This is a genomic window from Acinetobacter sp. CWB-B33, assembly GCF_039655955.1.
GTDB classification, from domain to species: domain Bacteria; phylum Pseudomonadota; class Gammaproteobacteria; order Pseudomonadales; family Moraxellaceae; genus Acinetobacter; species Acinetobacter bouvetii.
Window position 1 is genome coordinate 1,234,697 of sequence record NZ_JAGFEU010000001.1, and the last position, 57,671, is coordinate 1,292,367.

A 57,671-nucleotide genomic window follows, 5' to 3' on the forward strand; every position below is an offset into this window, starting at 1 on the left:
TGCGCGACGAAGGTATAAAGTAAAATTTGTGAACCAATCGTTGCTGCGCCAGCAACCGCAATTAAGGCATACAGGACGGCTTGCGGACTGTTAAAGCCGAGCATAATCAGTGCCAATGCGCCTACGGTAAACATAATGCTCAGAACAGGTTTTAAATGAAATTTATCTGCCAATACGCCGCCGCCAATTGCGCCTACCATGCCGCCAATGTTCAATGCAAATAAGAACAGCATGCTTGCGCCGAGCGAATATCCAGCCTGAATCATCAGTTTTGGCAGCCAGCTGCCTAGCGCATAGACCATCAGTAGGCACATGAAGAATGCAATCCAGAACATGACCGTACTGAAGGTGCGCCCTTGCTGAAATAAAGCTTTTAGTGGCGCTTCATCACCTGCTGACGGCTCATTCAAGCTGAATTCGGCAACTGCTGAAACAGGCTGCTCAGGTGAGATTTTCTGTACGATGCTGCGGACTTTTTCTGTATCTCCTTTTTGGGTCAAAAACATCAAAGATTCAGGCAGAAATTTCCAAATCAGCGGCAAAGCAATGAATGGAATACCCGCAATATAAAACATGATTTTCCAGCCATAATCCGCCACCAGCCAAGCGCCGAGCAATGCTGAAGTCATGCCGCCAATGGCATAGCCGCTGAACATCAGCGCAACCAATGTGCTGCGGATGCGTTTCGGCGCGTATTCGGTCATTAAGGCTACAACGTTCGGCATCACGCCGCCGATGCCTAAACCGGCAAGAAAACGCAAAATGCCGAATTCGATAGGATTTGTGGCAAATGCGCCTAAAAAGGTAAAGCCGCTGAAAATAGCCACGCAAATCATAATGGTTTTTTTACGGCCCAATTTATCTGACAATGTGCCAAAGGACATGGCGCCAAACATCATGCCGAAAAGCGCAGTACTGGCCAGCATGCCGGCCTGAACGGCAGAGAGCGCCCACTCCTGCATCAGCAGCGGCAAGGCCACGCCATAAATGACAAGATCATAACCGTCAAAAATGATAATTATGAGGCACCAAATTAAAACGCCCCAATGGAAAGGTGTAAATTTTGCTTCATCAATAACTGAATTGATATTTATCTGTTGAGTATTCACTGCTCGCCTCCTGCTTGCGATGTTCCTTGTTAGCGCAAACAATGAAGCAAAGGTTTTTTTATGTCCAAAACCGATTAGCTCTACATTTATACCTTTTTAGTCGGATTAAAAATTTATTTACTATAAAACAGTGTGTTATTTCTAGTTTATTGAAAAATTGATTTGTTAGAATGGTGAAAATATTACCGGTTTCACTTCTATACTGTTGTAAATAACCCATAAAAAAAGCGAATTTAAGACTTTAATCTTAAATTCGCCATTTGCTTATTTATATTGTATTTTTCACGTTTTATCTGAGACAGAAAATCTTTTTTTCCGGGCATTTTCTATTTTCTTTTGTGCGCCATATCTAGCCGCGATAAATGTATTTTCATTAGATTACAGCACGGTCATATTGTATCGCTTCCAAATCATAAACTTGATAGATGCAGTCAAATAGTGACCGGATATGATCACTCTCATCCATACAGCGGATAGCCAGAAAAATAGGACTTTTGGCAGAGTCGTCTAAAACTGGAATGTAGTGCAAATGCGGAAACTGAATCGTTCTTGCACTTTCAGGCACAATACAAATCCCCTCACCAGCGGCTACAAGGCCCAGCGCCAGCTGGATTTCTCTCACTTCTTTTAGGTTTTTAGGGTCTAATCCATGTTCAGAAAATAGATGCCGAACCTGTGTTGAAAAATTAGGTTTTGGATGGCTAGGATATAAAAAATGATTTTCATCAACAATATCGGCTAAATACACGCCTTCTTTTTGCTGAGCCAATGGATGACTTGCATGAACAGCAACCATAAGCGGCTCTTCGCGCAAAAGAACCCGGCGAACAGCTGGGTCCGATATGCGAAGCCGCCCAAAACCAACATCTATGCGCCCTTCTTTTAAAGCGATAATTTGGTCTTTTGTACTCATTTCAATCAATTCAATTTTTAAATATGGATGCTGCTGGCGGAATAAATAAACAATTTTAGGCAGCAGTCCATATAAAAGCGAACCGACAAAGCCCATGGTGACGGTCTTTTCTACCAAACCAATGCGCTGTGTCATGGCTTTAATTTCTTCGGCATTAGACAAAAGTTTAACGGCATGCTGATAGAAAAAATAACCTGCTTCTGTGGTCTTTAAAGGGCGGCTGCCGCGTTCAAAGAGTTGAGTGCCCAGTTCTGCTTCAAGATTCTGTATCTGGCGGCTTAAAGGCGGCTGGGCGATAAAAAGTTTTTCTGCCGCTTTAGTAAAACTTTGCTCTTCTACGACAGCTACGTAATAGCGAAGGTGCCTGAGTTCCATATTTTCATACCTTTAGGATATATAAAAATGCAAATTTGATCTTAGACAGTCAAATATTATTCTTTTAAGGTATATCACATCAGGTACACAACGCAAGGTTGCGAAGAGCCAAGATGTATAAATCCATTGAAACACTGCTTGTCGAAATTCCAACCATCCGTCCGCATAAGATGGCTGTTGCGACAATGCAAACGCAAACATTAGTTCTGGTTAAAGTCACAACAGACGATGGGTTTATCGGTTGGGGCGAAGCAACCACAATTGGCGGTTTAGGCTATGGGGAAGAAAGCCCGGAAAGCATTAAAACCAATATTGAAACTTATTTTGCGCCATTGATGAAAACCCTGCCGGGTTTAAATGTTGCGAAAACCATGCAAGTGATTAAACGCAATATTAACGGCAACCGTTTTGCAAAATGCGCCATTCAAACCGCATTGCTTGATATTCAGGCACAACGTCTTGGCTTGCCGCTGAGTGAACTGCTGGGTGGCCGTTTACGAGACAGCGTCCCTGTGCTTTGGGTTTTGGCTTCTGGCAATACGGATAAAGACATTGCTGAAGCGCAGAAAATGATTGAAGCAAAACGCCATAACATTTTCAAACTAAAAATTGGCTCCCGCCCAGTCGAAGCAGATGTTGAGCATGTTTTAACGATTAAAAAAGCGTTAGGTTCAGATATTTCAATTCGTGTCGATGTCAACCGCGCCTGGTCAGAACTTGAAGCCGTTAAAGGCATTCAATTACTGCAAGACGGCGGCGTAGACCTTATTGAACAGCCTTGCGCCATTGACAATATTGACGCCATGGAACGCCTCACCCGCAGATTCGAGATTGCCATCATGGCGGATGAATCGCTGATGGGTCCGCACAGTGCTTATCACTTGGCAAAACGCAATGCATCTTCTGTCTTTGCTGTCAAAGTTGCACAATCTGGCGGCTTAACTGAAGGTTGTGAAGTGGCCAAAATTGCCAAATTGGCAGGGATAGACCTATACGGCGGCACCATGCTGGAAGGGCCTGTGGGCACCATTGCTTCAGCGCACGCTTTCTCTACCTTTGAAAATTTAGCCTACGGCACAGAGTTATTTGGCCCGCTGCTGCTCACCGAAGAAATTTTAAAAACACCGCTTCAATACCAGAACTTTGAACTGACTGTTCCGAAAACAGCAGGTTTAGGTATTGAACTGGATGAAGACAAGATTGACTGCTTGCGCCGCAAGTAAATCCAAGAATTAACAAGGAGTTTCACATGCTTTTTCAAGTACGTATGGACGTGAATATTCCACTGGATATGCCAGCGGAAAAAGCTAATGAGATTAAGGCCGTCGAAAAAGCCTATTCACAGGAATTACAGCGCCAAGGCAAATGGCGCCATATCTGGCGTATCACAGGCCAGTACTCAAACATCAGTATTTTTGATGTAGAGAGCAATGAAGAGTTGCACAATATTTTGCAAGGACTTCCGTTGTACCCCTACATGAATATTGAAATGATGGCGCTAAACCGCCACCCATCCTCAATACGTGATAACGACAGTTGATTTGAAATACAGAATGTCTGTTTTTCGCAAAAGCAAAAGTTAATGAAACAAGGACTGTGGCAGCTAAGTGAAAAAAAGCATCACTCCAGCCACCAAAACATATTGCATACTTAAGGAGCATTAGTATGAACCGCCAAGAAATTGATGCACTCGTAAAACAAATGAACGTTGACACAGCCATTGGTCCTGTAGACCCGCGTGTGCAACAAATTGTTGTCCGTTTGCTGGGTGATTTATTCCAAGCCATTGAAGACTTAGATATTTCTCAAACAGAACTTTGGAAAGGTCTTGAGTATTTCACAGATGCAGGCCAGGCGAATGAATTAGGCCTTTTGGCTGCTGGTTTAGGTCTGGAACACTACTTGGACTTACGTGCTGACGAAGCTGATGCCAAAGCAGGCATTACAGGCGGAACACCTCGTACCATTGAAGGACCATTATACGTTGCAGGTGCGCCTGAAACAGTGGGCTTTGCACGTATGGATGATGGTTCTGAAGCAGGCAAAATTCCTACGCTGTTCATTGAAGGCACAGTAACTGATACTGAAGGCAATCTTATTGAAGGCGCTAAAGTTGAAATTTGGCATGCCAACAGCCTAGGCAACTACTCTTTCTTTGACAAGTCTCAGTCTGACTTCAACCTTCGCCGCACCATTTTAAGCAATGCGGAAGGCTCTTATACGGCGCAAACAACTATGCCTGTCGGTTACGGCTGCCCTCCAGAAGGCACTACGCAGTTTGTTCTGAACAAGCTTGGCCGTCACGGCAACCGCCCGTCTCATGTGCATTATTTCATCTCGGCACCGGGTTACCGCAAGCTGACAACGCAATTCAACATTGAAGGCGACAAATACCTGTGGGACGACTTTGCATTTGCAACGCGTGACGGTTTGGTTGCAACTGCTGTTGATGTGACGGATGCAGCTGAAATTGCGCGCCGCGGCCAAACAGAAGCATTCAAGCACATTACTTTTAATGTTGAGCTGGTGAAAGACCAAACTGCAGCGCCGTCAACTGAAGTTGACCGCCGCCGCGCTAGCGCTTAAGACCATCATAGGAAACCCAGATGTCAGTTTCATGACATCCGGGTGACTTCCCCAAAAGAATTGGAAAGTCGGAGAACGGACATGCCTCGTATCCCAGTTATTAACACCAGCCATCTTGATCGCATTGACGAACTTTTAGTTGACGATTTTGAAAGCGGTGAATTTAAGCTTCATCGTTCTGTATTTACAGATCAATCCCTTTTTGATTTAGAGATGAAATACATCTTTGAAGGCAACTGGGTTTACTTGGCGCACGAAAGCCAGATTCCAAATAATAACGATTTCTACACCACGCATATTGGCCGTCAGCCCATCATCATTGCGCGTAACCGCCAAGGTGAACTGAATGCCATGATCAATGCCTGTTCGCACCGCGGCGCACAGCTTTGCCGTCATAAAAAAGGCAACAAAGCAACGTATACCTGCCCATTTCACGGCTGGACATTCAATAACTCAGGCAAACTGCTGAAAGTTAAAGATCCTTCAGAAGCAGGCTATTCAGACTGCTTTAACCAAGACGGTTCGCATGATTTGAAGAAAGTCGCGCGTTTTGAAAGCTATAAAGGCTTCTTATTCGGCAGCTTAAATCCTGATGTACCCTCACTTGAAGAATTTCTAGGTGAAACCGCAAAAATCATCAACATGATTGTCGGTCAGTCAGATCAAGGCCTTGAAGTCCTTCGCGGTTCATCTACCTATACTTATGAAGGCAACTGGAAACTGACTGCAGAAAATGGCGCAGACGGCTACCACGTTTCCGCCGTGCACTGGAACTACGCAGCAACGACACAGCACCGTAAAGAAGCGCAAGCGGCTGACAACATCCGCGCGATGAGCGCTGGCTCTTGGGGCAAGCAAGGCGGCGGCTCATACGGTTTTGAAAATGGCCATATGCTGCTGTGGACCCAATGGGCAAACCCGGAAGACCGTCCAAACTTTGTCAAAGCGGATGAATATACCGAGAAATTTGGCGCGCCAATGTCGAAATGGATGATTGAGCGCTCACGCAATCTGTGCCTGTATCCAAACGTCTATTTGATGGATCAGTTCGGTTCGCAAATTCGGGTATTGCGCCCGCTTTCAGTCAACAAAACAGAAGTGACGATTTACTGTATTGCGCCTGTCGGTGAAGAGCCGGAAGCGCGTACCCGCCGTATTCGCCAATATGAAGACTTCTTTAATGCTTCAGGCATGGCAACCCCAGATGATCTTGAAGAATTCCGCGCATGCCAAGCGGGCTATGCTGGTATTGAGCTGGAATGGAACGACATGTGCCGCGGTTCAAAACACTGGATCCAAGGCCCAGATGATGCTGCCAATGAAATCGGTTTAAAACCTGTGTTAAGCGGCATTAAAACTGAAGATGAAGGTTTGTATTTAGCGCAGCACCAATACTGGCTGAAAATGATGAAAGAAGCCATCCAATCTGAAAAGGAACTGGCTGAGGCAGAAGCCGCTGCAATGGGAGAAAGCGCATGAATGCTGTAGTTCAACAAGACACTATTTCGCTTGAAAGCATTGCTCAGTTCCTCTACCGCGAAGCGCGCTTTTTAGATGATGAACAATGGGATGACTGGTTAAATTGTTATGCCCCTTCTGCATCGTTCTGGATGCCGGCTTGGGATGACGATGACAAACTGACTGAAGACCCGCAGTCAGAAATTTCACTGATCTACTACCCGGACCGTCAAGGTTTGGAAGACCGTGTATTCCGCATCAAGACTGAACGTTCTTCTGCCACCATGCCGGATACCCGCACCAGCCACAACATTTGCAATATTGAAGTGGTTGAACGTGACGGCAATAAAGTCACCGTGCGTTTTAACTGGAACACTTTAAGTTTCCGTTACAAAACCAACTACAGCTACTTTGGCATGTCGCGCTATGAAATTGATTTTTCTGGTGATCAGCCAAAAATTCTCAGCAAATATGTTGTCCTCAAAAACGATTATATCAACCAAGTAATTGATATTTATCACCTCTAAGACTGTTTATACAGCAAGGTAAAACCTTTCAGTCAGATGGAACGTTGGCTGAAAGGATGATATTTAAAGATTTATATAGGATATTCAGCCATGTCAAACCACAATGTAGCGCTTCAATTTGAAGATGGCGTAACACGTTTTATTTCTGTTGCACAAGGTGAAAGCTTATCCGACGCAGCATATCGCCAAAAGATCAATATTCCTTTGGACTGCCGAGATGGTGCTTGCGGCACATGCCGCGCATTTTGTGAATCAGGTTCGTTTGATATGCCTGAAGAAACTTATATTGAAGATGCATTAACGCCAGAAGAAGCCGCAGAAGGTTATATCTTGGCTTGCCAATGCAAACCGACCTCAGACGCAGTCTTCCAGATTCAAGCATCATCAGATGTCTGCAAAACAGAAATTCATGAATTTAAAGGCACATTAGCCCGCGTAGAAAATTTATCTGATTCGACAATCACCTTTGATATTCAGCTGGATGATGGACAGCCAGAAATTAACTTCTTAGCTGGCCAATACGTAAATGTGGGTATTCCTGGTACGGATGAAACCCGTTCTTATTCATTCAGCTCTAAACCGGGCAACCGCTTAACAGGCTTTGTCGTGCGCAATGTGCCTGAAGGCAAAATGAGCTCATTCCTGAGCGTCGATGCCAAAGCTGGCGATGTGATGACATTCAAAGGTCCATTCGGCAGCTTCTATCTGCGCAATGTGGTGCGCCCGGTAGTGATGCTGGCTGGCGGTACAGGCATTGCCCCATTTATGTCGATGCTGCAAGTGCTGGAAGAAAAAGGCTCTGAACAGCCTGTACGCCTTGTATTTGGTGTAACCAATGACTTTGACTTGGTAGCAATTGAAAAACTGAATGAACTGCAAGAGAAATTCCCTTGGTTTGAATACCGCACCGTCGTGGCAAATCCGGAATCTGCACATGAGCGTAAAGGTTATGTCACTGGCCATATTGAAAACGAATGGCTGAATGGCGGCGATGTGGATGTCTATTTATGCGGTCCTGTGCCAATGGTAGAAGCGGTTCGCGGCTGGTTAGACGCTGAAGGCGTAAAACCTGCAAACTTCCTGTTTGAAAAATTCTCTGCAAACTAATTGAAAGGAAATTTTTCTATGTCGGATCGTCAAAGATTTTTAAATAAAGTCATTATTGTGACTGGCGCTGCTCAAGGTATCGGCCGCGGTGTAGCGCTTCAGGCTGCACGTGAAGGCGCACAAGTGATCTTAGCTGATTATTCAGATTTTGTAGAAGAGACACTTGCTGAAATTGAAGCGCAAAATGGTGATGCCATCATCGTTAAAGCCAACTTAGAAACTTATGCAGGTGCAGCTGAAGTTGTCGCCAAAGCCATAGAAACCTACGGCCGCATTGATGTACTAATTAACAACGTTGGCGGTGCAATTTGGATGAAGCCTTTCACCGAATTTAGCCCTGAAGAAATTGAAAAAGAAGTCAGCCGTTCGCTGTTTCCAACCATGTGGTGCTGCCATGCTGTATTGCCTGAAATGTTAAAAAATCAGGCAGGCGTGATTGTCAATGTTTCGTCAATTGCAACATGTGGCATTAACCGTATTCCTTATTCTGCCTCTAAAGGCGGTGTAAATGCTTTAACCAAATCTTTAGCTTTTTGCCATTCGAAAGATGGCATTCGTGTTAATGCTGTGGCAACTGGCGGTACAGAAGCGCCGCCGCGCAAAATTCCGCGCAATGCCAATCCATTAACAGCGTCTGAAAAACAGTGGATGCAGGAAGTGGTAGATCAGACCATCGACCGTACTTTCCTCGGCCGATACGGCACAATTCAGGAACAAGTGAATGCCATTGTATTCCTTGCTTCTGATGAATCCTCATACATGACGGGCACAGTTGTACCCGTTGGCGGCGGCGATCAGGGTTAAACCTGATTGAAAGCGGCACAGGATCATTGATGTATCAGCATGGAGGCAAGAGCAATGACGACCCTGTTAAAAACCCTAAAAGATGATTGGTCTTTATCAGCCACTGTTGCAGGATTTTTAGCAGTGCTGATTTCCTACTCTGGCCCGCTGATTATCTTTTTCCAGGCGGCACAAAAGGCCAATGTTGCACCCAATATGATGATTTCATGGATTTGGGGCATTTCTATTGGTGCTGCTGTTGCCTGTATTTTTCTCTCGATTAAATACAAGACCCCAGTCATCACCGCCTGGTCTGCGCCGGGCACAGCATTATTGGTGACTTTATTTCCGAATATTTCACTGAATGAAGCTGTCGCGGCTTATATCACAGCCGCTTTGGTCATTCTGTTGATTGGACTCAGCGGTTATTTCGACAAACTGTTGAAATGGATTCCTCAGTCGATTGCGGCAGCCATGATGGCAGGGATTTTATTTCAATTTGGATTGGGACTTTTTACTGCAACCGACAGTATGCCGCTGATTGTATTTGGCATGGTGCTGGTATTCCTGATCTCAAAACGTGTTAGCCCTCGCTACAGCATGGTTTGGGTATTGCTGAGCGGGGTGCTGCTCAGTGTATTGCTCGGCAAAATGAACCCTGTCACGGTTGATTTCAGTCTGGCAATCCCGCAGTGGATCAGTCCTGAGTGGTCCATCAATGGCATGCTGAACTTCGCGATTCCGCTGATTTTAGTCAGCTTAACCGGACAGTTTTTACCAGGCATGGCGATTATGAAACTCAGCGGTTATGACACCCCGGCCAAACCGATTATTACCGCCACCAGTATTGCTTCATTAGCAGTCGCCTGCGTGGGCGGCATTACCATTGTGTTGGCTTCGATTACTGCCGCGCTGTGCATGGGCAAAGATGCGCATGAACTGAAAGATAAACGCTATATCGCAGGTATTGCCAACGGGCTGTTTTACATCCTTGGCGGTTTATTTGCAGGCAGTATCGTCATGCTGTTTAGCCTGTTGCCCAAAGAACTGGTTGCTGCCCTTGCTGGCCTTGCGCTGCTTGGCGCCATTGGCACCAATGTATCTGTCGCGATGAAAGATGAATCTGAACGTGATGCTGCGCTGATCACCTTTTTAGCAACCGCATCCGGCATGCACTTTTTAGGTTTGAGCTCGGTGTTTTGGGGCATTTGTATCGGGATTATTGCGCACTTGTTATTGAGCAAGCCTAAACCTGAACCTGCTGTACCTCACACCATTTCTCTTTCTCAGACCGAATCAAAATAATTTTGCCATAGGAACGACTATGATTGATAAAAGCTCAGCTTCCCTTAAAGAAGCGCTCTCACAAATTAAAGATGGTTCGACCATTATGATTGGCGGTTTTGGTACGGCGGGTCAGCCTGCTGAACTGATCGATGGCCTGATTGAGCTTGGCATCAAGGATCTGGTCATTGTGAATAACAATGCAGGCAACGGTGACTATGGCTTGGCTAAACTGTTAAAGGCCGGTGCTGTCCGTAAAATCATCTGCTCTTTCCCTCGCCAGTCCGACTCTTGGGTATTTGATGAACTTTATCGTGCAGGCAAGATCGAACTGGAACTCGTACCGCAAGGCAATCTGGCTTGCCGTATTCAAGCTGCGGGCATGGGCTTGGGTCCAATCTATACGCCTACAGGCTTTGGTACCTTGCTTGCGGAAGGTAAACCTACCCTGAACTATGAAGGCAAAGATTACGTGCTTGAAAACCCAATTAAGGCCGATTTTACCTTAATTAAGGCACATCAAGGCGACCGTTGGGGCAACTTGGTTTACAACAAATCAGCACGTAACTTTGGTCCAATTATGGCCATGGCAGCGGATGTCACTATTGCCCAAGTTGCAGAAGTGGTGGAACTTGGCGCACTCGATCCAGAGCATATTATTACCCCAGGGATTTTTGTACAGCACGTGGTTGCTGTCGGTACAAAACAACTTGAGCAATCTGCTTAATCACGTGAGGACAAAACAATGAGCTATACCAAATTAACACGTGATCAAATTGCTGCACGTGTTGCACAAGATATTCCTGACGGTGCCTATGTCAATTTAGGCATTGGCCTGCCGACTAAAATTGCCAGCTACTTACCTGCTGACAAAGATGTATTTCTACATTCTGAAAATGGTCTATTGGCATTTGGCCCGCCGCCTGCCAAGGGTGAAGAAGATCCTGAACTGATCAATGCCGGCAAAGAGTTTGTGACTTTACTTGAAGGCGGCGCTTATTTTCATCATGGGGATTCATTCGCCATGATGCGTGGCGGACATTTGGACATTGCGGTACTAGGCGCTTTTCAGGTGGCTGAAAATGGCGACTTGGCCAACTGGCATACCGGCGCGCCTGATGCCATTCCTGCGGTAGGCGGTGCCATGGACTTAGCCGTAGGCGCTAAAAAAGTCTTTATTACTACAGACCATGTCACCAAAAAAGGCGAACCAAAGATCGTGGCTGAACTGGCTTATCCAGCTACAGGCCTGAAATGTGTAGACCGTATTTATACAGACCTTTGCGTAATCGATGTCACAACAGGTGGTATGAAAGTCCTTGAAAAAGTTGAAGGCCTTTCTTTTGAAGAATTGCAGTCCATGACGGGTGCAAAATTGGTTGATGGGACTCGGGCTTAATCAATAATAAATAATCCCCCTTTTTCAAAGGGGGACTTGACCTAAATAAATTTAGGATTGGAAAGCCTCCCTCCTTTTAGGAGGGATTAAGGGAGGTAGAAGGAAAAGATATGAAAAACGCATACATTATTGACGCGATCCGCACACCCTTTGGCCGCTATGCAGGCGGTCTAGCACCAGTGCGTGCAGATGACTTAGGTGCCCTACCGATTAAAGCCTTGATGGAACGTAATCCTTCCGTGAACTGGGAACAAGTGGATGACGTGATCTATGGCTGCGCCAACCAAGCCGGTGAAGACAACCGTAACGTCGGACGTATGTCTGCGCTGCTCGCTGGTGTTCCCTACCAAGTGCCTGCAACCACGGTAAACCGTCTTTGTGGTTCGTCGCTGGATGCGGTTGCTATGGCTGCACGTGCCATTAAATCTTGTGAAGCGGACTTAATTATCGCAGGCGGTGTTGAAAGCATGTCACGTGCACCTTTTGTGATGGGCAAATCAGACAGTGCTTATGGTCGCAGTCAAAAAATTGAAGACACCACCATGGGTTGGCGTTTTATCAATCCTAAACTGAAAGAGCTGTATGGTGTGGAAACCATGCCGCAAACAGCAGAAAATGTCGCGGAACAATTCAACATTAACCGTGCAGATCAAGACCAATTCGCTTTAACGAGCCAACAGCGTACCGCAGCTGCTCAAGCACGTGGTTTCTTTGCCAATGAAATTATTCCTGTCGTCATTCCTCAGCGTAAAGGCGAACCAATCGTTGTTGATACCGATGAGCACCCACGTGCCTCAACCACACTGGAAGCCTTAACCAAACTCAAACCGGTTGTTAAAGCTGATGGTAGCGTCACCGCAGGCAATGCCTCAGGCATTAACGATGGTGCAGCTGCATTATTGATTGCATCAGATGATGCGGTAGCCCAATTTGGCTTAAAGGCCCGTGCCAAAATCATTGCTGCTACGGTGGTCGGTGTAGAACCTCGCATCATGGGATTTGGCCCTGCACCTGCAATTAAAAAGTTACTGGCTCAAACCGGTTTGACTTTGGAGCAAATGGATGTGATTGAGCTGAATGAAGCCTTTGCAGCCCAGGCGCTTGCTGTGACACGTGATCTGGGTCTTGAAGATGGCTCAGAAAAAGTCAATCCGAACGGTGGTGCTATCGCATTGGGTCATCCCCTTGGTGCTTCAGGCGCACGATTAGTCACCACTGCACTGAACCAACTTGAACAAACAGGCGGTAAATACGGCCTATGCTCAATGTGCATTGGTGTCGGTCAAGGCATCGCTTTGATTATTGAACGTGTTTAATCCTCAATAAAAGTCCTCCTTATCAAAGGGGGGATTTAGGGGAATTTATAAAATTAAGGATTCAAAACATGCCTACATTTATATCCAATGATGCAGCGATTAATTACGCAACTTTCGGTGATGCCCGCAAACCTGCGATTATTTTTTCCAATTCTTTGGGAACAAATTATCAAATGTGGCAGCCGCAGATAAATTTCTTTAAAAAAGAGTATTTTATTGTCTGCTATGACACCCGCGGTCACGGTGCATCTACCGCACCGCAAGGGCCATACAGCATAGAACAGCTGGGAACAGATGTCGTCAATCTGCTCGACCATCTGAATATTCAAAAAGCTAGCTTCTGCGGCATTTCTATGGGTGGACTTACAGGTCAATGGCTGGCCATTCATCACCCTGAACGTTTTAACCATGTGATTGTCTGCAACACTGCAGCAAAAATTGGTCAAGAGCAGGCATGGAACGACCGTGCACAGCTTGTTCGTGAGCAAGGCCTCAAGCCAATTGCAGAGACTGCAGCATCGCGTTGGTTTACCGAACCCTTTATCCGAAGCAACACAGCAATTGTAGAATCTTTGAGTAACGATCTTGGTGCTGGCAGCCCAGAAGGTTATGCAAGCTGCTGTGAAGCTTTGGCTAAAGCGGATGTGCGGGAACAGCTTAAAAATATTACGGTACCAACTCTGGTGGTTGCTGGTCAAAAAGACCCTGTCACTACTGTCGCGGATGCACAATACATTATCAATAATGTCCGCAGCAGCTCATTATTTGAGATCAATGCATCGCATATTTCAAACATTGAACAGCCAAAAGCCTTTAATCAGGCTGTGCAGAGTTTTTTACAGCAATAAGCAACTATGCAATTCAGATAGGCCTTTGCTTATCTGAATTGCATAACTTTCACTGCAACTGATCAATAGCGATGCATGATGACTGAACAAGATACTTCTATTTTGAGCAATTGGGCATTTCTATTTGGACTTACACAAAAATGGGAGCTTAAATCCATCCTCCAGTAATGAAATCTCCTGAATCGTATCCAATAGAATACCCAATCTTTCTATCAGGGTAAGCAGCTTTATAATGAATCATTGACGCATGTGCCAGCTTTAGCGCATAGGCTAAGAATAAAGGATATTCAGCATAGTTATCTAAATCTGTCTCATCAGCTAAATTTTCAATAGATCGCAAAATTTTAGAGTTAAAAGCCCCTTGCTCAGGATAATATGTTTCAGCTTCAGACATCCAATCTAGGTTATCTTCTTCTGTAATGTATTGATCCGATACTGCAAAATAGAGATATCCATTGTCAGAAAGCCCAAACCAAAATCCTTGTTCAATAAATGGAGAAGGCTCTTTTTCTAAAGTAGTAATTAAATGAATCGCTAAATTTTCTACTTCTGTTGTGTAATCTAATTCTTTAAATAGATCCCAACTTTTGTGTGGCTGCATTTCATGACAATAGTTGATGATCGTTTTCATGAAGTTATCAACATCAGAATCATTTTTATGAAGATCAATTTTTTTAAAGATTTTTACGAAGTCAAATGACATAAACAGCCTATATTTTCCAAAAACTCAATAAGTAAAGTGCTTTTTAACTTGTCTAAAATTAACATAATACACGTTATCCAAAATTCTTTGAATTATTCTATGTAAATCATATTGTTATTCCATAAATAAAAGGCCAGTTCTAATGAATTGGCCTTTTAAGTAAATTTTCGAGTTTTTGGGCTGCTATTCAATCATTGCGTTGCATTTTTATTAACGATATTAAACAAGCTGCTGCCATATAAAAATAGCCTTTAATACTGTATCTATGCTACTTCTCCATCAATAATGCCCTGCGCTTTTAAGGCCTTCAGTTCATCTGCGGTTTTAAAGCGCGATAAAATCTGCGCCGTATGCTCGCCCAATTGCGGTGGCGCATGACGGTATTCCACTGGGGTATCGGAGAATTTCATAGGTGACCCAATCACTTTAAAATCATTGTTCAGCGCATGCGGAATATTCACCACCATGTTGCGGTGCTGAATTTGCGGTTCATTCAGAGCATCTTCAATTGAATTGATCACACCGACAGGCACTTTAACCGCATGAATCGCATTGACCCATTCCCCAGCTGTTTTTTTCAAGAAAAAAGCTGACAATAAAGGAATGAGCACATCACGATTTTTTACGCGGTCTTGGTTACGTATAAATCGTGCATCATCCAATAATTCTGTATAGCTAATAGCTAAACACAAGTCTTTAAATTGCTTGTCATTGCCGCAAGCAATAATAAACTCTTTATCTTTTGCCTTAAAAGTTTGATAAGGCACAATATTTGGGTGATTATTGCCCATACGCTGCGGCGCTTTGCCCGATGTCAGATAGTTCATGCCTTGATTTGCCAAAGCCGCCACCTGTACATCCAGTAAAGACATATCTATATATTGACCGCGTCCTGTATGCTGGCGCGCCAATAACGCAGCCTGAATGGCAATGGTTGAATACAGTCCAGTTTGAATATCCACCACAGCCACACCGACTTTCTGCGCCCCGCCGCCAATCACATCATCTGCTTCACCGGTAATACTCATCAGGCCAGACATGCCTTGAATAATAAAGTCATAGCCCGGCTCTTCCGCACGCGGGCCATCTTGGCCAAAACCTGTAATAGAACAATAGACTAAGTTTGGATTGATAGCGCTCAGCGCTGCATAATCCAGTCCATACCTAGCCAGTGAACCGGCTTTATAATTTTCAATGACGACATCGGCTGTTTTAGCAATCTCGTAAATTAAGGACTGTCCTTCTGGACTGGCAATATCAATCGCGACTGAATATTTATTGCGGTTCGCACATTGGAAGTAGCCTGATTCACGTGTTGGATTGCCGTGCTGATCCGGCATCCAAGGCGGGCCCCACATACGGGTATCATCACCCGCCTGCGGCCGTTCAATTTTGATCACTTCTGCGCCTAAGTCCGCCAGAATTTGGCCGCACCATGGTCCAGCCAATACTCGGCTTAAATCTAAAACTCGAATGCCTTGCAATGCGCCCATTAATTTACTCCTTTGACCATGAGCACGTTTGGAGTGTGCCCATAGCCGATTTTTTATTTTGCTGTGGCTGGTTTGGAAATCGCTTTGCTTTCATCAGATGTATGTGTATCCAATTCCGCAAGTTTTTGCTGTTCTGCTGAAACGGCGGCTTGCTGAGGGTCATACTGACGCTCTCGAATAAACAGGCCTGGAATAACACCTGCAATAAAGTACGCTGCGCCCATCACAATAAAGGCTAGAGTGAATGATCCTCCTGCGGCAATCATGCCAATGGTTGCTGGAGCAATGGCTGCGCCTAAACGGCCCATGTTGTAGGCTCCGCCAATCGCTGTACCGCGTACATCAGTAGAAAAGCTTTCTGCCATATACGTTGCATTCACGCCATACGGAATACCGTATAAAAAGCCGAAAGTTACAAGTAAATAAGCAATGTTGGCTGGCGTATTATAGAAAATAATCACTGGCAAAAATGCAGCTGTAGCGACCGTTCCAAAGACAAAAGTGACACGGCGTCCCAGCTTGTCAGCCGCATAGCCTGATAAAATTTTACCTAGAATCATTGCGGTATAAGCGCCAACCATATAGCCAGTCATGGCTTTAAAGTTCATGCCCAGTTCTGTTTCCAGATAAGTCGGCATCCAGTTATTGACGCCGTAATAGCCGAACTGCAGAAAAGCGGCTGTGCTCATCCAAAGCAGGAACATTTTGCGGTGATTGCTATGCCCAAAAATACGTTTATAAATACTTTCCGATGGCGCTTTTTCAGCAGCAGCCATTTGCGGAACTGGTTCTGGATTCAATTCACGGCGTTTGATCTGTTCAATTTTAGCTTCCTGCCAAGAGGCAGGTTCTGGAACAAAACGCATGAATATCAATGCAAAAGCAGCAGGAACAATAGTTACATAAAACAGCATGCGCCAGCCGTGATCCGGGATAATTGAACCGGCCAATAAGGTTGCAACAATGTAGCCTACGGTTTGTCCCGTTTGCAGGGTGCCCAACACCGTTGTACGGTATTTGGTCGGCACATATTCTGCCATTAAGGTGTTGCACGCCATATAAAGCGAACCCAGGCCAAACGCACCGACAAAGCGCAAAATCAAAAATTGTTCATAGCTTTGGGTCATGCCTAAAATGCAGGTCATAACGGAAAAAAATACCACTGACCATGCAATGGTTTTAACACGGCCGAACTTGTCGCAGGCCCATCCGCCGGATATGCCGCCTAGCGCCATACCCGCTAAAGAGGCACTACCCAGCATGCCTGCCTGAAATGACGATAGGCCAAATTCTGCTTTTAAACTGGTTAAGCTGAATGACAACAGCATAATATCTACGCCATCAATCACCAGCGACACAAAAGCGAAAATAAACGCCATTTTCCATGTATTGCTGTTAATGCGGTGCATTGTCCCGACATTGTTTGGCAGTTTCAGCACTCCTGCGCTGTTTTGCATTTCATTGTTCATTATCCATTTACCTCATTTTCCCAAATGAGTCATCGACATTCCTATGTCTCTGCTTCTGCCTGATATTTTTCTTTTTTTTATGGTTTCACACTTAAATTCAGTTCAGCCAAAATGCAGATTTACAAGAGTATTTCACGATGAATCCTTTATGTATTGACTGTTATTCATGTATTTACGGTTAATTTTTTGCACAAAGACCCTAAGGATGCTCCCGAAAGAGCATCTGAATGACTTAATTTAAGTTAGTTGCCGAATGCCGCGATGCCCGTTTGCGCACGGCCTAAAATCAGTGCATGCACATCATGTGTGCCTTCGTAGGTATTTACCACTTCAAGGTTAACCAGATGGCGTGCCACGCCGAATTCATCTGAAATGCCATTGCCGCCCAGCATGTCTCGGGCTACACGGGCAATCTCTAGAGCCTTGCCGCAGTTATTGCGTTTAATCAGGGATGTGCCTTCAACCGCAGCAATGCCTTCATCCTTCATGCGGCCAAAACGTAAAGCTGCTTGTAAACCTAATGCAATTTCAGTTTGCATATCAGCCAGTTTCTTTTGAATCAACTGATTAGCAGCCAATGGACGGCCAAACTGTTTACGGTCCATGGTGTATTGATGTGCTGTATGCCAGCAGAATTCAGCAGCGCCCATTGCGCCCCAGGCAATACCGTAACGCGCGCTATTCAAGCAAGTGAAAGGCCCTTTTAAACCGCGTACTTCAGGAAAAGCATTCCCTTCAGGAACAAAGACATTGTCCATCACAATTTCACCTGTAATTGATGCACGCAGGCCTACTTTGCCATGAATTGCCGGTGCTGAAAGCCCTTCCCAGCCTTTTTCCAGAATAAAGCCGCGGATATCACCCACATGGCCTTCTTTTGAGACTTCTTTCGCCCACACCACAAATACGTCTGCGATTGGACTGTTGGTAATCCACATTTTTGCGCCAGTTAGGCGGTAACCGCCATCGACTTTTTTCGCGCGGGTGATCATGCTGCCAGGGTCAGAACCGTGGTCAGGCTCAGTCAGGCCGAAACAGCCAATGTATTCACCCGTTGCCAATTTTGGCAGGTATTTCTGCTTTTGCTCTTCAGAGCCAAATTCGTTAATTGGCACCATTACCAAGGAACTTTGCACACTGGCCATAGATCGGTAGCCAGAGTCGACATATTCAATTTCACGCGCCACTAGGCCATAGCTGACATAATTTAAGCCAGCGCCGCCGTACTGTTCTGGAATCATTGGGCCAAGCAAGCCCAGTTCGCCCATTTCACGGAAAATGGCTGGATCGGTCTGTTCATGACGGAACTGCTCCAGCACACGCGGCTGCAAGCGGTCTTGGCAATATGCATGCGCTGTATCACGGATCATGCGTTCTTCTTCTGTCAATTGCTGCTCTAATAAAAATGGATCTCGCCAGTTGAATTGAACTTTTGCTTTTTTTACCTTAACCATTTGATTCATCGCTTCCTCTGCTTAATCAGGCTTTGTTTGTTTTCATTGATGCTATGTGTGAAAAGCGCTCCTTTCAAACGATTAATTTGCATGCAGTTATGCGGTTACCGCATAACTTAAACTGCAAAACCCAAGTTAAGCATTTTAGCCACTCCGTTATGCCCCGCAATGTACTATGTTTAGATGATGGTGTGATATTCAATTTATGTGTATATGACATTTTGTGATACCTATCGATAAAAAGGACTTTATCTATGCGGCGTAATATTCCATCTTTGCAAAGCCTGATTTGCTTTGAATCCGCTGCCAAGCATTCCAGTTATACCCATGCCTCACAGGAACTGTTTATTACGCAAAGCGCTGTTTCAAGGCAAATTCAGCAGCTGGAAGAATACTTGGGCGTCAATCTGTTCAGTAGGACACGCCACGGCGTAGAATTGACCGAAGCCGGCAAGCAATATGCAAAAGGCATTAAGCCTTATTTGCAGGGAATCGAAAAAAGCACGGCAGACATCATGACGCATAAAGGCCTAGGCGGGACTTTAAAACTTGGTGTAGTCCCGACTTTCGCAACACGCTGGCTGCTGCCGAAACTGCATAAATTGAATACGCAGCACCCTGAAATTACCGTACATTTAGAAACCAGCACCAAGCCTTTTTTATTCAATGAAAATGTGTTTGATGCGGCTATTTTTGCAGGAACCCAACAGCAGATAGAACATTGGCCCGGCATTCAGGCACATTACCTCATGGATGAAGAAGTGGTTCCCGTCTGTTCGCCTGCACTCATTCAAAACCGTTTGCCAGAAGCAGTCATGCAAAATGAACACAGCTATGACCTAAGTGATGAAGAACTGCTTTTAATGCCGCTGCTGCAGCAAACCACCCGCCCCAGTATTTGGCAAGAATGGTTTCAGGCGCATCAGATTCAGCATCCCAAACCATTTGATGGGCAGCGCCATGAATTATTTTCCATGCTTTCTGTAGCGGCCAGTCATGGCATGGGCATGGCGCTGATTCCGCAAATGCTGATTGAATCTGAGCTGAACAAAAAGGAACTGGTGATTGCTTCCAGCAAGAAATTGCAAGGCAGCCGCAAATACTACTTGGTCCACTCCAGTCAGGACATTTCTCCGCAAATTCAAAAATTTGTCGATTGGGTACTGCAGGAACTGCATCAGTCCGCTTGAAGATGACAATTCATATTCAGTACAGTGAAGTCGCTGAATTATCCATTCAACACATGCAGCCGTACGCAATGGACTCATAAATTAAAATATAAGGCTTAAATGACTATGCAAAAAATTGTGGTGTTTTCAGGCGCCGGCATGAGCGCGGAAAGTGGCATCAATACTTTTCGTGACAGTGATGGGCTGTGGGAACAGCATCGTATTGAAGATGTGGCCACACCTGAAGCTTGGACGCGCGCCCCTGAACTGGTGCAGCGTTTTTATAATGAGCGCCGTAAACATATATTAGCCGCAGTGCCAAATGAGGCGCATCACCTGATTGCCGAGCTAGACGATTTTTTTAATGTTCAAGTCATTACCCAAAATATTGATGACCTGCATGAGCGCGCCGGCAGTCAAAATGTCCTGCACCTGCATGGCAATATCCGCTTCGCTAAAAGCTCTGGCCCTCAGGCACAATACACGCAGGAATTGTTTCCCATTGAAGGTTCAGATTTAAACTTAGACACCGATAAGTGCCCTGATGGTTATCCTTTACGGCCGCATGTGATCTGGTTTGGCGAAGCAGTTCCTGCATATGAAGATGCCAGTGTGAGTGTGCAAACGGCAGATATTTTTATTGTGATTGGCACGAGTCTAGCTGTCTATCCTGTGGCTGGATTGATTCACGAAATCCCTGCCAACTGCCGTGCATTTTATATCGATCCGAAAGCAGATTATCAGCGCGTACCTGAACAGTATCAGCTGATTAAAGCAGGCGCCAGTGAAGGCATGAAAATGCTTTTTCAGCAATTGATTGCGCCATAAAAGCACATTTCAGCATCAGTGTTGATCAAAAAAACGATATCGCCTGCTTCTTTTGCAGGCTTTTTGCTGTTTACAGCCTGTCTAACTTTGCACATAGCCGATAAATCACGGCATACACGCGTTTGGCATTCAAATTGCTTAACAGTATTACGTTTTATTAAAAAAGTAATATTGGGGCTTGGTCAGTATGGGTTATGTCGCAAAAGAGCTCAGTCCAAAAAGCAAGCTATTGCTTGGCTTAGGATCATTTTTAATTCCTGTGCTCATTTGGTGTGCAGTGAGTTATTCGCCATTTTTATGGCATCCGCAGGTGCAAATTACTCAGTCTGGCAGTGTACCGTATTTTCAGGTTGATAGCCGTGTAGACAAAGCGGTGTTTTATGCCGAAGCGCAATCTGCGGTCAATGCAGGCGCAGAACCACCGCAAGGCAAACTGGTCAATCCAATCTATCTACCTGCGCCTCATGAAGTTGCAAAGGCATTAGTGACCGCATTTATTACCCCGCCCGCGCAGCCGGATGCCCCATGGTTTCATCAAAGCTTATGGCACAGTATTAAAATTGTGTTCAGCGCTTTTTTTATTGCCTCACTCATTGGTATTCCGCTTGGCATTCTTTGCGGCTTTTCACAAAAAATATCACAACTGACCGAACCTTTTGTGGAGTTTTTCCGCTACTTGCCCGCACCTGCTTTTGGCGCATTGGCAGTGGCTATTTTAGGCATTAATGATGCACCTAAAATTGCCATTATCGTGATTGGTACGCTGTTTCAGCAGATTCTGATTATTGCCAATACCACGCGTATGGTTGACCGCGGCTTGATAGAGGCCGGTTTTACGCTCGGCACCAATAAACTGAAAAGCCTGTTTCATGTGGTGATTCCAGCAGCGCTACCCGACATTTACCGCGACCTGCGTGTCTTGCTGGGCTGGGCTTGGACTTATCTGATCGTGTCTGAACTAATCGGCACGACTTCTGGGATTACATGGTTTATTACCCAACAAGCGCGTTACCAAAACTTTGACAATGTTTATGCTGCGATCCTAATCATTGGGGTGATTGGTTTGGTGTGCGATGTGGTGCTGATGAAACTAGGCCAACATCTATTTAAATGGAAAGCAGGAGCAAAATAATGAACAGCATAGAATTTAATGCCAAAACCTATTTCGATGCAATTTATGCGCGCCCTGTCATTTTAGAAGCGAAAAAACTGACGCAAAGTTTTAAGCACGGTAAAACTGAACGCACCATTCTAAATCAGCTGGATCTAAAGATTCATAAACGTGAATTTATCTGCGTGATTGGCCCCTCAGGCTGCGGTAAATCGACATTTAGCCGAATTGTAGCTGGGCTTGACCCATACAGCAGCGGTGAATTACTGGTCGATGGCCAAGCCATTGAAGGCCCAAGCCCTGAGCGCGGCATGGTCTTTCAAGGCTACACGCTTTTTCCATGGAAAACCGTTAAAGAAAATGTGATGTTCGGCCCGTTAATGAAAGGCGCCAGCAATGCTTCAGCTGAATCTAGCGCCCGTGAATGGATTGATATTATTGGTCTAGAAAAATATCAAGATCAATACCCGCATCAGCTTTCTGGCGGGATGAAACAGCGCGTTGCCATTGCCCGCGCATTGGTCAATGAACCAAAAATATTATTGATGGATGAACCATTTGGCGCGCTTGATCCGCATACCCGTCAAAAAATGCAAAAACATTTAATGGATCTTTGGCAAAACATTGATATCACCATTATTTTTGTGACACACGACATGGATGAAGCCATTTTATTGGCAGATCGCATTGTGGCGCTCAAAGCCAATCCCGGTGAAATTAAAGAAATTATTGAGGTCGATTTGCCCCGTCCTCGCAATCCCGAACTGATGCTGACGCCTGAATTTAAACGCCTGCGTGAACGGGTGGATTTCTTGGTGCATGCACAGGAAGACGAGCTAGATCCAGCACTTGAGAATTTACCGAAAATTCCGCGCATGACCCAAGTCAGTACGCATAAATAAATTGGTTCATTTCTTTTGGAATGTAAAGCGCGACAAAATCTTTACTGAATAGAGGCAACATGGCTTTTTTATATCTGACGGTTGCGGTTATTGCAGAAGTTTTAGCGACTGCCGCTTTAAAAGCCAGCAACGGCTTTACTGAACTTGTGCCGATTATTTTTACCGTATTAGGCTATGCCATTGCGCTATTCTTTTTAGGTTTAACTTTTAAAACTATTCCTATGGGATTGGCCTATGCCATGTGGTCAGCTGCCGGCATTGTTTTAATTTCATGTGTGGGCTGGATTGTGTTTAAACAAAACTTAGATCTACCAGCCCTAATCGGTTTAGTATTTATTGTATTGGGTATTGTAATTATTAATATTTTTTCTGAAAGCACAGAGCTTTAAATTTAGTCATCAGCTATTCACCTTAACATGTAATCAAACGATAGCTTTGCTCACAAAGCTATCGTTTTAAAATATTATGTGTGCGCGTAATGCGTAAAAATGGTTATAGCTGCAAATTTAAACTGATATTTAAAAAATAAAAGATTTATGCGCCACAATCCCTGTCATCGCGCCATCACCTACAGATAATGCAACTGAACCGCCTGAACGGGTCACATCACCGCAAGCATAGATCCCTTTAACATTTGTTTCCTTGGCTGGCGAAGTTTTAATGGCCTCGCCGTATTCATTGCAGTCTATCTCTAAACCTAAATGCTGAATCCAGTTCGATTGCAAACGAGTGACTGTAGAAACAAATAAGCCATCTAATTGAATTCGTTCACCATCTGTAAGTACAACATCACAATGACCCTCAATATGGTCAATTTTACGCGTTTCAATCTGAATTTGACGTTTTGAAAGTTTCGCCAATAGCTCATCATCCAATTGATCTGCACTGATTGCATCATTTAAAAACAGCGTTGTATTGCCCCAATCCGGCAGCATCAATGCCATATGCAACGAATACATACCCGAAACCAACATGCCGATTTCACCTAAATTCAGTTCATAGCCATCACAATATGGGCAGTGATAAACAGATTGCCCCCAACGTTCGGCCAAACCATCAACTTGAGGCAATTCGTCACGTACGCCAGTTGCAATAATCATTTTTTCAGCTTGAATGTGCTGATCACCTGCGATAACTGAATATTTTCCATCAACCGCCTTTACATCAGTAACAGTTTCAGCAAGCCATGAAATCGTTGAATACTTTTCTAGCTGCGCCCTAGCATCTTTTGCGATTGCGCTGGGTGATCGGCCATCTTGCGTCAAAAAATTATGTGAATGTTCAGCAAAACGGTTACGGCGCTGCCCTGCATCAATAATTAAAACACGGCGGCGTGCACGTGCTAAAGGTAAAGCAGCAGAAAGCCCAGCATAACTGCCGCCAATAATCACAACTTCATAATTCATATTCATAATGGCCTATATGTAACCTTTGAAGTTACCATATAATTTAATATGCGTATAAGAAACTTTTAGTGTTACAATCTATCAGTTCCCCCAATAATCAATTTCCTCATGCGTAAAGACAGTAAACTTTCACGAATGCTGCATGTCCTGCTGCATATGGCACGTGAAAATAAGCCTTTCACTTCAGATCAGATTGCCGAAATGCTGGAAACAAATCCTGTTGTAGTGCGTAGAACCATGTCTGGCTTAAAAAAACATGGATTTGTTGATTCTGAAAAAGGCCCAGGTGGCGGCTGGAGTTTGATTAAACCCCTGCATGATATTTCGCTGTATGACATTTACTTTGCTGTCGGTGAACCTTCTATTTTCGCCATTGGCAATGAAAATATGCAGCCAGACTGCTTGGTAGAACTGGTGGTCAATCGGGCGCTTGATCAAGCCTTTTTTGAGGCACAAGAGGTGCTTATCAAGAACCTCAAAGCTACACAATTAGATCAATTGGCACATGATTTTCAAATTGAATGGAATCAGCAGATGAACGTGAAATAAAATAAATATATCTTCAAATTTGTTTCAATTTTAAGCCGCTGTACTGAATCTGACTCAGCTCAAACTTAGAAAAAATCAGCATATTCGAGCTTTGAAATGTCTATGAATTGCTAAAATATAAGGTTTAGATTTAAACCTTACGATTATTATGTCTAACAAACTTGAACGTCAGAAACTGACTCTCCCAGCAGGTCATGACAAGCTTTTATTACACTCTTGCTGTGCGCCCTGTTCTGGCGAAGTGATGGAAACCTTAATTGAATCTGGCATTGATTTTTCAATCTTTTTTTATAATCCCAATATCCATCCTGTTAAAGAATATGAAATCCGCAAAGAGGAAAATATCCGCTTTGCCGAAAAGCATAATATTCCGTTTATAGACTGTGACTACGACACAGACAACTGGTTTGAACGTGCTAAAGGCATGGAAAATGAACCTGAGAAAGGCATCCGCTGCACCATGTGTTTTGATATGCGCTTTGAGCGTACGGCACTGTATGCAGCAGAACATGGCTTTAGCCTAATTAGCAGTTCATTGGGTATTTCACGCTGGAAAAATATGAAACAGATTAATGACTGCGGTCATCGTTCAGCTTCACATTATGAGGGAATTAGCTATTGGGACTATAACTGGCGTAAAAATGGCGGTGCGGTGCGCATGCTGGAGATCAGTAAAAAAGAAGAATTTTATCAGCAGGAATACTGCGGCTGTGTGTATTCACTGCGTGATACTAACCGCTGGCGCATGAGCCAAGGCCGTGACCGTATCAAACTTGGCGTAAAGTTTTATTCCAATGCGATGGATGAGGAAGATTAATCCCGTTCACTTAAGCTTCTGTCGCCAAATACCAATTTTTCCAAGAGCTGGTACCGCGCACCTCAATAGGTACAGCTGGAATCAGCTTTTCTTTTAACACCTGTGTTTGCTCTACCGCTTTGGCAATCCGCGCTTTTACGGAATGAATGCATTCACGGTCACCAAATTCACAGCGGTCCAGGCTTGTACCGCCGCATGGTCCATTGGCTAAACCTTTGGGGCATGTTTCTGGACAAATATATAAGGTATCGCCCAAACGGCACTGTCCGCAGCTTTCACAGCCTACAACACCATGCTTACTGATATATTCGGTTTTCAGTAAAGTTTTGGCAGCCGGCCTGCGCTCCCAAAATGGTGAGTTGAAAATAAATCGTCCGATGCCTTTAGCAAACTTTGAATCAAACAATGCATCATGCATGAAATGCAGATGATGATATTTAATGAGTTGACTGGGCGATGGCGGGCGTGAAAAAAAGCTCAATTCAGGCTGGAACTCCTTGCCACTTTCTACCCGCCATAACGCCTTCCACAGTTTTTCGAGCGCATTCAAATCCAAATTGCGATATTGCTCTACATAACTTTCCAGCAAGGCCTGCTCTTCTGGCTTATGACAGGCAGATAAATCAATTCCAGCAAAACCCAGCTGTTTGCAGATTAATATCTGCAAAGCACAGCGTAGATACACACGCTCAGAAAGTCCTGCCCGCTTTTCTTCTTCTAAGACATTCAGCATATGCGGCGTAATGACGATACCCGCCACTTTATGCTTCAACATAAATTTAGCGCGAGCCAAACTAAGCGGCATCACGCATGCGAGGATTTTCTGAGTATAGTGATGCTGTGTTAAAAATGCCTGAGCCTGCTTGAGCGCTTCAATGTCATAGCCCAATTGGGTAATGATGAAATCTGCACCAGCTTTAATTTTTTTATGCAGTTTTAAATACTGTGCATCACGTTCAGCTTCGGCATATTTAAATGGATTAAATGCTACACCAATACAGAAACCGCCTGCTTTTTTCGCGGCCATGACGGCATTCACAGACTCTAAATAGCGGCTGCGTTCTGCTGTATTTTCCCCATTCTGATGCTCTTTGAGCTTATCACCTGTCAGCAATAGCAGATTTCGGATATTGGCAGCACGTGTTTGCTTTAAAAAAATTTCAAAATCCTGAATATCTCTGCCTTTACCGGCAAAATGCAGAACTTTTTCTACGTCTAAAGGATATCGCTTACTGGCTTCAAGTGGCGCCATATCATGGTCTGAATGCACACGGTCAGCTAAAGTCATCACTGCCGGATAACCTGCAAATTGCGTTTTTGCTGGAAAAATCTCGTTCAATGAAGTGAGATATTCAACCAAAATACAGAATTGGTTTTGCTGAAAATAGGAAGATAGCAACGACATAAAGCGGTAAAAATCAAATATAAGTTTCTAGAGGCCAACTATTATAGAACCAGCCCCGCATACATTCATATTGCTTTTTTATATTTTAATACTGCACTGATCATTTTTATTTGCGTTAACAAATTCTGCTGAGCAAGATCATAAAACTACAGTATCCGATTACACTATTTACAGCATCGATTTTAAATATAACTGAAGTTCATCCGCTAGAAAAATAGAAAATCCCTATATGCATAGAGATATAACTTTTCTATTTTCGAGCTATAAAGTTTATTTCACTTCTTCAACTAAGACTGGATATATGGCGCCATCTACGTCCATTTCTGTTTTATAAATGCCATTTTCAACATTAAATTTATTGACGCGATAACTTGATCCATAGATTGAGTCCAAACCAGTCCCTTTTCTAAAGACCTGTTTATTGGCTGCTAAATCCAGCAAATATGTACCGCCTATAAACTGTTCATATTGTGCTGGATCGACCCCAACACGTGCGGACATAATTTTTACTGCATCTGCATGTGTTGCTGGATCATTAATGTATTTAACGGTTTTATCCCAAACTTGAATGACCTTTTTCCATTCTTCTTTATTGGCGGCTAAATGCGTCATATTCACTGTAAGCGTGTCGTAAATCAATCCAGGTTTATCTTTTGAACTATAAATAATTTTTGAACCTGCTACAGCTTTCAGCGCCTGATTTGCCACAGGCTGCCAGACCGCAATAGCAACAACATCAGGGCTTGCAAATACTTGCGGCAGCTCGTTAGTCATTGTATTTACAATTTTCACATCATTTGCAGCAATCTTCGCATCTGCAAGCGCTGCAGACAGCAGCAAATGATCAACCAATCCTTTTTCAACGGCTATGCTTTTTCCTTTTAGATCACCAACACTGTTAATGCCTTGTTTAGCAATAATGACATCATTGCCTGCAGAATAGTCAGTGGCCATAATCATGACACCTTTTGTACCGCCAGAAGCAGTAACGAGGTTATCACCATTACTCACAAGAACAGCATCTAACTGATTCGAAGCAAATGCAGACAGCGATGCTGAGTAATCAAACCATTTAAAATCGACATTTAAGCCAGCTTCCTTTAACCAGCCTTTTTCAATGGCTACTTGCCATGCCACCCATCCAGGCCAATCACTATAGCCAATCGTAATTGGCTTTGAGGCTGCTGTATTTTCAGTGTTAATATTTGGCTCGGGTATTTTGGCTGTGTTGTCACAGCCACTTAGAAATATAGCCGTAACGATTGATGAAGATAAAATTGCTTTTTTAATCATGACGCTATTTCCCCTATGCCAGAGCATTTAAATTTGGTATTGGTCGATTGAATAGATTGAATATACGCGCGCCAGCCGCCAAAATGGCTGATCTCCAAGGCATCTTCCAAGGCATAGCCTTCGCAAATAAAACCTTTGACCCAGCTGCCGTCAGCCAGCTGCACATTGCCAATGCCTAAGGGTGCTGGAACTTCCGCCACAATGTGACCGAAATTGGCGAAAGGAATCTCCCAAACTTCGACATCAATGGCTTGACCGCCTTTGCTGGCGTACTGCAGGCCCGGTTTTGGCGGTGCAGTGTTTTTCAAGGCATATAATTTGTAATTTGGCGCTGTTTTAGTGGCTTTGAGCAAGGTGCCGCAGCGTGTGCTTAACTGAAAATTTAACGGCATGCCAGATAAATGCGCGCCGACAACGGCCAATTTAACCGAGTGCTGTGAGCTTATAACTATTGATTTTTCATAACCTTGGCTAAAAGTGCCTAATGGCAAATTCACCGCTTTCTGCCAAGTTTGCGCAAAACTTGCTAAAGCTTGATCCATCCACGCAGACGCTATAAATGTCACCCCTGTCGGCAAGCCATCCGCCCGAATAGCATTTGGCAGCGCAATGGCAGATAAATCAGCAAAATTCACAAAATTGGTATAAGCGCCCATGTGGCTGTTTTTCGCTATCGGGTCAGCTTCAGCCTCGGCGATGGTGTAAATCGTCGGCGCAGTCGGCACCATTAATGCATCAAAAGGCGCTAAGGCCAGGTTAATTTTTCGGGCCAAACCTGCACGCTCATATTCGGCCTGCATAGCATCTATAGCACTGAACTGATCCGCCTGTGCAATGATTTTTGCAATCACGGAATGGCAGTGTTCACGCGTCACTAGGCTTTCAACAGCAGCGGTGCGCTCGGCTACCCAGGACTTGCTGTATAAGGCTGAAGCCAATTGATTAAAGACCCTAAAATCAATGGCTTCTACACTGTAACCTAATACTTTTATACGCTCTACAGCAGCTGCAAATGCCTTTTCAGTTTCAGCATCGCCATAAAATTCCAGCTGCGCAGGTATGGCAATTTTGCCTTTAGAGAATTGTGTTGGCACATTCGCTGGATGCGGACGTGAATATTCATCCGCCGCATCAAAACCTTGCATGACTTGCGCTGCTTGCCATGCATCGTCTACTGTTAAAGCAAAAATCGAAATCACATCAATCGTCCGGCAAGCTGGAATTAACCCCGCAGTTGAAAACCAGCCTTTGGTTGGCTTTAAACCCACAATATTGTTGTGTCCTGCCGGCACTCGGCCTGAGCCTGCAGTATCCGTTCCCAAACTAAACGGCACCACACCGTTTGCAACAGCCACTGAAGAACCTGAGCTTGAACCGCCGCTGATATATTCAGGATTAAAACTGTTTTTCACTGCGCCGTATGGTGAACGCACACCAACAAGCCCTGTTGCAAACTGGTCTAAATTGGTTTTGCCTAAAACAATGGCCCCAGCTGCTTTGAGCTTGGCTACAACAGCTGCATCTGTTTCCGCTAAATACGCGGCTTCTTTACAGGCAGCGGTGGTGTGAAAACCTGCGACATCAATATTGTCTTTGACTGCAAAAGGCACGCCGTATAAAGGCAAATCTGCAGAAGGCTTTTCTGCTAAAGCCTCAAACTGCGCCTGTAGCTGCGCTTCATCTGCAATTTCAATCCAAGCATGGTCATCGTTTTGAATGGATGCGGCATAGGCTTTTAAGTCTTGCAGCTGAATGCTGCCTGAAGCATAAGCCTGTTTCCAGTCTTGTATCGTCCAAAGGTCTTTCACAACTTCTGCTCCTTCAATGCTTCGTTTTGCGGAATTGGCGGCATGACGGCATTCATCAATTCCAAATGCCCTTTGGTCACACCTTTTAAGGCTATAAAGTGCTGGCTGATGGCTTTCAGCTCTGAACTGAGCCCTTGCAAGATCATGACCTCTAAAATTTTTTGATCATCCAGCTGAATGTGCAGCGAACTCACCACTTGTTCTAAAAATTGCTGCTGCAAATCTAAAAGCTGGATACGCAGCGCTGTAACGCTGGCGTCATACAGCAAAGTAAAAGTGCCCACCATCACTGCGTTGCGCTGTTCCTGATCAGCAATCAAATGCTTATTGATCATGTCAACAATCGCCTGCGAACGGCTTTCGTAATGCTGATCGACAATCTTCTGATCCAGCGCATCGACTGTTGCTTCCGGCACGGTAATGCTGATCCGCGCCAATTTTTGCTTAGGCATGGCGCTTATCCTTTTTTGCTCTCTTGTTTGATATATAAGCCAGCGCGGGCGCTCAGCAGTTCAATAAAAAAAGCCTTAAACAATTGCAGGATTTTTGCTGAATTAGCATGGTTCATATGCATCTCACGATTGAGTAATACAAAATGTTGGTTTAGTAATATCAATAGAAATGCAGAATCTGTGCCAATCTGAAAACTGATCTTTCAGCTGGGTTCATGCGTATTTGGAATAAATTTGAGCAAAAGATGTGCATGCAGCTGCACATGAACGGGCACACTGCACCAAGGAGGCATTTTTATAAAATAATGTTAAGAACCCATCACGATGAAAAATAAACTGCGCCGGATAACCAAGTTAAACGCTTTGCGCATACAGCATAACGAAGACATCATTTATACTGATAAAAGTTTCCCTGCCATTTTGCCGCTTATGAAATATTTCAGGTGCGCCGTATGCTCGAATCAAGTGTTTTTTGCCAATTCACACTGCGTGAAATGCCAAACAGCACTGGGCTATATTGCCTCTGAAAAAGACATGGGCTGCTTTACAAAGCACAGCGACACCTTGTGGCTCGCTTTAAATCATGAGCTGCAAGACAAACGCTATAAGCCCTGCTACAACTATCAGCATCATCAAGTGTGCAACTGGATGGTGCCTGCAAACAGTCACGAAATATACTGTGAATCGTGCTTGCTGACCCACACCATTCCCAACTTAGACAATCCAGACCATGTGGTGTACTGGGCACGCTTAGAGCATGCAAAGCGGCGGTTTCTCTATTTAATGCAGCGGCTGAATATTATGCCTCGCCCTAAACACAGCGATGATGACCGTTTGGGGCTGCGCTTTGATTTTCTCATGCCCACAGAAAATGCTCCGGTGATGACAGGCCATGCCAACGGTGTGATTACGCTGAATGCCAGTGAAGCTGATGTCATTTACCGTGAAACGACCCGCATTAAGATGGGTGAAAACTACCGCACGCTGCTCGGTCATTTCCGCCATGAAAGCGGGCATTATTATTTTGACCTGATGAAAGATGCACATCCTGAATTGATTGATGAATTCCGCGTGCTCTTTGGGGATGAACGCCAAGACTACAACGAAGCGCTGAAACGCCATTATGAAGACGGCGCGCCGCGCAATTGGGATGAATCCTTTGTCAGCTCTTATGCCAGCACGCATCCTTGGGAAGACTGGGCGGAAACATGGGCGCATTATCTGCACATGATGGATACCCTGGAAACGGCATATCATGCAGGCTTGGTGATTAAAACCGATAAATTGGGTTTAAATAATTTAGAACTGCATGAAAATCCAATTGGCGCTCAGGATTTTGATTTACTGCTGCAGCATTGGTTGACACTGACATTTAACTTAAATGCATTAAACCGCAGTATGGGCTTAGAAGACGCCTATCCTTTTACCTTATCTGCTCCTGTATTAGAAAAGCTTAGATTTATTCATCATAAATTGCTGCACATTGCCTTTAATCATCAGCAGCGCATCCACACTGTTTAGCGTATAAACAAAAGCTGAGCTTGAAGGATTTAACTCACAGCCATTCATGCATACAACTTCATCATTGATTCAAATCAGCTGAAACATTTATTTTAAAATTGATTAAAATAGCCCAAAGATTGATGAGCCTGTTTTATGCTGACTTCTGTACAAACCCGCCTAGGCCTGATTGCATTTTTTAGCCTCAGTGTGCTTTCAGGCTGCCAGCTGGTCAAATTGAAAGAAAATAAACTCAGCTCTTCTTTGCATAATAAAACGGACAATATTCTAACTGATCAGCGGCTCAGTTCATCCAGCTTGCAATTACTGCAGCTCGTGAATGAAAACAGCCAAAGCTGCCTTCAACAGTTAGACAGCTGTATTTTAAAACTGCGCAGCAATGAAACTTTAGATGAAGAACAAGTTTATGCGGCTGCCAGTGAGCTGTATATGGCGCGGGCTTTAAACGCAGATAAGAATAAGCCCTGCGCGCAAGATTTAACACTGAACAGAAGTAAAAGAGATGCCGTCAAGATTAAAGCCTGTTTAGACCAGCAGCTGTCTGATTTTGATTTAAGCCTGCGCTACAGTTATGTTTATTTATTTAAAATGCCGCAAGCTCCGGAATCACGCTTATTTGACTTGCGTCAGGGGCAAGTCCGAACTTTTTATAATGTAGCGCTTTCGCGCTTAATTACGACTGCGCATAGGCGTTTTAATTTTGGTGAGTTTCCTGAGCAGCTTTTGCTAGGCTCATCCATGTGCAGCATCAACTTTGAGCATTATCCAGCGCTCGAACATGCTGAAATTGAAAAACTGCGTTCTAGCTATAATGATCATTTTTCTGGCTTAACTGCCATTAACCGTCAGGAAGGCATTGGTTCAGAATTTGCTGTCGTTAAAAAACGAAGCGATACTTTAAACTCGCAATCCTTTATTTTAGACCCTGAACAATATTTTAAGCATAAGCTAAATCCCAATATTCATTCAGCACGATACCTTTCAGTGAGCGCTATTGCGGTGCCTAGCCCCCAAAGCAGCATCGCTGACATTTTGTCTGCGCAAGCGCCTATTCAAATTCAGCTATACAACCCAAATCAGTACAAAACTGCTGAAATTGAATCCCGCCCTTATACCTTGACTGCTAATTATTCTGCACCATATGGGCTGTGGCTGTCCGAAAATAAATTAGGTCAGTCCGGTTACTGGACCTTATTGAATAAAGATGAAAATCTGCGCATGCCGCATGTGTTTATGTTAGAGCCTTATCAGCCGAATAAAAAAATTATTGTGATGATTCACGGTTTGGCAAGCAGCCCAGAAACATGGATTTCATTAACCAATAATATTATGGGCGATGCAAAACTGCGAGAGCACTATCAAGTCTGGCAGGTATTCTATTCGACGAATATGCCTATCGCAGAAAGCCGTTTTCAAATCAATGCGCTATTAAAACAAGCATTTGAGCAAGTACAGCCTAATACACCCTCTGCACGGGATGCTATTTTAATTGGCCACAGTATGGGCGGTATTATCAGCCGCCTGCTGGTGAGTGATGCTGATATTTCTGCACAAGCCATTCCATTGATGAACTATGAGCAAAATACGCAGCTGCAGCGAAATCCTATTATTCGTGAACGCTTTATTTTTAAGCCTTTACAGCCGATAAGCCGTGTGATTTTTATTGCAGCGCCACATCACGGCACGGACTATGCCGACCGCTGGTTTACCAATTTGGCAAAAAAAATTGTAGTCCTGCCTTTAAGCTTTTTAAATGATGTCAATGTCCATATCCCGAATGCTAAAAATTCTACAGCAGGTTTGATTAAATCTGGCCCAGCGGATTTAAGTCAAAAATCCCGGTTTATGCTGCTGACGTCGAATATCATGCCAAGTCAAAGCATCCCTTATCATTCAATTATGGGCAATCAGACTAAAAGTACAGATCTAAGCCAAATGTCAGATGGCATTGTGCCATACCAAAGTTCGCATTTAGAGGGTTCAGTTTCTGAAAAAGTTTTTTCAGGCGGGCATTCTATTCATGAATCGCCCGATGCAATTTTAGAGTTGAGACGGATTCTGAGAGCGCATTTAAAGCAAGTAAATTAGGCGGCAAGTCCTATATTTATCACTTTTCACGACCCCACTATTTAATGACTTTTAAATTCAAAATATCTGCTCGCAATTGGGCTCTTGCAGGTACAGTCGGATAACGAAGTAAAATAACATCGTCATGCTTCGCTCTGTATTTAGGTTTATCTTTATGCAAAGTAATTTCAGCAATCAAACTTTGCTCAGGATCTTTTACGAATTTAGAATGTATTTTAATTTTATGATTACTGTGTTGAATATCAAATTCCAAAAACTCTTTTTTACAATGGTCATAAAGTAAATTGAACTGCGAGATCTCACGGTTTTTACTGTGCAACTTAAGCTTTGCATCAGCATATTGCTTACGCAAGATATTCTTTGTACTGCTTTGTTTTTTTGACTTATGTATAAATTTAAAATAAAACACCGCAGCAATGATGCCCAAAATAGCTATATAAATCATATCTGTCTTAAATATTTATTTTAAAAGATTTTATATCGAGTAATTATATTATAAAAGATACCCAAAAGTATTAAATAAACCGACCGCCTAAGCGGTCTGTTTATTTAATACTAAAACTAATATGTTTACCTGTCGGAAGCTCTACACCTGTGCACAGCTTTCCTCCTATCGCTTCCATATATTTTAAAAGAAGGAAAACCTCCATTCTTTAGCAATTGAAAGCCTTTTAAGCCACAGGCGCCAAGGTAAACAATACCTGCCCCGTTTTCACTGTCTGCCCTTTCTCAATGGTAATCGCATCTACACGCATACGCTCAGGCGCAATAATTGGAATCTCAATTTTCATTGCTTCAATGACTGCAAGCGTTGCACCTTCTTCCACAATATCGCCTGAAGCGCATTCAATTTTCCAAATTGAACCCGGCATGTGAGATTCAACCGCACAGCCACCTTTAGGAATTTCTACGCCTTCACCATCATCCACTGCATCTAGGCTTTCAGACACATATTCAGCCAAACCAGCCTCATGCCAGCGGTGGCGTTCTTCATCAAAATTCGCTTGTTGAACCACCTTGAATGCCGAAATAGATTCTGCATTTTCAGTGAGGAAATCATTGTATTCTTTAAGATTCAGTACACCTTCTTCAATGCGAAGTTTTAAACGGCCTGCTTTAAAGTCCTCACGCATCTGCATCAATTCTGTTTCTGACACTTCATAAAACTTAATTTGATCAAAGAAACGCAGCAACCACGGCATGCTATGTTCAAAATCAGGGTTTTTGCGGTAGCGGCTCCACATTTGTGTAGTACGGCCCACAAACTGATAACCGCCCGGACCTTCCATGCCATAGACGCACATATAGGCGCCGCCAATACCGACGGCATTTTCAGGTGTCCACGTCCGTGCAGGGTTATATTTGGTCGTGACCAGGCGCTGACGCGGATCCAGCGGTGTAGCGACAGGCGCACCCAAATACACATCGCCCAAGCCCATGACCAAATAACTTGCGTCATAGACCACATCTTTCACGGCTTGTTTGTCTTTTAAGCCATTGATACGGCGGATAAACTCGATATTGTCCGGACACCACGGCGCATCAGGGCGCACCGTTTGCATATAACGTTCGGTCGCAAGCTGTGTTTGAGAGTCTTCCCATGCGAGCGGTAAATAGACGGTACGTGAAGGCACTTGCATTTCCGTCACATCTGGCAAACGTTCTTCAGCGACTTGCAGCAGACGCAATAAATCCAATTGATCAAGCTGGGTCGAATCAAAATGAATCTGTAATGAGCGGATACCCGGCGTCAAGTCAATGATGCCTTGAATGTTTTGTTCTTTCATCCACTGCATTAAGGCATGAATATGGAAACGCAAGTTTAAGTCAAGCACCAGCTCTCCATATTCCACCAGCATATAGTTGTTGCCCGCAGGACGGTACACCACATCAGGCAAGCCATTTTGACCTTTTAAGGTATCTAGCACTGCATTTTCAAGTGTTGACGTTTCAGCTGTAAATGCCTCATCAAATTTGACATTTGAACAATCAGCCGCATTCAGCATGGCATGATATTTTTCATTCAATGTTTTCGCTTGGCCGTAACTCACTGGAATAAATTTAACTTTATCGCCTGCTTTGAGCTGGCCGAGTTTCCAAAGTTCAGAGTGAATCACCACCGCAGGACAGACAAAACCGCCTAAGCTTGGGCCATCTGGCCCGAGAATAATGGGCATATCGCCTGTAAAATCAATTGCGCCAATAGCATAAGCATTGTCATGAATATTGGATGGATGCAGCCCTGCTTCACCGCCGTCAATACGCGCCCACTCTGGTTTAGGGCCAATCAGGCGAATGCCTGTGCGGCTTGAGTTAAAGTGAATTTCAAACTCATTCGCAAAGAACGTATCAATATCATTCTTGGTGAAGAAATCAGGCGCGCCGTGCGGGCCATACATCACTGCAATTTCCCATTCATGACTGAATGCCGGAATTTGCTCAGGTACAAGCGCTTTGGCTTCATCTGATGTATGTGCCTTTATCGGCAGCATGTCACCAACCAATAAGTTACGCCCTGCATGACCGCCAAATTGCCCTAAGGTAAAGGTCGCTTGCGAACCTAAATATTCCGGCACGTTTAAGCCGCCTTTAATCGCAATATAGGTGCGGCAGCCTGTGGTGATTTTGCCGCATTTTAAGATTTGACCTTTGCGTACATTCAGTGTTTGCCACATTGGTACAGCCACACCATCCAAGGTCGAAGGCATATCACCGCCAGCCAGTACAATTTGACTGTCGCAATGGAATTTCAAGCTTGGCCCTTGCAGCGTACATTCGAGGCCTGCGGTATTTGGAGCATTGCCTAAGAGTTGGTTAGCAGTATTGAGTGACAATGGGTCAATTGCGCCGGATGGCGGTACGCCGACATCCCAGTTGCCCAAACGGCCTGTGACATCTTGCACAGCCGTTTGAATGCCTGCTTGCAAGACTTCAATCTTTTGGGTTCTCCACTCGAAAGTATTTAAAAACCGTGTGGTTTGCATACCCGCTTTAAACACATCACAGTCGATAATGTTTTGCAGATATTCAAGATTGGTTTCAATCCCTGCCACTTGGGTTTTCGCCAATGCATCCGCCATGGCTTGAATCGCTGATTGACGATCATCTGCAGTGACAATAATTTTAGCAATCATCGGATCATAGAATGACGATACATTTGAGCCTGTTTCTACCCACGTTTCATTCCGCGCATTGTCATCAAACTCAACAAAGGTAAGCAAACCTGCACTTGGCTGAAAGTTTTTAATCGGGTCTTCTGCATACAAACGCACTTGAATGGAATGGCCTTGAGAGATTAACTCCGTAGTCGGCGCAGTCCAAGTCCCTGCCGCCAAAGTCACCATCCATTCAACCAGATCGACACCGTACACTTGTTCCGTAACGCCATGCTCAACTTGCAGGCGGGTGTTCACTTCCAAGAAGTAGAATTCTTGCGTGTCGGTATCCATGACAAATTCAACAGTCCCTGCCGAACGGTAGTTCACCGATTGCATCAGCTGAATGGCAATGCTTTGAATATACTCACGCTGTGCAGCGTCTAAATGCGGTGCAGGAGTTTCCTCAATCACTTTTTGGTTGCGGCGCTGTACAGAGCAATCCCGCTCCCCCAGAGCCAAAACTAAACCGTGGCCATCGCCAAATATTTGCACTTCAATATGACGCGCATTTTGCACAAATTTCTCTAAGTATAAGCCCGCATCTTTAAAATTGGCTTGCGCCAAATACGACACCGTGGCATAGGCATCTTTCAGCTCCGCTTCATTCCACACCAAACGCATGCCAATGCCGCCGCCGCCCGCGGTACTTTTCAGCATGACGGGATAGCCAATGCGGGAGGCTTCGATCAACGCTTCAGCTTCATCCGCCAATAAACCGCTGCCCGGCAGCAATGGTACATCAGCTTGAATGGCCAGCTCGCGCGCCGTGTGTTTTAAGCCAAATTCACGCATTTGTTTTGAGTTTGGGCCAATGAAGGCGATGCCTTGCGCTTCGCACAGATCACAGAATTCAGCGTTTTCAGACAAAAAACCATAACCCGGATGAATCGCTTGCGCGCCAGTTTGCTTGGCAACGGCTAATATTTTCTCTACATTTAAATAGCTTTGGCTGGCAGTCGCTTCGCCAATATAAACTGCTTCATCGGCCAAAGTGACATGCAGCGAATCACGGTCCGCTTCTGAATACACAGCGACAGATTGAATACCTAATTTTTTTAGGCTACTGATGACACGGCAGGCAATGGCGCCGCGGTTGGCGATTAAAACTTTGGTTAACATTGTCATTGCTTATGCCTCCATGCCTTCATGCACCACCAATTGAATCGGTGTCGGGTTATAGCCGCTGCATGGATTGTTCAGTTGCGGGCAGTTGGAAATCAGCACAATCAGATCCATTTCGGCTTGGATTTCAACAAATTTACCCGGTGCAGAAATGCCGTCATCAAACGTTAAAGCACCTTCTGCTGTAACAGGCACATTCATAAAGAAATTAATATTCGGGCCAATGTGGCGCACATTTAAGCCATGTTTTTGCGCGACAGGATTTTTGGCCAAAGCATACATAAAATTGTTGCGGCAGCTGTGCATCGGGTACTTGTCATGCGCATAGCGGACCGTGTTGCTTTCACATGAACACGCACCGCCTAAAGTGTCGTGACGGCCGCAGTTGTCATCATTAATCATGGCAATCGGCTGACCAAAGTTGCTGTACAGCATCGTGCCTTTTTCAAGGTAAATTTGCTGATTGATGGCCAATGTATCTGTTGCGCTGTAACGCTCTTCTGGGTTTGAAGCAGAGATAAATAAGGTGTCGACGGCCTGATTGCCTTCTAAGTCAATGATGCGGAAGTACTGGCCTTTTTTCACTTCGCACATCCAAGACTCGCCAGCAGGACATACTTCGTTCAATACGGCTGTTTCAAACTGATTTTTTAAAATATGGGTTAAAACTGTCATGATCTTGTTCCTGCCTTAGATATTTGAAAGTGCGTAGTAACGGGCATTGTTTTGAAATGCGCGATGATTTTGCGGACAAGAATCACGGCAGATGTCGCTTTCCCCTAAAGCATTGGCTTTGAATAAAGACAATTGAATATCGGATGGCGTATAAGCATCACTGCAATCTAGGCCATGCGGCGCTGCAGAAAGAAATACTAAGCAATCCATCTCAAAGCGCAGTTCAGTCACTTGATCAGTATTGTCTGATGGGACATAAGAGAGTTCGCCTGCATCATTCGGCGTGACTTTGGAAAATAAATTTACGGTTGCGCTTAAATCGGTTTGGCTGAGCGCAAATTTCGCCATTTCAACTAACAGGCCATCCAGGCCGCTTTGATACATCTCATTGCGCGCATCCTGGAAAGCACATATGCCAAATTGTTTTGTAATTTGCTCAGGTCGGCTGGCGCCGCAGAACACATCGCTCCAAGCGTGATCATCTTGAACAATCGATGCCATTGCCCGGCCCAAGTCTGAATACAGCACATTGCCTGCCGTGAGATAGGCAGTATGCTGACCTTTTAAACTGTCAGGCATGTTGTAGCGTTCTAATTTATCTTCAGCATTGACACAGAACAGTGAAACATTGGCATTTTCACTCAGCGCTTTAAACTGTAAAACAGCGCCTTTTTGAATCCGTCCAGACCAATGATGCCCGCCCGGCAAAAGCTCAGTCCACAGTATTTGATTATTATGAAAGCCGCCCATGCTATATGACCTCTCTAAGGTTAAGTTTTCAACCTCCCGGGCTTTTATCCCTCCGTGTAGCTCAATTGAGCCGTGAACTCTCGGTCACAGCCGCAGTATGTTTAAAATAAAAATACTGCCGGAACCCTAGATCACTTTATATCTAAATAGGTAAATGCAAATGGCGTGCCAGATAGGTATTACGATTTTGTACATTTGTAATACTAAAAAATGATTTTTATTGCGCAAATTCAGTGCAAATGGAAACAGCCCAAATAAAACTGCACCAAAATTAAAAAATCCCAGTAAATGCTGGGACTGAATCAAGCAAAGTGATGAATTCCATTTTCATACAGAAAGTGTACGCTGAATCTTGTAAAACAACTATTTCACTAAAATTTCATGGAACATATGACGCAGCCATTGATGGCTGGTTTTATGATGGCAAGACATATGCCAATACTGTTTTACGCCATAAGTTGGAAATGCAATGGGCGCTTCAAAAATTTTTAAATTGCCGCGTGAAAGTAGAACTTCACTGAGATAATAAGGCACTGTCGCAATCGCATCTGTATCCTGCACAACCAGCCCAACACCTAAATAGCTCGGCAAACGCATTAAAATATCTCGTTTTAACTCAAGATTAAGCAGCTCATTTTCTATATGGTAATGCCCCATGCCAGCATCAATATCAATATGCAGCTCACTCAGATACTGCTCTTTGCTAATGGTATCGCCAGTTAACCGCGGATGATCCTTCGCCGCGATCACCACATAATACTGCTCAAACAGCTTCTGCTGGTAAAAGCCATTTTCTAAATGCGGCAAGAAACCCAGCGCCAAATCAATTTCACCATTCGCCATTTGATAGCTGGTTTCTGTCGTGATTGGACGTACATTCAAGCGGACATGCGGCGCATTGGCTTTCAAATATTGAGTAATTTTTGGCAGCAGCACCAAATGAGAAACATCGGTCATGGCCAACGTAAACTGCTGATGGGAAATGGCCTGATCAAAATCAATCGTGAAATTATTGATAATTTCGACTTTGCTCAGCGCTTCACTGACCAGCGGAAATAATTGCTTGGACAATTCTGTCGGCACCATTTCATTGCCGATGCGTAAAAAAAGCGGGTCGTTATAATGCTGACGAATTTTATTCAGGATATTGCTGACCGTCGGCTGGCTCATTTTTAAGTGATCCGCCGCCGCAGACACGCTTTTAAATTTATATACGTAAAAAAAGATACTGAGTAATTTACAGTCCAGTTCAAACACGAAAGATAATTTCCTATTTTTCAAATATTAAGGCAATTAATCCATTAAATGGCAATAGATAAACACGTCCTAGGCTTAAATAGTACTGCGAAAGGTCCAAATTTTCTAGAGCAGTTATTCTAGTTCCGCCTATTCAGCCATTTTTTATGCGCTTGCTGTGCAGCTTGAAAATCACTATCTATACAGCTATGAGCAGGCCAGCTTTATTTAAATGGCGCAGCAACGCATAATTGACCTGAATTCTGGCTGGACATTGATATATGCTGCATAATAAAAAATTAGTTTGTTTTGATTTAGACGGCACGCTGATTGATTCAGTTGGTGTTTGGAATCAGGTCGATGCCAGACTGATTAAAGATTTGTCGGGCCAACTGGAAGATTTAAATGCTATCCAGCAGCAGCGCGATTCACAGCTGAAAAACTTGAAACATTGCGCAGATCCCTATCTAGAATATTGTGGCTATTTAAAAGAAAGATACGGCATTGCGCACTTAAGCAAAGACGAAATCAAAACCATACGCTACAGCATTTCTCATCATTTTCTAGATCATGAAATTCAGCTCAAACCGCAAGCCGAAATTTTTGTACAGTTGCTGCTTCAGCAAAGTATACACACTGCAATTACAACTACAACCAGCTTGAGCAATATTCAGCGCTATCAGCAGAACAACACCCGCATTAACAGCAGGCTGAATTTTGAAAAAGACTTTGACTTAATTTTGACCCGTGAACATGTGCAGAATATCAAACCGCACCCAGAAGTATATTTAAAAGCCATTCAGCATTTTAATGTACAGCCGGAAGAATGCTTAATTATTGAGGATTCACTGATTGGCATAGAGGCTGCTCATCAGGCGGGCATCGAAGTTGCCGCCATTTATGACCAATATTCAGCGCATGAAATGCCTGAAATTAAAGCCAAGGCGGATTATTTTGTGCCGGATTATGCGGCTTTGCTCAGTTTTTTAAGATAAATCTTTAATGCAGCGGATGCAAAATTAGAATCTTGAGGCGCAAAATGATTCTAAAAATTAAATTGCGATACGGAAAAGATACCATGAAAATGCACGGCATCTTTTGATGTATTCATACCCGTTTACATAACGTTATTTTGCTTTGGTATAAATTGAACCTGAACCGATCAAGTTTCCATTTTTTTCATCAATGGCAAAATCAACGGACGCTGGGCCAGCATGGACTTGAAGCAAACCGGTTTGCCCCACAGCTGCAGGCACAGGATTTTTCTTTTCAGTCTTGCCGGTTTGCTTATCTTTCAATGTATTGGTAATTAAATAATTTTCGCCATTTTTAGCAATAACCAATGCGTTTTCAAGTTTAGGATCTTCTAAGGTATTTTTCCACGTGCCTTGATAATCGGGCGCTGGCACTTTCGTACACGCAGTTAACAGAAGCAAAAGTGTAATACCTGAAAAATATTGAATCAATTTCAAAACGCTGGCCTTAAATCATAAATATTACGATGCAGGCATTATAGGAATGAATCGCTTTCGCTTAAGCAGCTTCTTGTTGTTTCCGCGTTTCAGCAGCATGAGGTTTGGTTTTACTTTCGCAGCTTCTCTTTTTCTTTTGTGACTTTTTAAATCAGCAAACGGGCTGATTCTGACAATACGAAATGCTGAATCGAATTTCTTATTTTGAGCATCAGTACAATCGAATGCCAGTCAGCTGCCATGCTGACTGGCTAAAGAGATGAAGAGCAGTCTCGTGCTTATGCCGTTCTGCTCATCGTCCCTGTCTCTTCAAATTTTGCATGCCAAGACAAGGCTTCTGCAAGAATATGCGGCGTCTGGCCGCCTTTTTCACATGCGCGTTCGAAGTAACTGAACAGTTCGGCACGGTAATCCGGATGCGCGCAGATTTCAATCACTTTACGGGCGCGTTCGCGCGGCGCAAGTCCGCGTAAATCAGCCAAGCCCTGCTCGGTCACTACAATATCCACATCATGATCAGTATGATCGGTATGGCTGACCATAGGCACAACAGATGAAATTGCGCCGCCTTTAGCCACCGACTTGGTGACAAAAATGGCGATATGCGCATGGCGGGTGAAGTCACCTGAACCGCCAATGCCGTTCATCATTTTAGTGCCTGTGACATGGGTTGAATTCACGTTTCCGTAAATATCAAATTCCAGCGCAGTGTTGATGGCTATAATTCCCAAACGGCGGATGATTTCGGGATTATTGGACAGCTCCTGCGGACGCAGCATGATTTTATCTTTGTATTGATCAAAATTCTTCATAACCTGCGCAGCGCAAGGTTCAGACAACGTCATGGAACAGCCGGAAGCAAATGCCATCTTGCCTGAGTCAATCAGCTGGAAAGTGCAATCCTGCAGCACTTCTGAGTACATTTCCAGATCATGAAAATTGGAATGTTCAAAGCCTGAAAATACGGCATTCGCAATAGAGCCGACACCTGACTGCAGCGGGCCTAAGTTTTCAGGCAAGCGCCCTGCTGCCACTTCACCTTCAAAGAAGGTAATCAAATGCTGCGCAATCGCTAAAGTTTCGGCATCCGGCTCATCCATTTTAAAAGAGGTATCCGGCACATCATTCAAGACAATGGCAGAAATTTTTTCTGGGCTGATATTAATGCCAATGGTGCCAATGCGGTCACCGGCCTGAGTCAGCGGAATAGGATCACGGTTTGGACGGGCCTTCGGCACATAAATATCATGCACGCCTTCCAGCACCGGGTTAATGGTATTGTCAATTTCCACAATGACATGATCAGCCATTTCAATAAAATTAGCTGAGTTGCCGCATGAGCCTGTCGGAATGATTTGCCCATCTTCGGTAATTGCCGTGGCGGCAACCACCGCAACATTAATGCGCGGCAAATTATGATGACGGATATTGTCTGCCATTTCAGACAAGTGCTGGTCGATGTACATGACTTCACCCGCGTTGATGGACTTCCGTAAACCGGGATCGGCCTGATAAGGATAGCGGCGCTCAATGGCGTGCGCCTCATTCAAGCGCCCATCAATACGGTTGCCCAAACTAGCGCCCGTAGCCAAGGTAATTTTCAGCGGATGTTCTTTTGCGTAATCCGCCAAGGCCAGCGGTACTGTTTTTGCTTCGCCTGCGCCGCCAAAACCGCTTAAGCCAACAACCGAACCATCTTTAATTAATTTAATTGCCTGCTGCGCGGACATAACTTTGTCACGCAGAGAGACCAAGCGAATGCGATCTAAACCGTTCATAAAAAATCTCAAAATCAAATATTTATCGTAGTGATCCCAGCAGGCTGAAATCACCGTTTTATTATGGCTTCACGAAAAAACTGCTCAGGCCCAATAAGCCTGAACCTGTATTAGATTAGCTCGACCGCAATTGCTGTCGCCTCACCGCCGCCGATGCACAGCGCCGCAATGCCTTTTTTACCGCCTGTGCGCTTTAATGCATGAATCAGCGTCACAATAATGCGTGAACCAGATGAGCCCAATGGGTGGCCCAATGAACATGCGCCGCCGTTTACATTGACTTTGGCTTCATCTAAATTAAAGCCATCAATGGCCAGCATTGTCACCATAGCAAAGGCTTCATTCACTTCCCAAAGATCGACATCCTGCGCATCCCAGCCGGTTTTTTGCAGCACTTTTTCAATTGCGCCTACCGGTGCAATGGTAAATTCTGAAGGATGCTGTGAATTCGTCGCATAAGCAGCCACTTTTGCCAGCGGTTTCAGGCCGCGTTGATTTGCGATTTCTTCGGATGTAATCACTAAAGCAGAAGCGCCGTCAGAGATTGAGCTGGCATTGGCTGCGGTAATGGTGCCGTCTTTTTTGAATGCAGGGCGCAGTGTTGGAATTTTCTCCGGTTTCGCGCTCAAAGGCTGTTCATCGGTATCAACAACTGCTTCGCCTTTACGGGTTTTTACGGTTACAGGTGTGATTTCTTCTTTAAAGAATCCGCCTTGAATAGCAGCAACCGCTTTATTTAATGAATTGATGGCAAAAGCGTCCTGCTGTTCGCGGGTATAGCCTTTTTGATCTGCCATTTCCTGTGCAAGAATACCCATAGAAAGGCCCGTTTCGGCATCTTCCAAGCCTTCCTGAAACATATGATCCGTAGTTTTTCCATGCCCCATGCGGTAGCCTGCACGGGCTTTTTCCAGCAAATACGGCGCATTGGACATTGATTCCATGCCGCCAGCCACCACAATTTCTGCAGAACCCGCTTTAATGGCATCGGCTGCCTGCATCACGGCTTTCATGCCAGAGCCGCAAATTTTATTAATTGTTGTTGCGCCAGTTGAATCCGGCAAACCTGCCTGACGCATGGCCTGACGCGCTGGGCCTTGCTTTAGGCCAGCAGGCAGCACACAGCCAAAAATCACTTCATCAATATCTGCAGGCTGCAAGCCAGCGCGCTCTACAGCCGCTTTAATTGCAGCCGCACCTAAATCAGGCGCAGTACATGATGAAAGTGAACCCTGAAAGCCGCCCATCGCTGTGCGAACACCATCTAAAATTACGATCATTTCTTATTTCATCCTCTTTATACATTTTGTATGCCCCAAGAAGCGTAAGCACTTTTTCGGGCTTTTCCATCAAGTTTTAAAGCATGTGCCCAAACATTAAGATTGAGCGGTAAAATACTCTTCCGGCAGTTGCATAATCAATTCAGAGCCTGCTTTAATGCGCTGCGCGCGCGCAGCTAAATCCGGCAGCACTTTGGCCACGTAATAATCTGCCAGCACCAGTTTATTTTGGTAGAACGGTTCCGGCTTAGATGCTGCCGCTTGGCTGATGCGTGCAAACATATACACAAAGCTGAGCAAGCCCACTGCATGCAGGTAATCTACGGCGACGGCATTGCTGAAATCAGGCGCTGTTTTAGACTGTTCAACAATAAATTGAGTTAAGTCTTCAACGTCACTGCACACCTGAACCGCAGCGGATTTCACTTTAGAATCTGCCATTGAAGCTGCAAATTCACGGATGTCAGCAATATATTCAGCAATAAATGCGCCGCTGCATTTCGTGGTTTTGCGGCCAATCAAATCAATCGCCTGAACGCCATTGGTGCCTTCGTAAATCTGGGAAATACGCAAGTCACGGATGCATTGCTCCATGCCCCATTCACGGATATAGCCATGGCCGCCAAAGCACATTTGCGCTTCCAGCGCAGAATCCAGCGCTTTATCCGTTAAATAAGCTTTAGCAATAGGCGTCAGCAAAGCAACACGGTCATTGGCTTTACGTACAGCCTCTTCATCTGTAGAAAATTTGGTAATGTCCAGCTGCTGGCCCACATACACGGCAAATGCGCGCGATGCTTCATTATTGGCGCGGATATTCAGCAGCATGCGGCGCACATCACCATGCACTAAAATAGAATCAGCTGGCTTTTCAGGTGATTGAACGCCTGTGGCTGAACGGCCTTGCAAGCGGTCTGTGGCGTATTGCGCGGCATTCTGATAGGCAAATTCTGCAGCGCCAATGCCCTGAATGCCCATAGACAGGCGTTCATAGTTCATCATTACGAACATGGCGGCGAGGCCTTCATTTTCTTTGCCTACGATAAAGCCTTTCGCGCCATCAAAGTTCATCACGCAGGTTGCAGAACCTTTAATGCCCATCTTATGTTCAATTGAGCCGGCTGCTACGGCATTGCGCTCGCCGATTGAACCGTCTGCATTGACATTAAATTTCGGCACAATAAACAGTGAAATGCCGCGTGAACCCGCAGGCGCGTTTGGCGTTTTTGCCAGCACCAAATGAATAATATTTTCACTTAAGTCATGTTCACCGCTGGTGATGAAAATCTTCGTGCCGCTAATGTTGAATGAGCCGTCTGCATTCGGTTCAGCTTTAGTTTTAATAAGGCCTAAATCAGTTCCTGAATGCGGCTCTGTCAGGCACATGGTGCCAGACCATTCCCCTGTATAAAATTTTGGCAGGTACGTTTCTTTTTGCTTTTGAGATGCACGGTCATTGATAGCCATGCCTGCGCCAACGGTCAACAGCGGGTACAGCATAAACGACGGATTGGTACTCCAAATCATTTCATCTGCCAAAACGGTCAGCATTTTTGGCATGCCTTGGCCGCCGAACTCTTCAGAAGCGCCTAAACCCACCCAGCCGCCTTCAGCAAACTGCTTGAAGGCTTCTTTAAAGCCTGCTGGCGTTTTAACTTCACCCTGATGGAATTCTGCACCGCCCGCTTCATCTGCGCTGCGGTTCAAATCCAAAATGACATTTTTAGAAAACTTCGCCATTTCTTCTAAAATTGCATTGGCCGTCGCCATATCAACGTGTGCCAGATTTTCATTGGCTTGCCAGAATTCATCTGCCTTAAACACATCATTTAAAATAAAGTCCATGTCTTTGAGCGGCGCGTTATAAATTGGCATAGTTGCTTCCCTTATACATTGAATGCTGGCCGGTAAATGAAGCCAGCATTTTTAAAAGATAAAAGTATCCCAAGTGAAACCTGCTAGGTGATTTCAACTGAATAAAATATGTGAGATTTTGTGTTCAATGTCCGTCATAAATGACCAAAAAAACATTGAAAAAGACCGAAATTCGATATTCAGTCCCCGACTTTTTAGAACTGCGGTCGGGCAGATAAAAACTGGATAAAGCGGATTAAGCTGACAAATTGATTTTGCATAGAACCGTACATATAAAACCTGAAACCTTGATCAAAAGACCTGTCTGCCGCATTCAAAATAATGAATTCTTGGACATAACCGCTGTTTTTGTGCGCATTGACAATAGAATAAAAAATTCAAAAATGGAATTTTATTTGCTGGAAATGACCTCTAGGGTTCACTTTTCTTGACTTTGCGGCATCACTTATGAAAAACAGTAAAATTCCAATAACTTTCGAGTGTTTATTTTTAAATCAAATTTGAGCATATTGCTCGACCTTAGTGTTATTTTAGATGGGATAGAAAAGCCGTAATCTAAAATTACGTTCTCCATTGATGTATTTGGAACTATAAAGATGACTACAGTACGCCAACAAAATTTTCTAATCCGCAAAGAGAAAATTTTAGCGATGGCAGAAACATTGTTGCTTGATAACCATCAGGATATTACATTAAGTGAATTGGCCAGCGAATTGGATATTGCTAAAGGCACCATTTACAAGCATTTTAAAAGTAAAAACCAGCTGTATTTAGAATTGATTATTTTGAATGAACAACGCTTATTGGAAATTTCTAAACAGTACAATCACGATATTAAAACCTATGTTTCGCAATACATGCTGTACAACATGCTCAACTCGAACCGGACAATTCTGCTGCATGTCATTGAAGAGCGCTTAACCAATAATGAGCGCAAATTGAAAGAATGGTTTGAGGAGCTTTATGCTATCCGTGAACAGCGGATTTTAGAAATTAAAGATTTATTTGCAGATTATTTAAAAGCGTCAAACAGCATCATGTCCATCCGCGATTATCTGTCTTATATTTGGACCGTGACCTATGGCGCATCCCTGCTGCTCAACTCAACGCATTATCAGAAGTCGATTGGTTCCCGCGAACGCCTGATTAAGCTTTATGTGAATCAGGCGCTGATGACACCGGATAAAATCTCGACGCACAATTAGCTTTTTAATGATTGATTCAACCACCGATCTTCATCTATAAACTCAATCAAAATGATGAATACGCTGAATTCACAAAAAAAAGCCTAGAATCATCTAGGCTTTTTCTTCATTGCCAAACTGAAAATTACAATTGAACCGCAAGAAAGCCATCTTCCGCTAAAGCATCTAAAATCTTTTGCTGCTCTTCAGAAGATTCAACTTCAACCAATTTAGCCGCAACGTCAATATCAACTTTTGCATTCGGATCTACGTCTTTAATCGTTGCTGTCACGCTGCGCGCGCAGCCGCCGCAAGTCATCGCATCAATACGTAATTTCATACGGTGTTTTCCTTTTATTGCACTATGAATAGACTATAAAGCTTCCCATGATGTTAAGGTCAAGCCTATGCATTACGGGGTTCATCATCATTTAATTGCGCAGCGTTCACTTCAGCGTTTCATGAACAGCGCCCTGTTCAATTTGATTTAAAATTTCACATTCCGCCTGCTGGTTGCCGGCACAGCAATCTACAGACTGCTGCAGTGCGCTGACCATGGCCTGCAAATCAGCAATCTTTTTATTCAGCGCATCAATATGCTTTTGCGTCAGCTGTTTGACTTCAGCGCTTTGCCGGCCTTCGTTTTTCCATAAGCTCATCAGCTCTTTCATCTGTTCAGTCGAAAAACCCAATTCGCGCGAATGCTGAATGAATTTCAGCGTTTTAATATCCTCTTCACTGTACATGCGGTATCCCGCATCAGTCCGCTTGGACGCAGGCAGCAAGCCAATATCCTCATAATAACGGATCATTTTAGCAGAGATGCCGGATTGCTTTGCCGCTTGCCCGATATTCATCTTAACCCTCCTGCGCCATCCACGTCGGCTGATAGCGTTTCAAGCGCAATGCGTTGCTGATGACAAAGACTGATGACAGCGCCATGGCAGCCGCAGCAAAAATAGGTGACAGCAATATGCCAAACATTGGATACAGTGCGCCAGCCGCCACAGGAATTAACGCGGCGTTGTACACAAAAGCCCAAAACAGATTTTGACGGATATTGTTAATGGTTGCTGTGCTCAGCCCAATAGCAGTTGGCACAGCCTGCAGATTTCCTGACATCAGCACCACATCTGCCGCTTCAATCGCCACATCTGTTCCTGTGCCAATCGCAAGCCCGACATCCGCCTGCGCCAAAGCGGGCGCATCATTAATGCCATCGCCGACAAAAGCGGTACAGCCAAATTCCTGCTGCAGTTTTTTCACCGCTGTCACTTTTTCATCAGGCAGGACTTCGGCAATCACTTCATCAATATGCAGCTGTTTTGCAATCGCCTGCGCTGTATGCAGATTATCACCCGTGATCATCGCAACTTTCAGCCCCTGATCATGCAAAGCTTGAATGGCGCTGAATGTGGTTTCTTTAATCGGGTCGGCAACAGCAATGATGGCGGCCAATTGCTGGTCAATGGAAACATACAGCGGCGTTTTGCCTTGTTCACCTAAAGCAGCGGCTGCAGCGGCAAATGCATCGGTATCCAGCCCCAGCTCCTGCATTAAGCGCGCAGCGCCAATATGCACTTGCTGGCCGTTTACCCGCGCTTTAATTCCCGCGCCCGTAATAGAGTCAAATTCTGAAACGTCTAAGAATTTCAAATCTAATTCCTGAGCCGCTTGAACAATGGCATGCGCTATGGGATGTTCAGATTTCGCTTCCACAGATGCGGTAAGGCTTAAAACTTCATGTTCATTAAACCGCTCTGTAACCTGAAAATCGGTCAGTTTGGGTTTACCTTCAGTCAAGGTGCCCGTTTTATCTACTGCAACCACTTTAGTTTCTTTCAGCAGCTGCAAAGCCTCACCTTTTCGAAACAGCACGCCCAGCTCAGCACCGCGCCCTGTACCCACCATAATCGATGTCGGTGTCGCTAAGCCCATCGCGCAAGGACAGGCAATAATCAGTACAGCCACGGCATTCACCAAGGCGTATGTGAGACTTGGTTCTGGGCCAATGAAATACCAGACAACAAAAGTCAGTGCCGCCAGCAGCATCACAATAGGCACAAACCATAAGGTCACTTTATCAACCAAGGTTTGGATTGGCAGTTTAGCGCCCTGCGCCTGTTCAACCAGCTGAATAATCTGCGACAGTACAGAATCTTGACCGACTGCAGTTGCGCGTACAGTCAGGCTGCCATTTTGATTGACAGTTCCGCCAACCACCGGCTGCCCTGCAGTTTTTTCAACAGGAATTGGCTCACCGCTGATCATCGACTCATCGATATAGCTTGCGCCAGAAATAACTTCGCCATCTACAGGAACACGTTCACCAGGACGTATTTCCAGCAGCATGCCGGCCTGAACCTGATCGATGTCCAGCTCTATATACTGCCCGTTTTGTTCTACACGCGCCGTTTTCGACTGCATGCCAACTAAATACTGAATGGCTTGCGAGGTGCGGCCTTTCGCTTTGGCCTCTAAATAGCGCCCCAATAAAATTAAGGCAATAATAACGGCAGCGGCTTCATAATAAACATGTACTGTGCCGGCAGGCAGCAGTTGCGGCATAAACGTCGCCACACAGGAAAATGCATAAGCCGAGAAAGTCCCCACAGCGACCAATGAATTCATATCAGGCGCGGCGCGCAGCAAAGCTGGCACACCATGCACATAGAAGCGGCGGCCCGGCAGCAGTAAAATCAGTGTTGTCAGTGCAAACTGAATATACCAGCTGTTCTGCATGCCAATACTGCTGTGAATAAAATGATGGAACGCAGGAACCATGTGTCCCCCCATTTCCAGCACAAACACAGGAACTGCAAGGACTAAAGCAATGATTAAATCCCGCTTTAAGACGGCCTGTTCCAGCTGTTTTTTTTCAGCATGTGTCTGATTGGATGATTGAGCCAGCCGTGCGTCATAGCCTGCTTTTTTGACTGCGGCAATCAGGTCGGTTAATTGACCGCCCTGCACGTATGCTTTTTCTGCAGCCAAATTTACAGATGCAGATTGCACGCCATTCACTTGCTTCAGTGCTTTTTCTACCCGGGCTACGCAAGATGCGCAGGTCATGCCGTCAATATCCAATTCTATATTTTGCGCGGCTATCGAAAATCCCGCTTTTTCTACTTCTTTTTTTACTGCCGCAATATCAGTTGAGTCTAAAACTTTTACCGTGGCTTTTTCTGTGGCCAGATTAACTGAAGCATCGACCACACCGGCTGTTTTCTTTAATGCTTTTTCTACCCGCGCAACACAAGATGCGCAGGTCATGCCCTCTATCTGCCATTCTAAGGTTTTTACCGGCACGGTATAGCCCGTTTTTTCTACCGCTTGAATTACGGCTTGCGCATCAATTGGCAGCGCGCTGCTGACCGTGGCTTTTTCAGTGGCTAAATTTACCGCTGCAGACTGAATACCGTCTACTTTTTGTAGCGCTTTTTCGACACGGGCTACGCATGAAGCGCAGGTCATGCCTTCTACATCAAAACTGAGCTGATTTTTTACTGTCGATTTATCTTCTGATAAGACTGACATCATTATTTGCTCCCCGTGCTTCGTCTTATGTTCAGCTTACAGCTTAAACATTCCCACCTTGGTAAGGTCAAGTCATTTTCCAATAAAAAAACAGGCTATTTTAATAGCCTGTTTTTTATCTTTGTACACAGCAGCCTTGCAATCACGCTTAATCCGCAGAAATATCTTCAAATAAGACTGAAGATAAATAGCGTTCACCGCTGTCCGGTAAAATCACCACAATGGTTTTGCCCGCATTTTCTGGACGGGCGGCTAATTTCGCCGCGGCCGCCATCGCTGCACCGCTGGAAATGCCAACCAAAATGCCTTCATGAGTCGCAGTCTTACGCGCCCATTCAATTGCTTCTGCGCTTTCAACCGCAACCACTTCATCGACTAACTCTAAATCTAAGTTTTTAGGAATAAAGTTAGCGCCAATGCCTTGAATTTTATGCGGCCCCGGTGTCAAAGTTTCACCGCGTTTTGCCTGTCCGATAATTGGAGATTCTGCAGGCTCTACAGCGACTGAATAAATCGGCTGTTTTTTTACTTTTTTAAAATAACGAGAAATGCCGGAAATTGTGCCGCCAGTGCCAACCCCAGAAACCAATATATCCACTTTACCGCCGGTTGCTTCCCAGATTTCAGGGCCTGTGGTCAACTCATGAATTTTAGGATTTGCCGGGTTTTCAAACTGCTGCGGCAGGTAATAGGTCTCAGGATGCTCCTGTACTAGACGAACTGCTTCATCAACAGCGCCTTTCATGCCTTTTGCCGGCGCAGTCAATACTAAATTGGCGCCAAAGGATTTTAAAACTTTCCGACGTTCGATACTCATGCTCGCTGGCATGGTCAATGTAATATCATAACCTTTGGCGGCTGCTACAAATGCTAAAGCAATGCCTGTATTGCCGCTGGTTGGTTCAACAATATGCATGCCAGGCTTGAGCAAACCTTTTTCTTCTGCATCTGCAATCAAAGCAGCGCCGACACGGCATTTCACAGAAAAAGCTGGATTGCGGCTTTCTATTTTCGCCAAAACAGCTGCACCGCCAGTAATGGAACGGTTAATACGTACTAAAGGCGTGTTGCCAATCGCCTCTGCATTGTTGCTATATACGGCAATGCCTAAATTTGCAGGCGCTGGAAATGCTGAACCTGTTGTCATGAGTCTTTCCTTGATATTTTTACATCAAAAAGTACATTGAACATCATACATTTATTTCATTATTCGGGTGTAAAATTTAGTATTTGAAATTTCAGCGCTGCTCAATTTTTAGCATTTTTTGCACCAATACTGCGCAATAAGAATATTTGATGTATGATTGCGACATATATCAATAAAAATAATAATTATGTTCACTAAAAACCATAGAAATTCTTACATTTATTCCATGTATTCAAGTGTGATAACCGTATACTAAACGCCTTGTACCCGCAGAATGGAGCTCTTTAATGAATAGTGATATAGAAATCACCAGCATGCGCAATTCCGCAGATTTAGTCGTTGGCGTTTTAAAGTCACTGGCCAACACCGATCGGTTAATGATTTTATGTCATTTGGCTCAAAAGGAATTAAATGTCTCTCAAATTGAACAAATTACGCAAATTAATCAGCCTACGCTGTCTCAGCAGCTTATGATGCTGCGTAAAAGCAATGTAGTGACCACCCGGCGTGATGGCAAGCAGATTTATTATTCAATTAAAGACCCGAATTTAATTACGGTTTTGCAAACCTTGTATAACCTGTATTGTGGTAAAGCATTCGAGACCGTTTAACCACTTACGGGCGATATGCTGACAGCAGAAACTTATAATTAAACGCTGACAGCTCTTCATTCTTCTTATTCATCACACCTCTTTGTTTATCTTAACCATCTAAAAATTTTAGCATTATTTCTTATTTTACTTGCCTTCTGCTCTGCCTGATACTGTTTGTATTTTCAGCGGCACATCAATCAAATTTCCGTCAACCGAGACTTCTTATCATTTTTTATGCATAATATATATTAAATTGTGATTTAGACTTTTTTATGCCAGATTTCAAACCGCGTATTGTTCAGCTTATTCCTGCATGGCAATGGCTCAAGGACTACAGCTCTGGTAAATTTAAATCCGATTTGCTGGCATCGCTTATTGTCATCGCAATGCTGGTGCCGCAAGGAATGGCTTATGCCATGCTGGCAGGCTTACCGCCCATCATGGGGTTATATGCCAGCATGCTTCCAATGATTATGTATGCCATACTGGGCGGAAGCACGACGCTGTCGATTGGCCCTGTAGCCATCATATCCATGATGACTTTTGCCACATTGAATCCGCTTTTTGAAGCAGGCTCACCAGTTTATATTGAAGCCGCCATGCTTTTGGCTTTAATGGTCGGCATTATTTCAGTGCTGCTAGGCATGCTTCGCTTTGGTTTTTTAATACAGCTGATCAGCCATCCCGTCATTAAAAGCTTTATTATTGCCTCTGCCTTATTAATTGCTTTAGGCCAGCTGAAATTTCTGGTTGATGTTCCGCTCAACGGCAACAGCATTCCAGAGTTTGCGCTCAGTGTTTGGCAATATTTATCTTTAACTCATGCCGCGTCCCTTGTTTTTGGCATTGCATCAATCTTATTTCTGATTTATTTTCCAAAACTGCTGAATAGCCAATCGGTAAGAAGCAGAATAGGTTCGACAAACTTTATCATTAAAGCTGTGCCCTTAATTTTAGTCATCATTTCCATTGCACTGACTGTTGGGCTTGACCTGAAAGAGATTGGCATCAAGACGGTCGGTGAGATTCCTTCCGGTTTTCCGCCTGTTCGGATTCCGCACTGGAATTGGGACTTAGTCCTGAAGCTGATGCCGGGCGCGGCAATGATTGCCATGATTAGCTTTGTCGAGTCATTATCTATTGCGCAGGCAACCGCTCTGCAGCAAAGAAGCAATCTAAACAGCAATCAGGAGCTGATCGCTTTAGGCATTGCCAATATCAGCGCCGGCTTAACGTCTGCTTTCCCTGTAACCGGCAGCCTGTCCCGCACGGTGGTCAATGCAGATGCAGGGGCAAAAACGCCAATGGCCGGCGTCTTGTCATCCATACTGATTATTGTTGTGACCCTGTTTTTCACAGGTTTCTTTAAAGATTTGCCATTGGTCATTTTAGCGGCCACCATCATTGTATCCATATGGAAACTGGTCGATTTCAAGCCGTTTATAGATACCTGGCGCTATTCTAAAGCCGACGGCATCGCCATGTGGGTCACATTCCTCGGTGTGCTTTTTATCGATATTTCGACAGGTTTAATTATTGGCATCATCTCCACCTTTATTTTAATGCTTTGGCGCATCAGCCGTCCGCATATGGCCGTCATTGGCCTAGTCGAAGGCACACAGCATTTCCGCAATATCCAGCGCCATCATGTGGTGACAGCGCCGGAAATCTTGTCCATCCGTATTGATGAAAACCTGACCTTCTTAAATGCCAATGCATTAAAAGGCTTTTTAATTAATGAAATCAGCCAGCACCCTCAGCTGCAGCATGTCATCCTAAACTGTTCCAGTGTCAGCAGCATTGACTATAGCGCACTGGAAATGCTGGAAGACATCAATAATGAGTTAAACAAGCTGCACATCCGGCTGCACTTTTCAGAAGTCAAAGGCCCTGTCATGGATAAGCTGCAGCAATCCAAGCTGCTGAAGCATTTAAGCGGAGAGATTTATTTAACTCACTACAAAGCTATTCAAAGTTTGTCGCCGAAAGTATTTGAATATCAGATATAAACAGGTGAAGCCTTATTTTTTTTAATAAAAATAGGCTGCAAATTTATAGAATATCAACCGTAAAAATAAGCACTTATTTTTTATATTTAATTTTTTCCCAAGCCCGAAAGAATTTCGGTATAAAATGTTCGCCTTATTTTCAATATTTTGTCACCGTAATTCTGACAAGGCTCTCCTATGTTCTCTGCTTTTACGCGTTTGAGTTTAGTAACCCGAATTATTATTGCCATCATTTTAGGCATATTGGCTGCTTTACTTTTTCCAAATGCTGCGCCGTATTTAAGCCTGCTTGGTGATCTGTTCATTAAAGCACTTAAGTCTGTTGCTCCTATTCTCGTATTTGTTCTAGTTTTGTCATCAATTGCGAATTTTAAAGTCGGCAGTAGCAATGCTTATATCAAGCCAATTATACTGATGTATGCGCTAGGCATGCTATTAGCCGCTTTTAGCGCTGTAATTAGCAGTGTGATTTTTCCAAGTACGTTATTTTTGGATGTGCCTGCGCAAGGTGAGCTGACTCCTCCTGGCAGTTTGGCAGAAATCTTAAAGAATTTGCTGCTCAGTTTTGTCGCTAATCCAGTAACGGCCATCAGCGAAGCTAATTTTATCGGTATCCTCGCTTGGGCTGTTGCTTTGGGCATCTCATTCCGCCATGCATCAGACCAAACCAAAACCTTTTTGTCTGATGCGGCAGATGCTGTTAATAAAGTAATCCGCTTAGTCATTAGTTTTGCGCCATTTGGTATTTTTGGCTTGGTTGCTGTCACTTTTGCGGAAGCCGGCTTAAGCACTTTAGCCAGCTATGCACACCTATTGGCTGTACTGCTGGGGACTATGCTGTTTGTAGCGCTTGTCATCAACCCAATCATGGTTGCTTTCATGACCCGCCAAAATCCCTATCCGCTGGTATTTCAATGCTTGCGTGAAAGCGGTATCACAGCATTCTTCACGCGCAGTTCAGCAGCCAACATTCCTGTCAACTTAGACTTAGCCAAGCGCCTTGGTGTTCCAGAGTCTACCGCCAGCGTTGCAATTCCTTTGGGCGCCACTATCAACATGGCAGGCGCTTCAGTCACTATTACCGTACTGACTTTGGCGACGGTACATACTTTAGGCATTTCTGTTGATTTCACCACAATGCTGATTTTATCTGTTGTTGCGACGATTTCCGCTTGCGGCGCGTCTGGTGTTGCTGGCGGTTCATTATTGCTGATTCCTGTAGCCTGCGGTTTGTTTGGCATTTCATCCGATATTGCGATGCAGGTTGTGGCGATCGGCATGGTCATCAGCGTGTTGCAGGACTCTACAGAAACCGCTCTGAACTCTTCGACTGATGTATTATTTACAGCTGCAGTAGACCGTGGTTTAAGATAATATACTGATAAACGTATATTAATCACTCAATGCGCTATGCCTTTTTATACATTGCCCCTTTGGGTTCAACTGGGTGCTTTCTTTCTCGCAATTAATGCGGGCATGATCAACGTTCTCGGACTGGTGACTGTTTTGCACCAGTCCGTCTCCCATATGACGGGCAATGTCAGCATGCTGGCAATGGCTGTCATTCAGTGGCAGCCTGCCGCAATCCTCTATCTTTTTCTTGTAACGCTGTCTTATGTGATTGGTTCATTTTATAGCGGGCTGATTTTAGGCAATAGCCAATTCAGTTTTAGCCGCCTCTA

51 protein-coding genes and 1 riboswitch (2 of these 52 running past the window's edge) are annotated in these 57,671 nt (G+C 44.4%); of the genes, 27 read left to right on the top strand and 24 right to left on the bottom strand.

Annotated features, from left to right (window positions below; all coding sequences use genetic code 11):
- On the bottom strand, nt 1–1,109 hold the 5' portion of the coding sequence (locus JZ784_RS05920; protein ID WP_346314185.1) for an MFS transporter. 265 nt of this gene lie to the left of the window's left edge; 1,109 of the gene's 1,374 nt are visible here — the first part of the coding sequence; it begins with the start codon at nt 1,107–1,109; its stop codon lies off the left edge, out of view.
- A 373-nt stretch (nt 1,110–1,482) separates the two neighbouring features.
- Entirely contained in the window at nt 1,483–2,397 is a 915-nt protein-coding gene (locus tag JZ784_RS05925) for a LysR family transcriptional regulator (RefSeq protein ID WP_346314186.1), read from the bottom strand.
- A 113-nt stretch (nt 2,398–2,510) separates the two neighbouring features.
- Between JZ784_RS05925 and JZ784_RS05930 the strand changes: the two genes are divergently transcribed.
- From JZ784_RS05930 to pcaD, 12 genes are all read left to right on the top strand, one after another.
- Nucleotides 2,511–3,620 carry a muconate/chloromuconate family cycloisomerase gene (locus JZ784_RS05930; protein ID WP_346314187.1) on the top strand — a complete coding sequence of 370 codons (1,110 nt, stop codon included), beginning with the start codon at nt 2,511–2,513 and terminating at the stop codon, nt 3,618–3,620.
- 26 nt (nt 3,621–3,646) lie between these two features.
- The gene (gene catC, locus JZ784_RS05935; RefSeq protein ID WP_346314188.1) at nt 3,647–3,937 is read left to right on the top strand and encodes a muconolactone Delta-isomerase; all 291 of its coding nucleotides are present in this window, start codon (nt 3,647–3,649) and stop codon (nt 3,935–3,937) included.
- Between the two features lie 125 nt (nt 3,938–4,062).
- Nucleotides 4,063–4,983: a catechol 1,2-dioxygenase gene (gene catA, locus JZ784_RS05940; RefSeq protein ID WP_005009835.1), complete on the top strand. Its 921-nt coding sequence runs from the start codon at nt 4,063–4,065 to the stop codon at nt 4,981–4,983.
- A gap of 81 nt (nt 4,984–5,064) precedes the next feature.
- Nucleotides 5,065–6,462, top strand: coding sequence for a benzoate 1,2-dioxygenase large subunit (benA, locus tag JZ784_RS05945; protein WP_346314189.1), 1,398 nt, complete (start codon nt 5,065–5,067; stop codon nt 6,460–6,462).
- The gene (gene benB / locus JZ784_RS05950) at nt 6,459–6,968 is read left to right on the top strand and encodes a benzoate 1,2-dioxygenase small subunit (RefSeq protein ID WP_005009830.1); all 510 of its coding nucleotides are present in this window, start codon (nt 6,459–6,461) and stop codon (nt 6,966–6,968) included. Before benA ends, benB begins: the two co-directional genes overlap by 4 nt.
- A 90-nt stretch (nt 6,969–7,058) precedes the next feature.
- Nucleotides 7,059–8,075: a benzoate 1,2-dioxygenase electron transfer component BenC gene (gene benC / locus JZ784_RS05955; RefSeq protein WP_346314190.1), complete on the top strand. Its 1,017-nt coding sequence runs from the start codon at nt 7,059–7,061 to the stop codon at nt 8,073–8,075.
- 18 nt (nt 8,076–8,093) lie between these two features.
- Complete coding sequence (gene benD / locus JZ784_RS05960) at nt 8,094–8,879, top strand: benzoate diol dehydrogenase BenD (RefSeq protein WP_346314191.1); 786 nt, start codon at nt 8,094–8,096, stop codon at nt 8,877–8,879.
- 54 nt (nt 8,880–8,933) lie between these two features.
- Entirely contained in the window at nt 8,934–10,163 is a 1,230-nt protein-coding gene (gene benE / locus JZ784_RS05965) for a benzoate/H(+) symporter BenE (RefSeq protein WP_346314192.1), read from the top strand.
- A gap of 19 nt (nt 10,164–10,182) precedes the next feature.
- A complete protein-coding gene (locus tag JZ784_RS05970) occupies nt 10,183–10,869 on the top strand; it encodes a 3-oxoacid CoA-transferase subunit A (protein WP_346314193.1) in 687 nt (228 codons plus the stop codon).
- An 18-nt stretch (nt 10,870–10,887) separates the two neighbouring features.
- Nucleotides 10,888–11,541 (top strand): 3-oxoacid CoA-transferase subunit B, encoded by a 654-nt coding sequence (locus JZ784_RS05975; protein ID WP_346314194.1) that lies wholly within the window; start codon nt 10,888–10,890, stop codon nt 11,539–11,541.
- A 110-nt stretch (nt 11,542–11,651) separates the two neighbouring features.
- Nucleotides 11,652–12,857, top strand: a complete 1,206-nt coding sequence (gene pcaF / locus JZ784_RS05980) for a 3-oxoadipyl-CoA thiolase (RefSeq protein WP_346314195.1) — start codon at nt 11,652–11,654, stop codon at nt 12,855–12,857.
- 68 nt (nt 12,858–12,925) lie between these two features.
- Nucleotides 12,926–13,705, top strand: a complete 780-nt coding sequence (gene pcaD, locus JZ784_RS05985; RefSeq protein WP_346314196.1) for a 3-oxoadipate enol-lactonase — start codon at nt 12,926–12,928, stop codon at nt 13,703–13,705.
- Between the two features lie 148 nt (nt 13,706–13,853).
- Here pcaD and JZ784_RS05990 read toward each other — a convergent pair whose 3' ends face one another.
- The 4 genes from JZ784_RS05990 to JZ784_RS06005 all read right to left on the bottom strand — a co-directional run bounded on the left by JZ784_RS05990 (nt 13,854) and on the right by JZ784_RS06005 (nt 18,833).
- On the bottom strand, nt 13,854–14,408 hold the full coding sequence (locus JZ784_RS05990; RefSeq protein ID WP_130146955.1) for a hypothetical protein: 555 nt from the start codon (nt 14,406–14,408) through the stop codon (nt 13,854–13,856).
- 263 nt (nt 14,409–14,671) lie between these two features.
- Nucleotides 14,672–15,901 (bottom strand): CaiB/BaiF CoA-transferase family protein, encoded by a 1,230-nt coding sequence (locus JZ784_RS05995; protein ID WP_346314197.1) that lies wholly within the window; start codon nt 15,899–15,901, stop codon nt 14,672–14,674.
- 53 nt (nt 15,902–15,954) lie between these two features.
- Nucleotides 15,955–17,370 (bottom strand): MFS transporter, encoded by a 1,416-nt coding sequence (locus JZ784_RS06000; protein WP_346314198.1) that lies wholly within the window; start codon nt 17,368–17,370, stop codon nt 15,955–15,957.
- A 242-nt stretch (nt 17,371–17,612) separates the two neighbouring features.
- Complete coding sequence (locus tag JZ784_RS06005; protein WP_346314199.1) at nt 17,613–18,833, bottom strand: acyl-CoA dehydrogenase; 1,221 nt, start codon at nt 18,831–18,833, stop codon at nt 17,613–17,615.
- 245 nt (nt 18,834–19,078) lie between these two features.
- Here JZ784_RS06005 and JZ784_RS06010 point away from each other — a divergent pair, with 245 nt between their 5' ends.
- From JZ784_RS06010 to JZ784_RS06030, 5 genes are all read left to right on the top strand, one after another.
- Nucleotides 19,079–20,014 (top strand): LysR substrate-binding domain-containing protein, encoded by a 936-nt coding sequence (locus JZ784_RS06010; RefSeq protein ID WP_005009813.1) that lies wholly within the window; start codon nt 19,079–19,081, stop codon nt 20,012–20,014.
- A gap of 105 nt (nt 20,015–20,119) precedes the next feature.
- Entirely contained in the window at nt 20,120–20,821 is a 702-nt protein-coding gene (locus tag JZ784_RS06015) for a Sir2 family NAD-dependent protein deacetylase (RefSeq protein ID WP_346314263.1), read from the top strand.
- A gap of 187 nt (nt 20,822–21,008) precedes the next feature.
- A complete protein-coding gene (locus tag JZ784_RS06020; RefSeq protein WP_005009809.1) occupies nt 21,009–21,953 on the top strand; it encodes an ABC transporter permease in 945 nt (314 codons plus the stop codon).
- On the top strand, nt 21,953–22,834 hold the full coding sequence (locus JZ784_RS06025) for an ABC transporter ATP-binding protein (protein WP_005009808.1): 882 nt from the start codon (nt 21,953–21,955) through the stop codon (nt 22,832–22,834). The genes JZ784_RS06020 and JZ784_RS06025 overlap by 1 nt, the downstream gene beginning before the upstream one ends.
- A 59-nt stretch (nt 22,835–22,893) precedes the next feature.
- The gene (locus tag JZ784_RS06030; RefSeq protein WP_005009806.1) at nt 22,894–23,223 is read left to right on the top strand and encodes an SMR family transporter; all 330 of its coding nucleotides are present in this window, start codon (nt 22,894–22,896) and stop codon (nt 23,221–23,223) included.
- Between the two features lie 129 nt (nt 23,224–23,352).
- Here JZ784_RS06030 and JZ784_RS06035 read toward each other — a convergent pair whose 3' ends face one another.
- Nucleotides 23,353–24,240, bottom strand: a complete 888-nt coding sequence (locus JZ784_RS06035) for an NAD(P)/FAD-dependent oxidoreductase (protein ID WP_346314200.1) — start codon at nt 24,238–24,240, stop codon at nt 23,353–23,355.
- A 108-nt stretch (nt 24,241–24,348) separates the two neighbouring features.
- Between JZ784_RS06035 and JZ784_RS06040 the strand changes: the two genes are divergently transcribed.
- Nucleotides 24,349–24,789 carry an Rrf2 family transcriptional regulator gene (locus tag JZ784_RS06040; protein ID WP_346314201.1) on the top strand — a complete coding sequence of 147 codons (441 nt, stop codon included), beginning with the start codon at nt 24,349–24,351 and terminating at the stop codon, nt 24,787–24,789.
- Nucleotides 24,790–24,937: 148 nt separating this feature from the next.
- Nucleotides 24,938–25,606 carry an epoxyqueuosine reductase QueH gene (locus tag JZ784_RS06045; protein WP_026253338.1) on the top strand — a complete coding sequence of 223 codons (669 nt, stop codon included), beginning with the start codon at nt 24,938–24,940 and terminating at the stop codon, nt 25,604–25,606.
- A gap of 10 nt (nt 25,607–25,616) precedes the next feature.
- On the opposite strand, the gene JZ784_RS06050 is transcribed toward JZ784_RS06045, so the two are convergent.
- The 4 genes from JZ784_RS06050 to JZ784_RS06065 all read right to left on the bottom strand — a co-directional run bounded on the left by JZ784_RS06050 (nt 25,617) and on the right by JZ784_RS06065 (nt 30,564).
- Nucleotides 25,617–27,011 carry a methylenetetrahydrofolate reductase C-terminal domain-containing protein gene (locus JZ784_RS06050; protein ID WP_346314202.1) on the bottom strand — a complete coding sequence of 465 codons (1,395 nt, stop codon included), beginning with the start codon at nt 27,009–27,011 and terminating at the stop codon, nt 25,617–25,619.
- A gap of 270 nt (nt 27,012–27,281) precedes the next feature.
- Nucleotides 27,282–28,304 carry an ABC transporter substrate-binding protein gene (locus tag JZ784_RS06055; RefSeq protein ID WP_346314203.1) on the bottom strand — a complete coding sequence of 341 codons (1,023 nt, stop codon included), beginning with the start codon at nt 28,302–28,304 and terminating at the stop codon, nt 27,282–27,284.
- Nucleotides 28,301–30,112 carry an allophanate hydrolase gene (gene atzF, locus JZ784_RS06060; RefSeq protein WP_346314204.1) on the bottom strand — a complete coding sequence of 604 codons (1,812 nt, stop codon included), beginning with the start codon at nt 30,110–30,112 and terminating at the stop codon, nt 28,301–28,303. Before atzF ends, JZ784_RS06055 begins: the two co-directional genes overlap by 4 nt.
- On the bottom strand, nt 30,109–30,564 hold the full coding sequence (locus JZ784_RS06065) for a ribbon-helix-helix protein, CopG family (protein ID WP_005009784.1): 456 nt from the start codon (nt 30,562–30,564) through the stop codon (nt 30,109–30,111). The genes atzF and JZ784_RS06065 overlap by 4 nt, the downstream gene beginning before the upstream one ends.
- Before the next feature lie 429 nt (nt 30,565–30,993).
- On the opposite strand from JZ784_RS06065, the gene JZ784_RS06070 reads away from it, so the two are divergent.
- The gene (locus JZ784_RS06070) at nt 30,994–32,085 is read left to right on the top strand and encodes a putative zinc-binding metallopeptidase (RefSeq protein ID WP_346314264.1); all 1,092 of its coding nucleotides are present in this window, start codon (nt 30,994–30,996) and stop codon (nt 32,083–32,085) included.
- Between the two features lie 135 nt (nt 32,086–32,220).
- Nucleotides 32,221–34,173 carry an alpha/beta fold hydrolase gene (locus JZ784_RS06075; protein WP_346314205.1) on the top strand — a complete coding sequence of 651 codons (1,953 nt, stop codon included), beginning with the start codon at nt 32,221–32,223 and terminating at the stop codon, nt 34,171–34,173.
- Nucleotides 34,174–34,210: 37 nt separating this feature from the next.
- Here the strand turns inward: JZ784_RS06075 and JZ784_RS06080 are convergent, their stop codons facing one another.
- From JZ784_RS06080 to JZ784_RS06100, 5 genes are all read right to left on the bottom strand, one after another.
- Nucleotides 34,211–34,618, bottom strand: a complete 408-nt coding sequence (locus JZ784_RS06080; RefSeq protein WP_346314206.1) for a hypothetical protein — start codon at nt 34,616–34,618, stop codon at nt 34,211–34,213.
- 226 nt (nt 34,619–34,844) lie between these two features.
- Entirely contained in the window at nt 34,845–38,450 is a 3,606-nt protein-coding gene (uca, locus tag JZ784_RS06085) for an urea carboxylase (protein WP_346314265.1), read from the bottom strand.
- Nucleotides 38,451–38,459: 9 nt separating this feature from the next.
- On the bottom strand, nt 38,460–39,128 hold the full coding sequence (locus tag JZ784_RS06090) for an urea amidolyase associated protein UAAP2 (RefSeq protein ID WP_346314207.1): 669 nt from the start codon (nt 39,126–39,128) through the stop codon (nt 38,460–38,462).
- Nucleotides 39,129–39,143: 15 nt separating this feature from the next.
- Nucleotides 39,144–39,878 carry an urea amidolyase associated protein UAAP1 gene (locus JZ784_RS06095; RefSeq protein WP_346314208.1) on the bottom strand — a complete coding sequence of 245 codons (735 nt, stop codon included), beginning with the start codon at nt 39,876–39,878 and terminating at the stop codon, nt 39,144–39,146.
- Between the two features lie 31 nt (nt 39,879–39,909).
- Nucleotides 39,910–40,019, bottom strand: a riboswitch (guanidine-I (ykkC/yxkD leader).
- Between the two features lie 222 nt (nt 40,020–40,241).
- Nucleotides 40,242–41,135, bottom strand: a complete 894-nt coding sequence (locus tag JZ784_RS06100; protein WP_005009761.1) for a LysR substrate-binding domain-containing protein — start codon at nt 41,133–41,135, stop codon at nt 40,242–40,244.
- 260 nt (nt 41,136–41,395) lie between these two features.
- Here JZ784_RS06100 and JZ784_RS06105 point away from each other — a divergent pair, with 260 nt between their 5' ends.
- On the top strand, nt 41,396–42,109 hold the full coding sequence (locus JZ784_RS06105; protein ID WP_346314209.1) for an HAD family phosphatase: 714 nt from the start codon (nt 41,396–41,398) through the stop codon (nt 42,107–42,109).
- Nucleotides 42,110–42,241: 132 nt separating this feature from the next.
- Here the strand turns inward: JZ784_RS06105 and JZ784_RS06110 are convergent, their stop codons facing one another.
- The 4 genes from JZ784_RS06110 to JZ784_RS06125 form a co-directional block, all read right to left on the bottom strand.
- Nucleotides 42,242–42,586, bottom strand: coding sequence for a hypothetical protein (locus JZ784_RS06110; protein ID WP_346314210.1), 345 nt, complete (start codon nt 42,584–42,586; stop codon nt 42,242–42,244).
- A 278-nt stretch (nt 42,587–42,864) separates the two neighbouring features.
- Nucleotides 42,865–44,364 (bottom strand): succinate CoA transferase, encoded by a 1,500-nt coding sequence (locus JZ784_RS06115; protein WP_346314211.1) that lies wholly within the window; start codon nt 44,362–44,364, stop codon nt 42,865–42,867.
- A gap of 110 nt (nt 44,365–44,474) precedes the next feature.
- Entirely contained in the window at nt 44,475–45,644 is a 1,170-nt protein-coding gene (locus JZ784_RS06120; RefSeq protein WP_346314212.1) for a thiolase family protein, read from the bottom strand.
- Between the two features lie 96 nt (nt 45,645–45,740).
- Nucleotides 45,741–47,519, bottom strand: coding sequence for an acyl-CoA dehydrogenase C-terminal domain-containing protein (locus JZ784_RS06125; RefSeq protein WP_346314213.1), 1,779 nt, complete (start codon nt 47,517–47,519; stop codon nt 45,741–45,743).
- A gap of 596 nt (nt 47,520–48,115) precedes the next feature.
- On the opposite strand from JZ784_RS06125, the gene JZ784_RS06130 reads away from it, so the two are divergent.
- Nucleotides 48,116–48,724 (top strand): TetR/AcrR family transcriptional regulator, encoded by a 609-nt coding sequence (locus JZ784_RS06130; RefSeq protein WP_005009752.1) that lies wholly within the window; start codon nt 48,116–48,118, stop codon nt 48,722–48,724.
- Between the two features lie 124 nt (nt 48,725–48,848).
- Here JZ784_RS06130 and JZ784_RS06135 read toward each other — a convergent pair whose 3' ends face one another.
- The 4 genes from JZ784_RS06135 to cysK all read right to left on the bottom strand — a co-directional run bounded on the left by JZ784_RS06135 (nt 48,849) and on the right by cysK (nt 53,387).
- Nucleotides 48,849–49,043, bottom strand: coding sequence for a heavy-metal-associated domain-containing protein (locus JZ784_RS06135; protein ID WP_346314214.1), 195 nt, complete (start codon nt 49,041–49,043; stop codon nt 48,849–48,851).
- Between the two features lie 106 nt (nt 49,044–49,149).
- Nucleotides 49,150–49,560, bottom strand: coding sequence for a Cu(I)-responsive transcriptional regulator (gene cueR, locus JZ784_RS06140; protein WP_346314215.1), 411 nt, complete (start codon nt 49,558–49,560; stop codon nt 49,150–49,152).
- A gap of 1 nt (nt 49,561) precedes the next feature.
- On the bottom strand, nt 49,562–52,240 hold the full coding sequence (locus JZ784_RS06145) for a heavy metal translocating P-type ATPase (RefSeq protein ID WP_346314266.1): 2,679 nt from the start codon (nt 52,238–52,240) through the stop codon (nt 49,562–49,564).
- A gap of 148 nt (nt 52,241–52,388) precedes the next feature.
- Nucleotides 52,389–53,387: a cysteine synthase A gene (gene cysK / locus JZ784_RS06150; protein WP_346314216.1), complete on the bottom strand. Its 999-nt coding sequence runs from the start codon at nt 53,385–53,387 to the stop codon at nt 52,389–52,391.
- A 287-nt stretch (nt 53,388–53,674) separates the two neighbouring features.
- Here cysK and JZ784_RS06155 point away from each other — a divergent pair, with 287 nt between their 5' ends.
- The 4 genes from JZ784_RS06155 to JZ784_RS06170 form a co-directional block, all read left to right on the top strand.
- Nucleotides 53,675–53,998 (top strand): metalloregulator ArsR/SmtB family transcription factor, encoded by a 324-nt coding sequence (locus tag JZ784_RS06155; RefSeq protein ID WP_005009742.1) that lies wholly within the window; start codon nt 53,675–53,677, stop codon nt 53,996–53,998.
- 254 nt (nt 53,999–54,252) lie between these two features.
- Nucleotides 54,253–55,989: a sulfate permease gene (gene sulP, locus JZ784_RS06160; protein WP_346314217.1), complete on the top strand. Its 1,737-nt coding sequence runs from the start codon at nt 54,253–54,255 to the stop codon at nt 55,987–55,989.
- A 177-nt stretch (nt 55,990–56,166) separates the two neighbouring features.
- Nucleotides 56,167–57,363 carry a serine/threonine transporter SstT gene (gene sstT / locus JZ784_RS06165; RefSeq protein ID WP_005009740.1) on the top strand — a complete coding sequence of 399 codons (1,197 nt, stop codon included), beginning with the start codon at nt 56,167–56,169 and terminating at the stop codon, nt 57,361–57,363.
- Between the two features lie 36 nt (nt 57,364–57,399).
- Nucleotides 57,400–57,671 carry the 5' portion of a YoaK family protein gene (locus tag JZ784_RS06170; RefSeq protein WP_346314218.1) on the top strand. The gene runs 403 nt beyond the window's last position, so only the first 272 of its 675 coding nucleotides appear in the window; the start codon lies at nt 57,400–57,402; the stop codon falls past the right edge of the window.

Coding starts and splice junctions, on each gene's coding strand:
- JZ784_RS05925 (WP_346314186.1), bottom strand. CDS start 2,397: ATGGAACTCAGGCACCTTCGCTATTACGTAGCTGTCGTAGAAGAGCAA.
- JZ784_RS05930 (WP_346314187.1), top strand. CDS start 2,511: ATGTATAAATCCATTGAAACACTGCTTGTCGAAATTCCAACCATCCGT.
- catC (WP_346314188.1), top strand. CDS start 3,647: ATGCTTTTTCAAGTACGTATGGACGTGAATATTCCACTGGATATGCCA.
- catA (WP_005009835.1), top strand. CDS start 4,063: ATGAACCGCCAAGAAATTGATGCACTCGTAAAACAAATGAACGTTGAC.
- benA (WP_346314189.1), top strand. CDS start 5,065: ATGCCTCGTATCCCAGTTATTAACACCAGCCATCTTGATCGCATTGAC.
- benB (WP_005009830.1), top strand. CDS start 6,459: ATGAATGCTGTAGTTCAACAAGACACTATTTCGCTTGAAAGCATTGCT.
- benC (WP_346314190.1), top strand. CDS start 7,059: ATGTCAAACCACAATGTAGCGCTTCAATTTGAAGATGGCGTAACACGT.
- benD (WP_346314191.1), top strand. CDS start 8,094: ATGTCGGATCGTCAAAGATTTTTAAATAAAGTCATTATTGTGACTGGC.
- benE (WP_346314192.1), top strand. CDS start 8,934: ATGACGACCCTGTTAAAAACCCTAAAAGATGATTGGTCTTTATCAGCC.
- JZ784_RS05970 (WP_346314193.1), top strand. CDS start 10,183: ATGATTGATAAAAGCTCAGCTTCCCTTAAAGAAGCGCTCTCACAAATT.
- JZ784_RS05975 (WP_346314194.1), top strand. CDS start 10,888: ATGAGCTATACCAAATTAACACGTGATCAAATTGCTGCACGTGTTGCA.
- pcaF (WP_346314195.1), top strand. CDS start 11,652: ATGAAAAACGCATACATTATTGACGCGATCCGCACACCCTTTGGCCGC.
- pcaD (WP_346314196.1), top strand. CDS start 12,926: ATGCCTACATTTATATCCAATGATGCAGCGATTAATTACGCAACTTTC.
- JZ784_RS05990 (WP_130146955.1), bottom strand. CDS start 14,408: ATGTCATTTGACTTCGTAAAAATCTTTAAAAAAATTGATCTTCATAAA.
- JZ784_RS05995 (WP_346314197.1), bottom strand. CDS start 15,901: ATGGGCGCATTGCAAGGCATTCGAGTTTTAGATTTAAGCCGAGTATTG.
- JZ784_RS06000 (WP_346314198.1), bottom strand. CDS start 17,370: ATGAACAATGAAATGCAAAACAGCGCAGGAGTGCTGAAACTGCCAAAC.
- JZ784_RS06005 (WP_346314199.1), bottom strand. CDS start 18,833: ATGAATCAAATGGTTAAGGTAAAAAAAGCAAAAGTTCAATTCAACTGG.
- JZ784_RS06010 (WP_005009813.1), top strand. CDS start 19,079: ATGCGGCGTAATATTCCATCTTTGCAAAGCCTGATTTGCTTTGAATCC.
- JZ784_RS06015 (WP_346314263.1), top strand. CDS start 20,120: ATGCAAAAAATTGTGGTGTTTTCAGGCGCCGGCATGAGCGCGGAAAGT.
- JZ784_RS06020 (WP_005009809.1), top strand. CDS start 21,009: ATGGGTTATGTCGCAAAAGAGCTCAGTCCAAAAAGCAAGCTATTGCTT.
- JZ784_RS06025 (WP_005009808.1), top strand. CDS start 21,953: ATGAACAGCATAGAATTTAATGCCAAAACCTATTTCGATGCAATTTAT.
- JZ784_RS06030 (WP_005009806.1), top strand. CDS start 22,894: ATGGCTTTTTTATATCTGACGGTTGCGGTTATTGCAGAAGTTTTAGCG.
- JZ784_RS06035 (WP_346314200.1), bottom strand. CDS start 24,240: ATGAATTATGAAGTTGTGATTATTGGCGGCAGTTATGCTGGGCTTTCT.
- JZ784_RS06040 (WP_346314201.1), top strand. CDS start 24,349: ATGCGTAAAGACAGTAAACTTTCACGAATGCTGCATGTCCTGCTGCAT.
- JZ784_RS06045 (WP_026253338.1), top strand. CDS start 24,938: ATGTCTAACAAACTTGAACGTCAGAAACTGACTCTCCCAGCAGGTCAT.
- JZ784_RS06050 (WP_346314202.1), bottom strand. CDS start 27,011: ATGTCGTTGCTATCTTCCTATTTTCAGCAAAACCAATTCTGTATTTTG.
- JZ784_RS06055 (WP_346314203.1), bottom strand. CDS start 28,304: ATGATTAAAAAAGCAATTTTATCTTCATCAATCGTTACGGCTATATTT.
- JZ784_RS06065 (WP_005009784.1), bottom strand. CDS start 30,564: ATGCCTAAGCAAAAATTGGCGCGGATCAGCATTACCGTGCCGGAAGCA.
- JZ784_RS06070 (WP_346314264.1), top strand. CDS start 30,994: ATGAAATATTTCAGGTGCGCCGTATGCTCGAATCAAGTGTTTTTTGCC.
- JZ784_RS06075 (WP_346314205.1), top strand. CDS start 32,221: ATGCTGACTTCTGTACAAACCCGCCTAGGCCTGATTGCATTTTTTAGC.
- JZ784_RS06080 (WP_346314206.1), bottom strand. CDS start 34,618: ATGATTTATATAGCTATTTTGGGCATCATTGCTGCGGTGTTTTATTTT.
- uca (WP_346314265.1), bottom strand. CDS start 38,450: ATGTTAACCAAAGTTTTAATCGCCAACCGCGGCGCCATTGCCTGCCGT.
- JZ784_RS06090 (WP_346314207.1), bottom strand. CDS start 39,128: ATGACAGTTTTAACCCATATTTTAAAAAATCAGTTTGAAACAGCCGTA.
- JZ784_RS06095 (WP_346314208.1), bottom strand. CDS start 39,878: ATGGGCGGCTTTCATAATAATCAAATACTGTGGACTGAGCTTTTGCCG.
- JZ784_RS06105 (WP_346314209.1), top strand. CDS start 41,396: ATGCTGCATAATAAAAAATTAGTTTGTTTTGATTTAGACGGCACGCTG.
- JZ784_RS06115 (WP_346314211.1), bottom strand. CDS start 44,364: ATGAACGGTTTAGATCGCATTCGCTTGGTCTCTCTGCGTGACAAAGTT.
- JZ784_RS06120 (WP_346314212.1), bottom strand. CDS start 45,644: ATGATCGTAATTTTAGATGGTGTTCGCACAGCGATGGGCGGCTTTCAG.
- JZ784_RS06125 (WP_346314213.1), bottom strand. CDS start 47,519: ATGCCAATTTATAACGCGCCGCTCAAAGACATGGACTTTATTTTAAAT.
- JZ784_RS06130 (WP_005009752.1), top strand. CDS start 48,116: ATGACTACAGTACGCCAACAAAATTTTCTAATCCGCAAAGAGAAAATT.
- JZ784_RS06135 (WP_346314214.1), bottom strand. CDS start 49,043: ATGAAATTACGTATTGATGCGATGACTTGCGGCGGCTGCGCGCGCAGC.
- cueR (WP_346314215.1), bottom strand. CDS start 49,560: ATGAATATCGGGCAAGCGGCAAAGCAATCCGGCATCTCTGCTAAAATG.
- JZ784_RS06145 (WP_346314266.1), bottom strand. CDS start 52,240: ATGTCAGTCTTATCAGAAGATAAATCGACAGTAAAAAATCAGCTCAGT.
- cysK (WP_346314216.1), bottom strand. CDS start 53,387: ATGACAACAGGTTCAGCATTTCCAGCGCCTGCAAATTTAGGCATTGCC.
- JZ784_RS06155 (WP_005009742.1), top strand. CDS start 53,675: ATGAATAGTGATATAGAAATCACCAGCATGCGCAATTCCGCAGATTTA.
- sulP (WP_346314217.1), top strand. CDS start 54,253: ATGCCAGATTTCAAACCGCGTATTGTTCAGCTTATTCCTGCATGGCAA.
- sstT (WP_005009740.1), top strand. CDS start 56,167: ATGTTCTCTGCTTTTACGCGTTTGAGTTTAGTAACCCGAATTATTATT.